General features: G+C 63.3%; 56 protein-coding genes, 1 tRNA gene and 2 pseudogenes (1 of these 59 only partly in view). 28 read left to right on the forward strand and 31 right to left on the reverse strand.

What is annotated here, in order from left to right; translation table 11 throughout:
- Positions 1-269: 269 nt before the first annotated feature.
- Together EH240_RS22405 and hxlB are read right to left on the reverse strand one after the other, a co-directional pair.
- Positions 270-1013, reverse strand: a complete 744-nt coding sequence (locus tag EH240_RS22405; RefSeq protein ID WP_125002664.1) for a creatininase family protein — start codon at positions 1011-1013, stop codon at positions 270-272.
- A gap of 4 nt (positions 1014-1017) precedes the next feature.
- On the reverse strand, positions 1018-1584 hold the full coding sequence (hxlB, locus tag EH240_RS22410; RefSeq protein ID WP_125002666.1) for a 6-phospho-3-hexuloisomerase: 567 nt from the start codon (positions 1582-1584) through the stop codon (positions 1018-1020).
- A 186-nt stretch (positions 1585-1770) separates the two neighbouring features.
- On the opposite strand from hxlB, the gene EH240_RS22415 reads away from it, so the two are divergent.
- Positions 1771-2793 carry an aldo/keto reductase gene (locus EH240_RS22415; RefSeq protein WP_125002667.1) on the forward strand — a complete coding sequence of 341 codons (1023 nt, stop codon included), beginning with the start codon at positions 1771-1773 and terminating at the stop codon, positions 2791-2793.
- Between the two features lie 80 nt (positions 2794-2873).
- Here the strand turns inward: EH240_RS22415 and hupB are convergent, their stop codons facing one another.
- The 4 genes from hupB to EH240_RS22435 all read right to left on the reverse strand — a co-directional run bounded on the left by hupB (position 2874) and on the right by EH240_RS22435 (position 8229).
- On the reverse strand, positions 2874-3146 hold the full coding sequence (hupB, locus tag EH240_RS22420; protein WP_027166452.1) for a DNA-binding protein HupB: 273 nt from the start codon (positions 3144-3146) through the stop codon (positions 2874-2876).
- Between the two features lie 196 nt (positions 3147-3342).
- Positions 3343-5754, reverse strand: coding sequence for an endopeptidase La (lon, locus tag EH240_RS22425; protein ID WP_125002669.1), 2412 nt, complete (start codon positions 5752-5754; stop codon positions 3343-3345).
- Positions 5755-6029: 275 nt separating this feature from the next.
- The gene (gene clpX / locus EH240_RS22430; RefSeq protein ID WP_125002671.1) at positions 6030-7304 is read right to left on the reverse strand and encodes an ATP-dependent Clp protease ATP-binding subunit ClpX; all 1275 of its coding nucleotides are present in this window, start codon (positions 7302-7304) and stop codon (positions 6030-6032) included.
- A 295-nt stretch (positions 7305-7599) separates the two neighbouring features.
- Positions 7600-8229 carry an ATP-dependent Clp protease proteolytic subunit gene (locus EH240_RS22435; RefSeq protein ID WP_125002673.1) on the reverse strand — a complete coding sequence of 210 codons (630 nt, stop codon included), beginning with the start codon at positions 8227-8229 and terminating at the stop codon, positions 7600-7602.
- 342 nt (positions 8230-8571) lie between these two features.
- Here EH240_RS22435 and EH240_RS22440 point away from each other — a divergent pair, with 342 nt between their 5' ends.
- Positions 8572-9159 (forward strand): hypothetical protein, encoded by a 588-nt coding sequence (locus EH240_RS22440; RefSeq protein WP_125002675.1) that lies wholly within the window; start codon positions 8572-8574, stop codon positions 9157-9159.
- A 106-nt stretch (positions 9160-9265) separates the two neighbouring features.
- Complete coding sequence (locus tag EH240_RS22445; RefSeq protein ID WP_125002677.1) at positions 9266-10165, forward strand: ABC transporter substrate-binding protein; 900 nt, start codon at positions 9266-9268, stop codon at positions 10163-10165.
- Between the two features lie 167 nt (positions 10166-10332).
- Here the strand turns inward: EH240_RS22445 and EH240_RS22450 are convergent, their stop codons facing one another.
- Together EH240_RS22450 and cysE are read right to left on the reverse strand one after the other, a co-directional pair.
- Positions 10333-10536: a DUF3126 family protein gene (locus EH240_RS22450; RefSeq protein WP_125002679.1), complete on the reverse strand. Its 204-nt coding sequence runs from the start codon at positions 10534-10536 to the stop codon at positions 10333-10335.
- Between the two features lie 114 nt (positions 10537-10650).
- On the reverse strand, positions 10651-11499 hold the full coding sequence (gene cysE / locus EH240_RS22455) for a serine O-acetyltransferase (protein ID WP_125002681.1): 849 nt from the start codon (positions 11497-11499) through the stop codon (positions 10651-10653).
- Positions 11500-11620: 121 nt separating this feature from the next.
- Here cysE and EH240_RS22460 point away from each other — a divergent pair, with 121 nt between their 5' ends.
- Positions 11621-12232, forward strand: a complete 612-nt coding sequence (locus tag EH240_RS22460; protein ID WP_125002683.1) for an HD domain-containing protein — start codon at positions 11621-11623, stop codon at positions 12230-12232.
- Here the strand turns inward: EH240_RS22460 and EH240_RS22465 are convergent.
- The 4 genes from EH240_RS22465 to EH240_RS22480 all read right to left on the reverse strand — a co-directional run bounded on the left by EH240_RS22465 (position 12229) and on the right by EH240_RS22480 (position 14803).
- Positions 12229-12729: a GNAT family N-acetyltransferase gene (locus EH240_RS22465; RefSeq protein ID WP_125002685.1), complete on the reverse strand. Its 501-nt coding sequence runs from the start codon at positions 12727-12729 to the stop codon at positions 12229-12231. The genes EH240_RS22460 and EH240_RS22465 overlap by 4 nt on opposite strands.
- 85 nt (positions 12730-12814) lie before the next feature.
- On the reverse strand, positions 12815-13582 hold the full coding sequence (locus EH240_RS22470) for an alpha/beta fold hydrolase (protein WP_125002687.1): 768 nt from the start codon (positions 13580-13582) through the stop codon (positions 12815-12817).
- Between the two features lie 14 nt (positions 13583-13596).
- Positions 13597-14109, reverse strand: coding sequence for a DUF192 domain-containing protein (locus EH240_RS22475; protein ID WP_125002689.1), 513 nt, complete (start codon positions 14107-14109; stop codon positions 13597-13599).
- Positions 14110-14209: 100 nt separating this feature from the next.
- The gene (locus tag EH240_RS22480; RefSeq protein ID WP_125002691.1) at positions 14210-14803 is read right to left on the reverse strand and encodes a cold-shock protein; all 594 of its coding nucleotides are present in this window, start codon (positions 14801-14803) and stop codon (positions 14210-14212) included.
- Between the two features lie 258 nt (positions 14804-15061).
- On the opposite strand from EH240_RS22480, the gene gloA reads away from it, so the two are divergent.
- Together gloA and EH240_RS22490 are read left to right on the forward strand one after the other, a co-directional pair.
- Positions 15062-15502: a lactoylglutathione lyase gene (gene gloA / locus EH240_RS22485; RefSeq protein WP_245436300.1), complete on the forward strand. Its 441-nt coding sequence runs from the start codon at positions 15062-15064 to the stop codon at positions 15500-15502.
- A 119-nt stretch (positions 15503-15621) separates the two neighbouring features.
- The gene (locus tag EH240_RS22490; protein ID WP_125002696.1) at positions 15622-15909 is read left to right on the forward strand and encodes a DUF2218 domain-containing protein; all 288 of its coding nucleotides are present in this window, start codon (positions 15622-15624) and stop codon (positions 15907-15909) included.
- A 12-nt stretch (positions 15910-15921) separates the two neighbouring features.
- Here EH240_RS22490 and EH240_RS22495 read toward each other — a convergent pair whose 3' ends face one another.
- Together EH240_RS22495 and ilvA are read right to left on the reverse strand one after the other, a co-directional pair.
- On the reverse strand, positions 15922-16479 hold the full coding sequence (locus tag EH240_RS22495) for a DUF1697 domain-containing protein (RefSeq protein ID WP_125002698.1): 558 nt from the start codon (positions 16477-16479) through the stop codon (positions 15922-15924).
- Positions 16476-17732, reverse strand: a complete 1257-nt coding sequence (gene ilvA / locus EH240_RS22500; RefSeq protein ID WP_125002700.1) for a threonine ammonia-lyase IlvA — start codon at positions 17730-17732, stop codon at positions 16476-16478. Before ilvA ends, EH240_RS22495 begins: the two co-directional genes overlap by 4 nt.
- Before the next feature lie 222 nt (positions 17733-17954).
- On the opposite strand from ilvA, the gene EH240_RS22505 reads away from it, so the two are divergent.
- Together EH240_RS22505 and EH240_RS22510 are read left to right on the forward strand one after the other, a co-directional pair.
- Positions 17955-19064 (forward strand): alpha/beta hydrolase, encoded by a 1110-nt coding sequence (locus EH240_RS22505; protein ID WP_167484114.1) that lies wholly within the window; start codon positions 17955-17957, stop codon positions 19062-19064.
- A gap of 106 nt (positions 19065-19170) precedes the next feature.
- Complete coding sequence (locus EH240_RS22510; RefSeq protein ID WP_125002704.1) at positions 19171-20334, forward strand: alpha/beta hydrolase; 1164 nt, start codon at positions 19171-19173, stop codon at positions 20332-20334.
- Positions 20335-20353: 19 nt separating this feature from the next.
- Here EH240_RS22510 and ade read toward each other — a convergent pair whose 3' ends face one another.
- Positions 20354-22171, reverse strand: a complete 1818-nt coding sequence (gene ade / locus EH240_RS22515; RefSeq protein WP_125002706.1) for an adenine deaminase — start codon at positions 22169-22171, stop codon at positions 20354-20356.
- Positions 22172-22318: 147 nt separating this feature from the next.
- Between ade and EH240_RS22520 the strand changes: the two genes are divergently transcribed.
- From EH240_RS22520 to EH240_RS22535, 4 genes are all read left to right on the forward strand, one after another.
- Positions 22319-23170 (forward strand): alpha/beta fold hydrolase, encoded by an 852-nt coding sequence (locus EH240_RS22520; protein WP_125002708.1) that lies wholly within the window; start codon positions 22319-22321, stop codon positions 23168-23170.
- An 88-nt stretch (positions 23171-23258) separates the two neighbouring features.
- Positions 23259-23441, forward strand: coding sequence for a hypothetical protein (locus tag EH240_RS22525; RefSeq protein ID WP_125002710.1), 183 nt, complete (start codon positions 23259-23261; stop codon positions 23439-23441).
- Positions 23442-23532: 91 nt separating this feature from the next.
- Complete coding sequence (locus EH240_RS22530) at positions 23533-24198, forward strand: outer membrane protein (protein WP_125002712.1); 666 nt, start codon at positions 23533-23535, stop codon at positions 24196-24198.
- A 297-nt stretch (positions 24199-24495) separates the two neighbouring features.
- Positions 24496-24581 (forward strand) — tRNA-Leu (locus tag EH240_RS22535).
- A 138-nt stretch (positions 24582-24719) separates the two neighbouring features.
- Here the strand turns inward: EH240_RS22535 and EH240_RS22540 are convergent.
- Positions 24720-25298, reverse strand: coding sequence for an NUDIX domain-containing protein (locus EH240_RS22540; protein ID WP_125002714.1), 579 nt, complete (start codon positions 25296-25298; stop codon positions 24720-24722).
- A 218-nt stretch (positions 25299-25516) separates the two neighbouring features.
- Here EH240_RS22540 and EH240_RS22545 point away from each other — a divergent pair, with 218 nt between their 5' ends.
- The 3 genes from EH240_RS22545 to EH240_RS22555 all read left to right on the forward strand — a co-directional run bounded on the left by EH240_RS22545 (position 25517) and on the right by EH240_RS22555 (position 27266).
- Positions 25517-26620, forward strand: coding sequence for an NADH:flavin oxidoreductase/NADH oxidase (locus EH240_RS22545; RefSeq protein ID WP_125002716.1), 1104 nt, complete (start codon positions 25517-25519; stop codon positions 26618-26620).
- A 96-nt stretch (positions 26621-26716) separates the two neighbouring features.
- The gene (locus EH240_RS22550; protein ID WP_125002718.1) at positions 26717-26995 is read left to right on the forward strand and encodes a DUF982 domain-containing protein; all 279 of its coding nucleotides are present in this window, start codon (positions 26717-26719) and stop codon (positions 26993-26995) included.
- 31 nt (positions 26996-27026) lie between these two features.
- Positions 27027-27266 (forward strand): DUF2188 domain-containing protein, encoded by a 240-nt coding sequence (locus tag EH240_RS22555; protein ID WP_125002720.1) that lies wholly within the window; start codon positions 27027-27029, stop codon positions 27264-27266.
- Between the two features lie 67 nt (positions 27267-27333).
- On the opposite strand, the gene EH240_RS22560 is transcribed toward EH240_RS22555, so the two are convergent.
- Together EH240_RS22560 and EH240_RS22565 are read right to left on the reverse strand one after the other, a co-directional pair.
- Positions 27334-27615 carry a hypothetical protein gene (locus EH240_RS22560; protein WP_342634107.1) on the reverse strand — a complete coding sequence of 94 codons (282 nt, stop codon included), beginning with the start codon at positions 27613-27615 and terminating at the stop codon, positions 27334-27336.
- A gap of 177 nt (positions 27616-27792) precedes the next feature.
- On the reverse strand, positions 27793-28767 hold the full coding sequence (locus EH240_RS22565) for an alpha/beta fold hydrolase (protein ID WP_125002724.1): 975 nt from the start codon (positions 28765-28767) through the stop codon (positions 27793-27795).
- Between the two features lie 127 nt (positions 28768-28894).
- Between EH240_RS22565 and EH240_RS22570 the strand changes: the two genes are divergently transcribed.
- The 4 genes from EH240_RS22570 to EH240_RS22585 all read left to right on the forward strand — a co-directional run bounded on the left by EH240_RS22570 (position 28895) and on the right by EH240_RS22585 (position 31888).
- Positions 28895-29635: a competence/damage-inducible protein A gene (locus EH240_RS22570; RefSeq protein WP_125002726.1), complete on the forward strand. Its 741-nt coding sequence runs from the start codon at positions 28895-28897 to the stop codon at positions 29633-29635.
- A gap of 105 nt (positions 29636-29740) precedes the next feature.
- Entirely contained in the window at positions 29741-30574 is an 834-nt protein-coding gene (locus EH240_RS22575; RefSeq protein WP_125002728.1) for a universal stress protein, read from the forward strand.
- A gap of 114 nt (positions 30575-30688) precedes the next feature.
- Entirely contained in the window at positions 30689-31189 is a 501-nt protein-coding gene (gpt, locus tag EH240_RS22580; RefSeq protein ID WP_125002730.1) for a xanthine phosphoribosyltransferase, read from the forward strand.
- A 210-nt stretch (positions 31190-31399) separates the two neighbouring features.
- On the forward strand, positions 31400-31888 hold the full coding sequence (locus EH240_RS22585; RefSeq protein WP_125002732.1) for an NUDIX hydrolase: 489 nt from the start codon (positions 31400-31402) through the stop codon (positions 31886-31888).
- A gap of 101 nt (positions 31889-31989) precedes the next feature.
- Here the strand turns inward: EH240_RS22585 and EH240_RS22590 are convergent.
- The 3 genes and pseudogenes from EH240_RS22590 to EH240_RS22600 form a co-directional block, all read right to left on the reverse strand.
- Positions 31990-32421 (reverse strand): annotated as a pseudogene (locus EH240_RS22590) (ABC transporter ATP-binding protein); the annotation flags it as partial.
- A 380-nt stretch (positions 32422-32801) separates the two neighbouring features.
- Entirely contained in the window at positions 32802-34481 is a 1680-nt protein-coding gene (locus EH240_RS22595; protein WP_125002734.1) for an NAD+ synthase, read from the reverse strand.
- 178 nt (positions 34482-34659) lie between these two features.
- Complete coding sequence (locus tag EH240_RS22600) at positions 34660-35373, reverse strand: DNA-3-methyladenine glycosylase I (protein ID WP_125002736.1); 714 nt, start codon at positions 35371-35373, stop codon at positions 34660-34662.
- A gap of 207 nt (positions 35374-35580) precedes the next feature.
- On the opposite strand from EH240_RS22600, the gene EH240_RS22605 reads away from it, so the two are divergent.
- Entirely contained in the window at positions 35581-36144 is a 564-nt protein-coding gene (locus EH240_RS22605; RefSeq protein ID WP_125002738.1) for a DUF1003 domain-containing protein, read from the forward strand.
- Complete coding sequence (locus EH240_RS22610) at positions 36141-36749, forward strand: DedA family protein (RefSeq protein ID WP_125002740.1); 609 nt, start codon at positions 36141-36143, stop codon at positions 36747-36749. The genes EH240_RS22605 and EH240_RS22610 overlap by 4 nt, the downstream gene beginning before the upstream one ends.
- 24 nt (positions 36750-36773) lie before the next feature.
- Here EH240_RS22610 and EH240_RS22615 read toward each other — a convergent pair whose 3' ends face one another.
- Positions 36774-37133 carry a diacylglycerol kinase gene (locus EH240_RS22615; RefSeq protein WP_125002742.1) on the reverse strand — a complete coding sequence of 120 codons (360 nt, stop codon included), beginning with the start codon at positions 37131-37133 and terminating at the stop codon, positions 36774-36776.
- 76 nt (positions 37134-37209) lie between these two features.
- Positions 37210-37629: a GFA family protein gene (locus tag EH240_RS22620; RefSeq protein WP_125002743.1), complete on the reverse strand. Its 420-nt coding sequence runs from the start codon at positions 37627-37629 to the stop codon at positions 37210-37212.
- A 316-nt stretch (positions 37630-37945) separates the two neighbouring features.
- Between EH240_RS22620 and EH240_RS22625 the strand changes: the two genes are divergently transcribed.
- From EH240_RS22625 to EH240_RS22635, 3 genes are all read left to right on the forward strand, one after another.
- Entirely contained in the window at positions 37946-39016 is a 1071-nt protein-coding gene (locus EH240_RS22625) for a GGDEF domain-containing protein (RefSeq protein ID WP_125002744.1), read from the forward strand.
- A gap of 84 nt (positions 39017-39100) precedes the next feature.
- Positions 39101-39478, forward strand: a complete 378-nt coding sequence (locus EH240_RS22630; protein ID WP_125002746.1) for an MbcA/ParS/Xre antitoxin family protein — start codon at positions 39101-39103, stop codon at positions 39476-39478.
- Positions 39438-40205 (forward strand): RES family NAD+ phosphorylase, encoded by a 768-nt coding sequence (locus EH240_RS22635; protein ID WP_125002748.1) that lies wholly within the window; start codon positions 39438-39440, stop codon positions 40203-40205. The genes EH240_RS22630 and EH240_RS22635 overlap by 41 nt, the downstream gene beginning before the upstream one ends.
- 17 nt (positions 40206-40222) lie before the next feature.
- On the opposite strand, the gene EH240_RS22640 is transcribed toward EH240_RS22635, so the two are convergent.
- The 4 genes from EH240_RS22640 to EH240_RS22655 all read right to left on the reverse strand — a co-directional run bounded on the left by EH240_RS22640 (position 40223) and on the right by EH240_RS22655 (position 46474).
- Complete coding sequence (locus EH240_RS22640; RefSeq protein WP_125002750.1) at positions 40223-40927, reverse strand: hypothetical protein; 705 nt, start codon at positions 40925-40927, stop codon at positions 40223-40225.
- Between the two features lie 179 nt (positions 40928-41106).
- Positions 41107-42480: a class II 3-deoxy-7-phosphoheptulonate synthase gene (locus EH240_RS22645; RefSeq protein ID WP_125002752.1), complete on the reverse strand. Its 1374-nt coding sequence runs from the start codon at positions 42478-42480 to the stop codon at positions 41107-41109.
- Positions 42481-42674: 194 nt separating this feature from the next.
- Positions 42675-46172 (reverse strand): transcription-repair coupling factor, encoded by a 3498-nt coding sequence (gene mfd / locus EH240_RS22650; protein ID WP_125002754.1) that lies wholly within the window; start codon positions 46170-46172, stop codon positions 42675-42677.
- 14 nt (positions 46173-46186) lie between these two features.
- A complete protein-coding gene (locus EH240_RS22655) occupies positions 46187-46474 on the reverse strand; it encodes a succinate dehydrogenase assembly factor 2 (protein ID WP_125002757.1) in 288 nt (95 codons plus the stop codon).
- A 93-nt stretch (positions 46475-46567) separates the two neighbouring features.
- On the opposite strand from EH240_RS22655, the gene recG reads away from it, so the two are divergent.
- Positions 46568-48676, forward strand: a complete 2109-nt coding sequence (gene recG / locus EH240_RS22660) for an ATP-dependent DNA helicase RecG (protein ID WP_125002759.1) — start codon at positions 46568-46570, stop codon at positions 48674-48676.
- Here recG and EH240_RS22665 read toward each other — a convergent pair.
- Positions 48628-49386 (reverse strand): DUF502 domain-containing protein, encoded by a 759-nt coding sequence (locus EH240_RS22665; protein WP_125002761.1) that lies wholly within the window; start codon positions 49384-49386, stop codon positions 48628-48630. The genes recG and EH240_RS22665 overlap by 49 nt on opposite strands.
- A gap of 274 nt (positions 49387-49660) precedes the next feature.
- Between EH240_RS22665 and EH240_RS22670 the strand changes: the two are divergent.
- Positions 49661-49947, forward strand: a pseudogene (locus EH240_RS22670) (GIY-YIG nuclease family protein).
- Between the two features lie 188 nt (positions 49948-50135).
- On the opposite strand, the gene glmS reads toward EH240_RS22670, so the two are convergent.
- Positions 50136-51959 (reverse strand): glutamine--fructose-6-phosphate transaminase (isomerizing), encoded by a 1824-nt coding sequence (gene glmS, locus EH240_RS22675; RefSeq protein WP_125002764.1) that lies wholly within the window; start codon positions 51957-51959, stop codon positions 50136-50138.
- Between the two features lie 303 nt (positions 51960-52262).
- On the opposite strand from glmS, the gene EH240_RS22680 reads away from it, so the two are divergent.
- On the forward strand, positions 52263-52664 hold the full coding sequence (locus tag EH240_RS22680) for an MAPEG family protein (protein ID WP_125002766.1): 402 nt from the start codon (positions 52263-52265) through the stop codon (positions 52662-52664).
- A gap of 6 nt (positions 52665-52670) precedes the next feature.
- On the opposite strand, the gene glmU is transcribed toward EH240_RS22680, so the two are convergent.
- Together glmU and EH240_RS22690 are read right to left on the reverse strand one after the other, a co-directional pair.
- Entirely contained in the window at positions 52671-54038 is a 1368-nt protein-coding gene (gene glmU, locus EH240_RS22685) for a bifunctional UDP-N-acetylglucosamine diphosphorylase/glucosamine-1-phosphate N-acetyltransferase GlmU (protein ID WP_125002768.1), read from the reverse strand.
- Between the two features lie 140 nt (positions 54039-54178).
- Positions 54179-54925: a cytochrome c biogenesis CcdA family protein gene (locus EH240_RS22690; RefSeq protein ID WP_125002770.1), complete on the reverse strand. Its 747-nt coding sequence runs from the start codon at positions 54923-54925 to the stop codon at positions 54179-54181.
- A 167-nt stretch (positions 54926-55092) separates the two neighbouring features.
- Here EH240_RS22690 and EH240_RS22695 point away from each other — a divergent pair, with 167 nt between their 5' ends.
- Positions 55093-55137, forward strand: partial view of a COG4315 family predicted lipoprotein gene (locus EH240_RS22695; RefSeq protein WP_125002772.1) — the start only. Its footprint extends 333 nt past the window's final position; 45 of the gene's 378 nt are visible here — the first part of the coding sequence; its start codon is at positions 55093-55095; the stop codon falls past the right edge of the window.

Here is a 55137-nt window from a genome sequence, read left to right on the forward strand (position 1 = left end):
GAATCCTGCCGCACTCGCCTGTCAATGGATCGCCGTGACAGCAGGCCGGCGGATAGGTCCAGCCGCTATCTGCATTGTGCGCAAACGCAGAAACATTCTGAAGCGCTGCAGCCGTGGCGATCACGCCTGTTGCCATGCGTCGTTTTCCGACCGCGTGCACCGAACAGCCCCAAGGCCCAATGGCGAAGTTGGAGCTACTATATATTATTCGCAATTGCTAATATATAGACGAACGTGGCTTCCTGATGTCGGGCTCGAAAGGGCACCAGCTAACCCGTAAGCGTCGTGCGCAGATGCTCGAGGATCATCGCGACGCCCTTCTGCCCCAACTCGGCCGAGGCTTCCGGGGCGCTCTTCGTGTACCAGCCCGTATTGTCCGCGAAATGCGCCGCGTCCACCGCCTCGGGGCATAGCGCCAGCATCAGCGATGTCTCGCCGATGCCGGCATGGTCGAATGGATACTTGCCGTTCATCGCGGCCGGCATCAGCGGATGCACCTGCACCCAGTTGAAGACATTGTCACCCTCGGCATGGCCGGCATAGTAGTCGGCCATCTTGTCGGAGCCCCACCAGCCCTCGCCGCGCTCCATTTCCAGGAAGCGGAAGATCGCCTGCCGGCCGCCGGACTTGAAGGCGAGATCGGTCGGCATGCCGGCGACAAAATTCTCGGTCTGGTGATGGATGATGGCGTGGATGTTGCGGAAACCGATGCGCAGCAGGCCGTAAAACAGCTCCTCGGCGAAGGGCGCGAGCACAGGGCCGCCGACCTGCACCGAGCCGCTGCCTTCCGGCGGCGCCACGGCATAGCTCGCCGCGCCATAGTAGAAGGGCGGCAGCATGACGATGTCCCTCTCCTTCTCGAAGAGTTCCAGCGTCTTGATGACGGCCAGCGTGTCCATGCCGACCGCCATGTGCTCGCCATGGTATTCCAGCACGCCGAGCGGCAGCGCGACCGGCCAGTTCTCCTGGATCGCCTTGCGGATCTGGTGCGGCAGCATCAACTCGTAGCGCATTGACCTACTCCATGTTGGTGTGCCGGGCGCGCATCGCCTCCGGCGTCGCGCCGGTCAGCGCCTTGAGCTTCAGCACCATCACCTCGAACAGCAGGAACAGCGCGCCCTCGAACAGCGAGCCCATCGGCAGCACCGAGGTTCTGGCGGCGCCGTGGTCGCTGGCCATGGTCTGGGCCGGAATGAGCAGCGTGAAGTCGGCAAGCTTCGCGGCGCTGCTTGCCGGCTCGGCCGTCAGCAGCAGCACCTTGGCGCCGGCGTCGCGCGCGACACGCATCAGGGTCAGCACCGTCGTGGTCTCGCCCGGTCCGGAACTGACGAGGAAGATGTCGCCCTTACCCAGCGGCGGTGTGGTCATGTCGCCGACCACCGCGACAGGCAGGCCGAGATGGAAGAGCCGCATCGCGAAGCCTTTGACCTGCAGCGCTTCGCGGCCGCAGCCATAGACGACGATCCTGCGGGCGCCGGTGAGCATTTCGCAGGCGGCGTCGGCCCTGCCGTCGTCGATGCGCCCCACCACGGCGCCAAGCTCGTCGAGCGCCGTGACAAACATCCCTGATCCGGCTTTGGTCATGATGGTTCACCCGTCTGCCGAGGGTTCGAATGGGCTGCGGATTTTGCGATCGCGCTTCCCGCGAAACACTTGTTTTCGTTCATGCTATCACCGCGAAAATTGGTGTCCAATGAGCCTCGGCGCTTTTGCTGTGCCACCGGCGTGATAGTGTCACGTCAGACAAATCGATCCGGGACATCTGAGGATATGAAGACACGGCATTTCGACCGCATCGGCAATGGCGGGATCACTTTCACCGAGCTCGGTTTCGGCACCGCGCCGCTCGGCAATCTTTACCGCCCCGTCTCCGACGAGGATGCCAATGCCACGCTGGAAGCGGCATGGCAGACCGGCTGCCGCTACTTCGACACCGCTCCGCTCTACGGCCTCGGCCTCTCCGAAACCCGGCTAAACCCCTTTTTGCGCGGCAAGAGGCGTGACGACTATGTGCTGTCGAGCAAGGTCGGCCGCCTCATGCGCGTCTCTCCGCCCGACCAGCGCACCGGCATCGGCAAGTTCTTCGAGACGCCCTCGCGCCGGGAAGTCTACGACTACAGCTATGACGGCGTTATGCGCTCCTTCGAGGCGTCGCTGGAGCGTCTCGGCGTCGATCGCATCGACATCCTGTATGTGCACGACGTGGACATCTTCACCCACGGCAGCAAGGAGGCGTCGGACCGGCGCATCGAGGAGTTCATGTCTTCCGGCTACTACCGGCTGCTTTCGCTGCGCGACCAGGGCGTGATCAAGGCGTTCGGCGGCGGTATCAATGAATGGCAGGTCTGCCAGACGCTCGCCGAGCGCGGCGATTTCGACCTCTTCCTGCTCGCCGGCCGCTATACGCTGCTCGAACAGGAAGCGCTTGCTACCTTCCTACCGCTCTGCGAGAAGCGCGGCATCGGCATCGTTCTTGGCGGCCCTTACAATTCCGGCATCCTGGCGACGGGGCCGAAGCCGGGCGCTTTCTACAACTACACCGAGGCGCCAAAAGACGTGCTCGACCGCGTTGCGCGCATCGAGGCGGTCTGCAAGCGCCACGGCGTGCGGCTGATCGAAGCCGCGCTGCAGTTCCCGCTGCGGCATCCTTGCGTGATGTCGGTTATCCCCGGCGGCCAACGGCCGGCCGAGGTCGAAAGCAACCGCGCGCTGCTCGACGTCAGGATCCCGGCGGCCTTGTGGGCGGATCTCAAGCAGGAAGGCCTGATGCGCGCCGACGCGCCGACCGCCTGAATGCACATGCCCTGCCGGCGCAGGGCGCAAAAGGAAGAGCCGGGCAAGCCCGGCTCATCTGATCTTAAAAGAAAAAGGTCTTAGTTGACCGCGTCCTTGAGGCCCTTACCGGCCGAAAACTTCGGCACGGTGCGCGCCGGAATCTTCACTTCCGCGCCGGTCTGCGGGTTACGGCCGGTCGAAGCAGCGCGTTTTGACACGGTGAAATTTCCGAAGCCGACGAGCCGGACATCGCCGCCCTTCTTCAATTCGCCGGTGATCACGGAAAACACCGCATCGACGGCGGACTGCGCATCAGCCTTCGAAATGCTTGCGGAGTCGGCGACAGCGGACACCAGTTCGTTCTTGTTCATCAAAATTCCCTTCCATGAGAAAACCGGAACTTACGACTCATCCGGCAGGAGACGGACTTTAGAAAGAAGCGTTCCGGAACCCAAGCCGAAAACCGCAGAATTCCGGGCTTTTTTCCACTTTTCGGAGCTTTTTTCACATGAAAAAGCCGGGCTTGAAGCCCGGCTCTCTCTTTGTGCGTCGCAATATTAGAAGATCCTAATGAGCCAATGGCTTGCCGGCATCGTCGACGGCGTCCACGCTGGCCGGCGGATTCACCGGCTCGACCCACTCGATCGGCTCCGGCATCCTGACCAGCGCGTGCCTCAGCACCTCGCCGACCCGCGAGACCGGAATGATCTCCATGTTGTTCTTCACATTGTCCGGAATCTCCGCCAGATCCTTGGCGTTGTCTTCCGGGATCAGCACTTTCTTGATGCCGCCGCGCAAGGCGGCAAGCAGCTTCTCCTTGAGGCCGCCGATCGGCAGCACCCTGCCGCGCAACGTGATCTCGCCGGTCATCGCTACATCGGCCTTGATCGGAATGCCGGTCAAGACTGAGATGATTGCAGTCGCCATCGCGACGCCCGCCGACGGTCCGTCCTTGGGCGTCGCGCCCTCGGGCACGTGGACGTGGATGTCGCGCTTGTCGAACAGAGGCGGCTCGACGCCGAAATCGATGGCGCGCGAGCGGACATAGGAGGCCGCCGCCGAGATCGATTCCTTCATCACGTCGCGCAAATTGCCGGTCACCGTCATGCGGCCCTTGCCGGGCATCATGACACCTTCGACGGTCAGCAGCTCGCCGCCGACTTCCGTCCAGGCAAGTCCGGTGACGACGCCGACCTGATCATTGGCTTCGACCTGGCCGAAGCGGAAGCGCGGAACACCGAGATAATCGGCAAGGTTGTCCGCCGTGATCTTGACCGTCTTCTTCTTCGTCTTCAGGATCTCGGTCACCGCCTTGCGCCCGAGCTTCATCAGCTCGCGCTCCAGGCTTCTGACGCCAGCTTCACGGGTGTAGGTCTGGATGATGCCGCGGATCGCGTCCTCGCCGACCGAGAATTCGTTCGGCTGCAGCGCATGATCGCGGATCACCTTGGGCATCAGGTGACGCTTGGCGATCTCGATCTTCTCGTCCTCGGTGTAGCCGGCGATACGGATGATCTCCATGCGGTCCATCAGCGGCGCAGGGATGTTCAGCGTGTTCGCCGTCGTCACAAACATCACGCTCGACAGGTCGTATTCGACCTCGAGGTAATGGTCCATGAACGTCGAGTTCTGCTCCGGATCGAGCACCTCGAGCAGGGCCGACGACGGATCGCCGCGGAAGTCCTGGCCCATCTTGTCGATCTCGTCGAGCAGGAAGAGCGGGTTGGACTTCTTGGCCTTCTTCATCGACTGGATGACCTTGCCGGGCATCGAGCCGATATAGGTCCGCCTGTGGCCTCGGATCTCGGCCTCGTCACGTACGCCGCCGAGCGCCATGCGGATGAACTCGCGCCCCGTGGCCTTGGCGATCGACTTGCCGAGCGAGGTCTTGCCGACGCCGGGCGGGCCGACGAGGCACAGGATCGGCCCCTTGATCTTCTTCTGGCGGCTCTGCACGGCGAGATACTCGACGATGCGCTCCTTGACCTTGTCGAGGCCGAAATGATCGGCGTCGAGCACGTCCTGGGCGAAGGCGAGATCCTGCTTGACCTTGGAGTTCTTGCCCCACGGGATCGACAGCAGCCAGTCGAGGTAGTTGCGCACGACGGTCGATTCAGCCGACATCGGCGACATCGACCGCAGCTTCTTCAGCTCGGCTTCCGCCTTCTCGCGGGCCTCCTTGGAAAGCTTGGTCTTCTTGATGCGCGCCTCGATCTCGGCGGCCTCGTCGCGGCCGTCCTCGCCCTCGCCGAGCTCCTTCTGGATCGCCTTCATCTGCTCGTTGAGGTAGTACTCGCGCTGCGTCTTCTCCATCTGGCGCTTGACTCTGCTGCGGATGCGCTTCTCCACCTGGAGCACGGAGATCTCGGCTTCCATGAAGCCCATCGCCTTCTCGAGACGCTCCTTGATGGAGAGCGTGGCGAGCATCTCCTGCTTCTCGGGGATCTTGATGGCCAGATGCGAGGCAACCGTGTCGGCGAGCTTGGAATAGTCGTCGATCTGGCTGGCGGCACCCACCACTTCGGGCGAGATCTTCTTGTTCAGCTTGACGTAATTTTCGAAGTCGGTGACGACCGAGCGGGCGAGCGCCTCGATCTCGACCTCTTCCTCCTCCGGCTCGACCAGCGCCGTGGCGCGGGCCTCGTGGAAGTCGGCACGATCGGTGAACGAGACGATCTTGGCGCGCGACGCGCCCTCGACCAGCACCTTCACGGTGCCGTCGGGAAGTTTCAGGAGCTGCAGCACATTGGCGAGCGTGCCGATGTCGAAGATGGCACCTGGCTCGGGATCGTCGTCGGCTGCGTTCATCTGGGTGGCAAGCAGGATTTGCTTTTCCTGACCCATCACTTCTTCCAGCGCCTTGATCGACTTTTCACGCCCGACAAAGAGCGGAACGATCATGTGCGGAAACACGACGATGTCGCGCAGTGGGAGGACTGCAAAGACGCCGTCGCCGGAAGCCCTGGATATTTTGGCCATTGTCCAACCTTTCATATCGCGGCCGCTAATTGAGCCAACCGCGAATCTTATATTAACGACCGAGTGTCGTTCCGCCTACCACTGTTTGTGACGGGAGTTTTACAGCACAGAATGCAGCGCTTCGGCCTTCCGCTGTTAGGTGGATGCGGGCGGGGCAAAGATCAAGGGTTAACATGGTCCGCTCATCCACTCCATTACCAGGCGGCGCATTCCTTATAGCAAAACGGCGCCACACGGGCGCCGTTCCATGAAAAATTGCCGGATCAGCGGGCATGTCAGGCGCTGACGTTGCCCTTCTTTTCCTTCTGCTCGGAATAGATGTAGAGCGGCCGGGCGTTGCCCGAGACCACCTCTTCCGAGATCACCACCTCGCGCACGCCTTCCAGGGCCGGAAGCTCGAACATGGTGTCGAGCAGGATCGCCTCCATGATGGAGCGCAGGCCGCGCGCGCCGGTCTTGCGCTCGATGGCGCGCTTGGCGATCGCCGACAGCGCGTTCTCGTGGAAGGTCAGGTCGACATTCTCCATCTCGAACAGCCGCTGATACTGCTTGACCAGCGCGTTCTTCGGCTCGGTCAGGATCTGGATCAGCGCCGGTTCGTCGAGGTCCTCGAGCGTCGCCAGGACCGGCAGACGGCCGACGAATTCCGGGATCAGGCCGAATTTCAACAGGTCTTCGGGCTCGACCTGGCGGAAGATGTCGCCGGTGCGGCGATCCTCGGGCGAAGCCACGGTAGCGCCAAAGCCGATCGAGGTCTTGCGTCCGCGATCCGAGATGATCTTGTCCAGCCCCGCGAAGGCGCCGCCGCAGATGAACAGGATGTTGGCGGTGTCGACCTGCAGGAATTCCTGCTGCGGATGCTTTCGGCCGCCCTGCGGCGGCACGGAGGCGACCGTGCCTTCCATGATCTTCAAGAGCGCCTGCTGCACGCCCTCGCCCGACACGTCGCGAGTGATCGAGGGGTTGTCGGACTTGCGCGAGATCTTGTCGATCTCGTCGATATAGACGATGCCGCGCTGGGCGCGCTCGACATTGTAGTCGGCCGACTGCAACAGCTTCAGGATGATGTTCTCGACGTCCTCGCCGACATAACCGGCCTCGGTCAGCGTCGTGGCGTCGGCCATGGTGAAGGGCACGTCGATGATGCGGGCGAGCGTCTGCGCGAGCAGCGTCTTGCCGCAACCGGTCGGACCGATCAGCAGGATGTTCGATTTCGCCAGCTCGACGTCGTTGCTCTTGCCGGCATGCGCGAGGCGCTTGTAGTGGTTGTGGACGGCCACCGACAGCACCCGCTTGGCGTAGGGCTGGCCGATGACATAGTCGTCGAGGACCTTGAGGATTTCCTGCGGGGTCGGCACGCCCTCGCGCGACTTGACCATCGAGGTCTTGTTCTCCTCGCGGATGATGTCCATGCAGAGTTCGACGCATTCGTCGCAGATGAAGACGGTCGGACCGGCGATCAGCTTGCGCACTTCGTGCTGGCTTTTGCCGCAAAACGAGCAATATAGCGTGTTCTTTGAATCACCGCCGTTGTTGCTAACCTTGCTCATTTTTTTGTCCTTTCACCGCCTGCCCGCCGATGGTCTGGCCGCATTGGCGTCTCACCAATCTATCGCGGGAATCCGCAGCTGCCAGTGTCTTGGCTCACACAGCGCATTCCGTACGAAACACAATCAGAAAACGCGACAATGATTCGCAGCAACCCCATGCAAAGCTAAGCCGTCGAAAATCAACATAGCCTTAACGTAGGCAATCCCGGCTCTTGAGGGAACAGGCAATTGTGGCCGAAATGCCGCAAGCCGCGCCAAAAGCGCGTTATCCCGCCATTCAGCTGCCAGCCGGGGCCTACGCGGTGACGGTTTCGCTCAGCTCGCGCGTCGAGATGACCTTGTCGATCAGACCAAAGTCCTTGGCCTCGTCGGCGGTCATGAAATGATCGCGGTCGAGCGTCCGCTCGATCTCGTCATAGCTCTTGCCGGTATGCTTGACATAGACCTCGTTGAGGCGGCGCTTCAGCTTGATGATGTCCTGCGCATGACGTTCGATATCTGACGCCTGGCCCTGGAAGCCGCCCGACGGCTGATGCACCATGATGCGGGCGTTCGGCGTGGCAAAGCGCATGTCCTTGTGGCCGGCGCAAAGCAGCAGCGAGCCCATCGAGGCCGCCTGGCCAATGCAGAGCGTCGACACCGCCGGCTTGATGAACTGCATGGTGTCGTAGATCGCCAGGCCGGATGTGACCACACCGCCCGGCGAGTTGATGTAGAGGTTGATTTCCTTCTTGGGGTTCTCCGCCTCGAGGAACAAAAGCTGTGCACAAACCAGCGTCGCCATGCCGTCCTCGACCGGGCCGGTGATGAAGATGATGCGCTCCTTCAAAAGGCGGGAGAAAATGTCGTAAGCGCGCTCGCCGCGGTTGGTCTGCTCGACCACCATCGGAACGAGGTTCATGTAGGTTTCGACGGGGTTCTTCATGGGCTACCCTTGTTGGATGGATTCCGGCGCCGTGAAAATATGGGCAATCGGGCGGAATCGGTTCTGGATCGTTAGATCCTAAATAGGATGCCGGCTCACCCTAGCGCAAGGCCGCCCCTCCTAGCCATCTGGTTAAGTCGAATCAAGCGCCAAAGCCAGGGAAAGGACCACGACCGGGCTCGGCGAAATGCCCTCGTCCGAATGGTGAGCTGAATATGTCCCGCGAAGGTAGCATTTTCTTAACCGCGCCGCTTAACGACAAGCCCTGAAACAGCTTTGCCGGGTTGGACCTTCCGCTACACTCCTGTGTTGAACCGGCGTCCTTTTCAACGGGGGAATGTCATGATCCGCAAGACTTCCGCATCCTTGGCCGCGGTCGCGATGCTTGCCGGCGTGTCCGAAACCGCCGCCGGCGGCCATGCGCTCGAATGCTACGAACCCATCCACAGGGCGGCTCTCTACGACACCTCCTATGAGGACGTAATGGTGAGCCCCGGCGGCCAGCTCGTCGACTATGATCCACCGATCTACGGCACGCGCGAGAGCATGGAACAGATCGCGCCGCCTCGCGTCACCTATGAGATCGTGCCCGCCTTGACGCGCACCGTCTACCACACGGTCAAGGTCGATGACGGCGGCTATGCCTGGGAATGGCGCATCATCCATGGCCGCAAGGTGCTGTGCAAGGTGTGGCGCAAGGCCCGCTACGCGCGGCTCGCCGAAACGGTGATCGTCGAGCCGGAGCGCGTCCGGCGCGTCGTCCTTCCGGCCGAATATGAAAGTGTTGCCCGCGAAGTGATGGTGCGGCCCGAGCTGCGGCTCGTCACTGAAATCCCGCCCTCATACCGTACGGTGGCGCGTCGGGTGATGGTGCGGGAAGGCTCGACCGGCTGGCGGCGGGTGCATATCCCGCGGCACTGCGTGAACTAGCGGTCGACCGGAATTGTTGCATCCGCGGACAGGAAGCCGATCTTTCGGCATTTCGCCTGGCCTGCCCTGTGGTAGCTTTGACGTCTAACTGCCAGGAATCCGAAGAATGCAGCTTTCAGACATCCCCGTCGTCGGTATGCTGCTGGCCGGCGACAGATCGTATCCGAGCTTCGGCTCTTTCTGCGGCGCGATCAGGGAACTGGGCTACGAGGACGGTGAAACCATCCAGATCGAGCCCCGCTTTGCCGACGGGCATCTCGATCGCCTTCCAAGCCTTGCCGCTGAGCTTGTTCAGCGTCGAGCCAAGATCATCGTCGTCATTGGAGCAGTGAGCTACTGGGCTGCTCGCGAAGCGGCGCCCGATTTGCCGATCGTCTTTGCCATCGTGCTCGATCCGGTATCGGCGAAAATCGTCCAGAGTGCCGAGTGGCCCGGTGGCCACACAACGGGAGGTACGAACTTCGACCCTGGCCAGATCGGCGAGCAAGTGCGTTTGTTGAAGCAGGTGGTGCCGAGCCTGAGATGCTTGGCGGTTTTGGGCGACGCTGGGGTTCCAGACATTCTGCCGAGGCTTTCGAAGGCGGCCACCGAAGCGGAAGGCCTCGACATCTCCGTTCAGCTGCTTGGTCGCGAGGGAGACCTGGAGGCGGCCTTCGCCGCATTCGCGGCCGCCAAGGCGAACGGTCTTCTGTGCTTAGAAGTTCCGCGAACCACGACATACGGGGCCAAGATCGTCGAGATGGCGAACGCCGCGCGGCTGCCGGCCATCTTCGGCAGGGATCATGCAAGATATGCTCCGCTGATGGCCTACGGCACGAGCCTTGCCTTTGCCGCGCGTCGAATGGCCAGCCAGGTCGATATCATCCTCAAGGGGGCCGACGCCGGCAAGCTTGCAGTCGAATATGTCCGCCGGCCCGAGTTGATCGTGAATTTGAACGCTGCGCGGAAAATGGCTGTCACATTGCCCGACCGTCTCCTGAGGTCGGCCAGCGAGATCGTTGGATAGCTGCCGGCATGGGCGCGCAACACGGCTTAAGCCACCCCTCCGCTCGCAGCCTTCTTCGATTTGATTTGAGAACGTCGCCGCTGGGTTGGTCGCAGGAGGCTCGACCAACTGGAGGGCACATATCCGGCAGCATTGCCGGACCAGGCAGCAAGTCGCTGGGAGCCGGCTCAGGCCAGATCGACGTCGAGGATCGCCATCGAGAAATTATAGTCGCCTTCGTCCTCGTCCTTGAAGACGATGCCCAAAAACTCGTCGCCGACATAGACCTCGGCCGAGTCTTCCTTGCGCGGACGCGCCTTCACCTGCAGCTTCGGGTTCTGGAAGACGCGCTTGAAATAGGCGTCAAGTTTTCTGATCTCGTCCGGCTTCAAAAGTCTTCTCCGAAATGTCGGCCTAGTTCGTTGGACGCGCTTCTGACACGCCGACGATGGCGATGTAAAGGCAAGCCGGCGGGATATTGCGGCCGTCGGTGGTGACGGCCGGATTCAGATGTCGAAGCTGACGACGTGGTCCATCGTCTGCGAGGGCAGGAGCTGATCCATCTGTCGCGAAGGCTGGTCGCAGCCGGTCTCGCCGACGACACGCGCCGGCACGCCGGCGACCGTCTTGTTGTGCGGCACGGGCGACAGCACCACCGAGCCGGCAGCGATCTTCGAGCAATGGCCGATCTCGATATTGCCGAGGATCTTGGCGCCGGCGCCAATCAGCACGCCGCGGCGGATCTTCGGATGACGGTCGCCGCTCGCCTTGCCGGTGCCGCCGAGCGTCACGCCGTGCAGGATCGAAACGTCGTCCTCGATGACGGCGGTCTGGCCGACCACCAAGCCTGTGGCGTGGTCGAGGAAGATGCCCTTGCCGATGCGGGCGGCCGGATTGATGTCGGTCTGGAACACCGAGGACGAGCGGCTCTGCAGGTAGAGCGCGAAGTCCCTGCGGCCCTGGTTCCACAGCCAATGCGCCAGCCGGTGCGTCTGGATGGCGTGAAAACCCTTGAAATAGAGCACCGGCATGATGAAGCGGTCGCAGGCGGGGTCGCGATCGTAGTAGGCCTGGATGTCGACGCGCACTGTCGTGCTCCACTCCGGATCGTCGGCAAGCATGGCCTTGAAGGTCTGCCGGATGAGGTCGGAGCCGATGTCCTGATGCGCCAGACGCTCGGCCAGCCGGTGGATTACCGCTTCTTCCAGGCTCTCCTGGTTGAGGATGGTCGAATAGAGGAACGCGGCAAGCAGCGGATCGCGGTTCACCGCTTCCATCGCCTCATCGCGGATCGATCGCCAGATTGGATCGACCGGCTGCACCATGCTAGGGCGGGCTATCGTAACGCTGTTCATCGGCGGTCTCCGGCCTGCTCATTCATCCGGCGGCACATATAGGCCACATCATAACACGGTTGAACTCAATTTTCCTTAGTGCTTTGTCAAATGGACTTGGTTCATCGAAATTCAAGCGGCGATGGAAAACGAACCCTTGATCGGCAGGAGCCTGAAAAGCGAGCTTTCCGCGCTTTATCGGGCTGAAGATCGGCATTACCATAGCCTCGCCCATGTCGAGGCCATGCTAGCGCTGGCCGACGAATACCGACACCTGCTCCACGACCCGGACGCCGTCGAGGCGGCGATCTGGTTCCACGACGCCGTCTATGACAGCCGCGCCAAGGACAATGAGGCCAAAAGCGCGGCGTTGGCCGAGCAAAAGCTCGCCGGCCGCGCCGATGCCGAGCGCCTCGCCCGCATCGCTGGGATGATCATCGCCACCGCCACGCACGAACTGCCGCACTCTGATGACGACAATTTCGTCCGCGACGCCGCGCTTTTCCTCGACATGGACCTTTCGATCCTGGGTGCCGCGCCCGATGCTTTCGATGCCTATGAGCAGGCGATCCGTCAGGAATACCGATGGGTCGAGGAGCCGATGTGGCGCGCGGGTCGCGGCGCTGTCCTGAAGAGCTTCCTCACCCGCCCGCATATCTTCCACACCAGGGAGTTCCGGCAGCGTTTCGAAGCCCAGGCCAGAGAAAACCTGGCGCGGTCGCTTCAGCAACTCGGGCAAGATCCAGAACCCTAATCGGGAAACGTCTCCATCTGCTGCGCATATGGTCTGAACCCCGCGCGCTTGTAGACCGACTGCGCTCTCGGATGATCGTAAGTGTCGGTGTGGAGCCACAGCCTTTCGGGCCCATACGACCAGACGGCGCGAAGCGATTGATCGAGCAGGAACGGCCCGAGCCTGCGGCCCTGGAAGTTGGGAACGAGCCCGAAATGGGTGAGCTCGACGACCCGTTCGCCGACGCCGCTGAACTCGCACAAGCCAGCGGCCTCGCCATCGACGCGAAGAACATTGATGAGCATCGACGGGTGAGCAAGCAGCCGGGCGAGTTCCGCCGAATTCATTCGCAGCCGCTGGTCCCACTGCACCGGAGCGCCGACGGCACGGTAAAGGTCGACATAGGCCGGGAGATCAAGCACTTCGCGCGCCACCGTCGCGCCCGGTATCGGGACCGAAAGCTCGTCACCAGGCGGCGGCGCGGTCATCTCCATGTAGGTGACGAGAAGTTCTACCATGGCAACTCTGGGCAGGCTCGAGGCTGGGACTTACTGGCAAGCGCGCCTGGATCAGTAGCGGCCTCTGGACCGGGAAGCCGCCAGTTCAGAGCGGGTTTTCTGCGTAGAATTCCAGCACGCGCTGCTTGAAGCTCTTATCGCCGACGGCGAGCATGTGGTCGCGGCCCTCGATGTGAAAGGCTTTTGCGTTGGGCATCAGCGCGGCCAGTTCGTCGGGCGAGCCGGCGATGTCGTCCCTGGTCCCGACGGCGATCAAGGTCGGCTGGGCAATGCGCGCGACATCGTCCTCGCTCATGGATGCGCGCGAGCCGACGATGCAGACGGCGAGCGCCCGGCGATCGCTGCGCGTCTGGTCGGCGAAGGCGCGAAACGAACGGCCGCGCGCATGGCCGATCGTACCGGGATCCTCGGCCAGAAGCGCGCCAGCGATCGGATCCCAATCGCCGACGCCGTCGACAAGGCCGATGCCGAGCCCGCCGAACACCAGCGTCGCCACCTTGTCCGGATCGGACAAGGCCATGAATGCGGATACCCGCGCCCCCATCGAATAGCCCATGACGTGGGCGCGTTCGATGCCCAGGCGATCGAGCAGCGCGGCGGCGTCCGAAGCCATCCTGGCCGGCGTGTAGTCGGCCTCCTCGTAACTCTTCGTCGAAGAGCCGTGGCCGCGATTGTCGAAGGCGATGGCGCGGTAGCCGGCGTCGTTCAGCGTCTTGAACCAGCCGGGCGAGACCCAGTTGACGTAGTGGCTGGAGGCGAAGCCGTGGATCATCAGCACCGGATCGCCCTGCCCGGACGCCGGCTGGCGGTCGAGGTAAGCGAGTTCGAAGCCGTCGTGGGAAAAGTATTGCATCGGCGCCGCCGCAGTCAGTTGGAACCGGCGCCCGACGCCTTGGCGATCACTGGATGGCGTAGGAGGTCGCCGTCCTTGAGACCGTCCCTGGCGGCCGTTCCCGCCTTCAGCTCGAGCACGAAGTTTACGGGCTGTCCCGGCGAGATGATCGCCTCCGATTCCGGTTCACCGCGTTTGATGGCCTTGATCCGGCCGTCCTGGCCGATGAAGACTAGGTCGAGCGGCAGCGGCGTGTTCTTCATCCAGAAATTCACCTCGCCGGGCCTGTCGAACACGAACAGCATGCCGTGATCGTCGGCCATGTTCTTGCGGAACATCAGCCCGGCCTCACGCTCTTCGGAAGTGTCGGCGATCTCGATGGAAAAGGAATGCCCGCCGGAGCCGGTCACCGCGACAAGCGGCGTCGGATCGACCGGCAGCATCATGGCCTGGCCATCCGCCGAACTCGGTTTCAAGGCGCTGAAAGTGGCGGCCAAAACGATGGCGACGCAAAACGCGCCTGCAGTCAGCCAGTTGCGGTGAGCCATATGATACCTCGTCCAGGCCCTGTCCTAGACCATGATCCGGGCGAGTGGAACCCGGTTTTCGGACAAGATTGGCCTTGCACCGGACAGGTGTCGGGAAGCCCTAGTGCGAGACCGGCAAGGTGCCCACATCAGGGTGAATTTCGGCCGCCATAAGGCCTTTGTCGCCGCGTCCGAAGCGAACCAGCACGACCTGGCCGGGTCTCAGCTCGGTGATGCCGTAGCGCCGCAGCGTTTCCATGTGGACGAAGATGTCCTCGGTGCCCTCGCCCCGGGTCAGGAAGCCGAAGCCCTTGGTGCGGTTGAACCACTTCACCAGCGCCCGCTCGAGCCCGCTCTCCGCCGTCACGGTGACATGCGTGCGCTGCTCCTGCTCCGCCGGATGCACCGCGGTCGAGGCATCCATCGAAAGAACGCGGAACGCTTGCAAGCCGCGCTCGCCCTGCTTGACGAGGCAGACGACGCGGGCGCCTTCCAACGCGGTCTGGAAGCCGTCCCTTCGAAGACATGTCACATGGAGGAGAATATCACCCGAGACGCCGTCGTCCGGAAGAATGAAGCCGTAGCCCTTGGCCACGTCGAACCATTTGATAGCGCCGGCGATTTCGACAAACTCGGCGGTCTCGCCGCCACTGTCTCGCGTCAAGGCGTCGTCAAGGCTTCCGTCCCGCCTCGTGAAAGAGGCCTTTTCCCCCATAAGAATGCCCCCTTTTCCAACTGCAACCGCTGCTGATTCTTGCAATCAGATTAACACTGCGGCTTCCGGGGTGTGCAAGACCTGACGTGCCTTTTTTCACCGTTGAGCACCGGAAAGCCTTAATTGTTGTTTGCCGGCACCACTTGACGCGCGACGGTGCGGCCTGGAATCGACCGATCCGTCCGTTTTGTCGGACGATTGCCCTTTGGCGGAGCGGCTCCTATGTTGCGCCGCACGCAACGTTCCGAGGAGTCCGATATGCGCTATCTCCACACCATGGTCCGCATCGCCGACATCGATCAATCGCTCGATTTCTACTGCAACAAGCTCGGCCTCAAGGAAGTGCGTCGCTATGAGAACGAGCAGGGACGCTACACGCTGATCTTCCTCGCCGCGCCCGAGGACGAACAAAGCGGCATCAGCCAGAAGGCGCCGCTGATCGAGCTGACCTACAATTGGGATCCGGAAGAGTACAAGGGCGGCCGCAATTTCGGCCACCTCGCCTATGAGGTCGACGACATCTACGCCACCTGCCAGAAGCTGATGGACAACGGCGTCACCATCAACCGGCCGCCGCGCGACGGCAACATGGCCTTCATTCGATCGCCGGATGGCATCTCGATCGAGCTCTTGCAGAAAGGCCCGGCCAAGGCGAAGGCCGAGCCGTGGGCATCGATGCCGAACACGGGAAGCTGGTAGGGGCGTCAGCCCGTCCGAGGATTTGGCCGGCCGGTCTATGGCGTTTCGCCGGAGGCTGCCTATCTATCCGGTTATGGCGCCAGCCTGCTCAGGCTGGCGTTTTCCGCCAGGAGAATTTCATGCCGACCAGCCGCACCGACGTCGCCACCGAACACGCCAGCCGTTATCTGCAGCAGCTTTGCAAGCATTGGGCACACAAGTTCCCGGTCGAGTTCGACCCGCATCACGGCGCCATCCAGCTTTCGCTCGGCCGCACCGTGATGGATGCCGACGACAAGGCTCTTCACATTGCGGTTGCCGCTGACGACGCTGCCTCGCTCGAGCGCCTGGAAGCCGTGGTCGCCGACCACATCAAGCGCTTCGCCTTCCGCGAGGAACTGACCTTCGACTGGCAGCAGGCCGCCTGAGCGTGTTGATCGTCAACCGCCGGCCCTGCCCGCCATCTCGAGCAGAGCAAGGACGCTTCGCCAGTTGCGCGCGGTGCCCGGCACCTTGAGCGTGCGCGGCATGAGGTTGGCGAACACCGACTTGCCGAGCCCCTCCGGCGCATGCAGGTAAAGCACGTCGCCCTTGATGTCGAACCGCTCCGGGCCGGTGCATTTTTCCGCCAACCGCTTGATCTCTTCCGCGGCCGGCTCGCGCTCCAGGGCATAGGCATGCAGCTTGGTCGGCTCGCCGGCCACTTCCGGATAGGGATTGTCTGCCACCAGCCGCTCGAACCAGCCGGCATCGCGCAGCATGATGCGCGAGTTGAACCCCCACTTCTTCTCGAAGGCCGCTTCTAGCTGCTTCGTCAGCGACGCCGCATCGCCCTTTTTCGCGCGAAACACAACGTTGCCGCTCTGCACATACGTCGCGACGTCGGTGAATCCCAAGTCCTCGAAGAACGACCTCAACTCCGCCATCTTGACGATGCGGTTGCCGCCGACATTGATGCCGGAAAACAGCGCCACGAAGACTGTTCCCTTGCCGCTCATATGATGAACCCCGCCAATGTCTCGTTGTCGGTGATGTCCTGATACTGCACGCCCTCGGTATCGAAATTGGCCTTGAGCAAATCGAAATTGCGCCGGTCCTTGGTCTCGATGCCGATCAGCACCGAACCGAAATTGCGCGCCGACTTCTTCAGATACTCGAAGCGGGCGATGTCGTCGTCCGGACCAAGCATCTCGAGGAAATCGCGAAGCGCGCCCGGCCGTTGCGGGAAGCGGATGATGAAATATTTCTTCAGCCCCTCGAAACGCAGTGCCCGCTCCTTGACGTCCGGCAGGCGCTCGAAATCGAAATTGCCGCCGGAGACGACCGCGACGACGGTCTTGCCCCTGATCTCCTTGCGCGAAAAATCCTTGAGCGCGTCGATCGCCAGCGCGCCGGCCGGCTCCAGAACCACGCCCTCGACATTGAGCATCTCGATCATCGTCGCGCAAAGGCGGTTTTCCGGGACGAGCCGGACAGCGTCGGCGGCGAACTCCTTGAGATGGCGCAGCGGCTCGCGGCCGATCTCGGCCACCGCCGCGCCGTCGACGAAATTGTCGACCTTGGCGAGCCTGACCCGCTTGCCGCTGGACAGGCTCTCGCTGAGGCTCGGCGCGCCCGCCGGCTCGCAGAACACGAAGCGCGCGTCGCGGTGCTGGTCGGCGAAATAATGCGTCACCCCGGCCGCAAGGCCGCCGCCGCCCACCGGCAGCATGACGATATCCGGCATGCGCCCGCCGGGCATCTGGGCCGCGATCTCATAGGCGACCGTCGCCTGGCCCTCGATGATGTCCTTGTGGTCGAAGGGCGGCACCATATGCGCGCCGGCGCTCTCGGTGAATTCGAAGGCGGCGCGATAGCAATCGTCGAAGAAGTCGCCGACCAGCCTGATCTCGACGAAATCGCCGCCGAACAGCCGCGTCTTGTCGATCTTCTGCTGCGGCGTCGTCACCGGCATGAACACAACGCCTCGTTTGCCGAAATGCCGGCAGACGAACGCAAAGCCCTGGGCGTGATTGCCGGCCGATGCGCAGACGAACAGCCCCGCATTATTGCCGGCGGCAAGCGCCTTGCGGAAGAAATTGAAGGCGCCCCTGATCTTGTAGGAACGAACCGGGGTCAGGTCCTCGCGCTTCAGAAGGATGCGGGCTCCGGTCTTCTTCGACAGGTAGTCGTTCTCCTGCAGCGGCGTTTGCGGAAAGATCTCGCGGATCGCCTCCGCGGCGGCGGCGACGCGGGAAGAAAAACTGTTCATGGCGCCATTACCCTTTGGGATCACGCGGTTGCGCCGAGCCTATTGCACAATCCGTCGCTTGCGGCCACCGGTTCGGCCCCAGCCAAGGCTTCGATACCTCCTGCCGCCGTCTTGGCTTTCGCGCAACAGTGCCCCGGCCGTCGTCGGCCGCTGACCGAAATTCCGCTGGACACGACTTACTTCCGCCGCACTTCCCCTGTCCGGGAGACTTCGCGGAGGCAGATGGCCAATTGCGGCCGGAACGGAATTTTCGACGTGCACTTGAAGACGATTTGCATCATTGCCCTGGCGCTGCTGGTTGCGGGCTGCGCGGGAACGCAGACACAGGAAATCCTGGGCAGCATCGTCGTGCCGACGACGGCGACCGAGATCGCCGGCAACCACTCGATCTTCATCACCACCACTCGCAAGCGCTCCGACGACCCGAACAAGGTTTTTGACGGCGAGCGCTCGGCCACCCTCAATTACGCCCGCGTCAACGTCACCGTCCCGCCGGTTCACGAGACCGGTCAGATCGAGCGGCGCTCGCGCGGCAAGTCGAACGACCCGACCAAATATTTCATGGCTTCCGAGGTGGTCGGCTACGACACGCAGCCAAAATTCACCAGCGCGCTCAATGCCGACATCGCCGCGCGCGGCGGCCGTGTCATGGTCTTCGTCCATGGCTACAACACCGGCTTCGACGACGCCGTCTACCGGCTGACCCAGATCGTCCATGATTCCGGCTATCCGGGCACGCCGGTGCTTTTTTCGTGGGCTTCGGGCGCCAAGACCACCGACTATGTCTATGACAAGGAAAGCGCCAGCGCGGCCCGCGACCAGTTGGAAGTGACGCTGCGCATGCTCGCGCAGAGCGGCGCGCGGCGCATCGACATCGTCGCGCATTCGATGGGGACCTGGGTGACGATGGAGACGCTGCGTCAGCTCGCGATCACCGGCGACCGCGACCTCGGCGGCAAGCTCGGCGACGTCGTTTTGGCCTCGCCGGACATCGATGTCGATGTCTTCAAGAGCCAGATGCGCCGCTACGGCAAGCCCGACAAGCCTTTCATCCTGCTGCTGTCGGACGACGACCGCGCGCTCCGGCTCTCGGGCCTGATCGCCGGTTCGCGGCCGCGCGTCGGCGACTACAGGGACGCCGCCGATCTCGCCTCCTACGGCGTCTCGGTCGTCGACCTTTCCAAGGTGAAGGGCAACGACAGCTTCAACCACACCAAATTCGCCGACAACCCTGTGCTGGTGAAGATGATCGGCCAGCGGCTGCGCGAGGACGATGGCTTTGCCAGCGACCGCGACGTCACCGACCGCATCAGCCAGCTCGGCACCCAGTAACCGTGTTCGCGCGGTTGCTGCCCTGCACCGACTTTGAACTGGACCGGGCCGCCCTCTGGCTTTATCGAAGTAGCCTGAGAGGTTTGCCGCCCTTGGGGGACCCCGGGTGATCGTGCGTTCTAGGATCGCCTTTGGCCCTGCCTTTGCGCTTGCCCTGACGGGCTGCGCCGGGCAGAGCGCGCATGACCTGCTCAACCGGACGGCCGTTACGGTGCCCGCATCGGACATAGCGGCCAAGCACGAGATCTTCGTCGCCACGACCCGCCAGCAGGCGACCAAGGACCCGCGGCAGGTTTTCGACGGCGACCGTTCGCTGACCACCAGCTACGCCCGTGTCGATGTCACGGTTCCAAAGATCCATCAGGTTGGCGCGATCGAGCGCGCCAAGGGCTCGGCCGACAGCAATCCGGCCAAGCAGTTCACCGCCACCGATGTCGTCCACTACGGGGACGCCTCGCAATTCGCCAAGGCCGTCGGCGCCGATATTGCCATACGCGGCGACCGCGCCCTGGTCTTCGTGCACGGCTTCAACAACGGCTTCGATGACGGTGTCTATCGCCTGACGCAGATCGCGCATGACACGAATTATCCCGGCACGGCGGTGCTGTTCTCTTGGGCTTCGAGCGCGAAGACGACCGGCTATATCTATGACAAGGACAGCTCCACCGCCGCGCGCGACGACCTCGAGGCGACGCTGAGGATGCTTGCCAAGTCACGCGCCAAAAGCATCGACATAATCGCCCATTCGATGGGGACCTGGCTGACGATGGAAGCTTTGCGTCAGCTCGCCATCACCGGCGACCGCGATCTCAACGGCAAGCTCGGCTACGTCATCCTCGCCTCCCCCGACATCGACGTCGATGTCTTCAAGAAGCAGATGATCCGCTACGGCAAGCCCGACAGGCCGTTCGCCATCCTGCTTTCCGGTGACGACCGGGCGCTCAAGCTGTCCAGCTTCATTTCCGGCGACAAGCCGCGCGTCGGCGACTACGGCAACGCTGCTGATCTCGCCAATTACGGCGTGACGGTTGTCGATCTGAGCCAAATCAAGGGCGGTGACCGGTTGAACCATGCCAAGTTCGCCGACAATCCGATCCTGGTGCAATTGCTGGGCAACAGGCTGCGCACGCCTGCCGGTCTTGCCTCCGATGAGCCCGATCCGACGCAGCTCAACAATATCGGTCAGGGTCTCGGCAAAGCCGTCGGCTCGATCGCCGAGGTGGTCATCACCACGCCGTTCAAGGTGCTGACCATCGCCACCGGCGGATGATCAACTGACGCCGGACCGCTCACACAAAAAGTTCGACCTTCTGGAACGTCGTCACGTCGACGAGGCCGACATCCGAGATCCTAAGCTCCGGGATCACCACCAGCGCCAGCAGCGAATGCTGCATGTAGGCGTTGTTGAGCGAGCAGCCGACCTTGCGCATCGCTTCCGTCAACTGCTCGGCCTTGGCCGCGACGATCTCGGCGCGCTCGTCGGACATCAGCCCGGCGATCGGCATTTCGACCAGCGCCAGTTCCTTGCCCTTGCAGTAAAGCACCACGCCGCCGCCAACCTCGCCTAGCCGGTTGACCGCCAAAGCCATGTCCTCCTTGCTGGTGCCGACGACGATGATGTGGTGCGAGTCATGCGCCACGCTCGAGGCCATCGCGCAGTCTTCCATGTAGCCGAAGCCGGAGACGAAGGCGTTGGTGACGCCGCCGGTGCCCCGGTGACGTTCCACCAGGGCGATCTGGCAAATGTCGTTGCGGCGGTCCATGGCGACAAGGCCGTCCTCGACCGGCAGATCGGCCTCCAGCGCCCGCGTCGGCGCCTGGTTCTCGATCACGCCGATCACCCGCGCCCGGACCTCGTTGGCGCCTTGGGGCGCCGCGATGTCGAAATCGGCGGCCCTGAGTCTCTTGCCGAGCCTGACGGTGTTCTTCGCCGTCTGCGGATAGTCATAGGCCGGAATGTCGATTTCGAGCTTGCCGGCCTTCGCCAGCCTGATGCCACGGCCATAGACCTCGTCTATGGCCATCTGGGCGAGATCGGAGACGATCAAAAAATCGGCCCGCCGCCCCGGCGCGATCGAGCCGATCTCGCGCTCCAGCCCGAAATGCTGCGCGGTGTTGAGCGTCGCCATCTGGATCGCCGTCACCGGCTTCAGGCCCTGGCCGATGGCGTGCCGCACCACGCGGTCCATATGGCCTTCATGCACCAGCGTGCCGGAATGGCTGTCGTCGGTGCACAGGATGAAGTTGCGCGGATCGATGCCGCCTTCCGTCACAGCCTTGATCTGCGCCGCGACGTCGTACCAGGCGGAGCCAAGCCTAAGCATCGCCTTCATGCCCTGGCGCACGCGGGCGATCGCATCCTCCGCACGCGTGCCCTCGTGGTCGTCCTCGGCGCCGCCGGCGACATAGCCGTGGAACGGCAGACCGAGATCGCGCGAGGCATAATGGCCGCCGACCGTCTTGCCGGCCTTGACCGTCTCGGCGATCTCGCCCGACATCACCGGATTGTTCGCGGCGACCCCCGGAAAATTCATCACTTCGCCAAGGCCGATGATGTTTTCCCAAGTCATCGCCTCGGCAACGTCGGCGACCGTGAGCTCCGCGCCGGCATGCTCCAGGCCAGGCGCCGAAGGCACGCAGGACGGCATCTGCACATGCACGTTGACCGGCATCGCGACGGCCTCGTCATGCATCAGCCGAACGCCCGGCAGGCCCAGCACATTGGCGATCTCATGCGGGTCGATGAACATCGAGGTGGTGCCGTGCGGGATCACCGCGCGGCAGAACTCCGTCACCGTCACCATGCCGCTCTCGACATGCATGTGCGCGTCGCACAGGCCCGGCACCAGATAGCGGCCGCCGGCATCGACCACTTTCGTCCCCTGCCCGATGGCATGGCCGGCATTCGGCCCGCAATAGGCGAAGCGCCCGGCGGCGATGGCGATGTCGGTGCCCGGAATGATCTCGCCCGAATGGACATTCACCCAGCGCCCGTTGCGGATGACCAGATCGGCGGGCTTGCGTCCCATTGCGACGTCGACCAGATGCGTCGCCACCTCGGTCCAGGGCTTGGGTTTTGCGGCGCTTGTCGGTTTGGTGTTCGTCATCGCGAGTCCTCTGTTGGGCCCACTCTCGCAAATGTCGGCCTGCGGAGCCAGAGCGTCCCTCCGGCATCAAGCCCAGAAGCTGAGCTTGTTGACTATTCCAGGCGAAAAGCGATGCTGACCGTCGAAACGAACCGTCGGAGGGGAAAGATGACCCGTTTCTGGAAAGCGTTCGCCACCATCATCCTGTTCGCCGCATCGTCCGCCCTCGCCACCGCCGAGGAGCGCTGGCAGACCTTGCCGGAGCCGGCCGCGATGCCCAAAGCCGACGAAAGCGGCTACGCGCCGGTCAACGGCATCCAGATGTACTACGCCGTTTTCGGCAAGGGCGACCCGGTCCTGCTCATCCATGGCGGCCTCGGCCATGCCGATATCTGGGCAAGCCAGGTGGTCACCCTCTCCAAGACCCATAAGGTCATCGTTGCCGACAGCCGCGGCCATGGCCGCTCGACGCGCACCGGCGAGCCCTATGGCTACGATCTCATGGCCTCGGACTATCTGGCGCTGCTGGACTTTCTCAAGATCGACAAGACCGCCCTGGTCGGCTGGAGCGACGGCGGCATCATCGGCATCGACATCGCGCTTCATCATCCCGAGCGGCTGACGAGGCTCTTCGCGCAGGCTGCCAATGTCACCACGGATGGCGTCGATCCAGGCGTCATGACCAACAAGACGTTTGCCGCCCACATCGAACGCTCGGGCCGCGACTACAAGAAAATGTCGAAGACGCCTGACCAGTATGACGCCTTCGTCGCGCAGATCAGCCATATGTGGGAATCGCAGCCGGCCTGGACGAAGGAGGAGCTCGGCAAGATCACCACGCCGACCGCCATCGTCGCCGGCGACCACGACGAGGCGATCAAACGGGCTCACACGGAATATATGGCCTCCGCCATACCGGGCGCGAGGCTGATCATCCTGCCAAACGCCAGCCATTTCGCGATGCTGCAGGCGCCGGACGAGTACAGCCAGGCGGCGCTCGATTTCATCGACGCCAAATAGCCGGCGCGTGAGCGAGCAAGCACCAATGCTCGCTGCCTAATCATCCGGATAGCGCAAGGTGGCGCAGACAATGAGGATCGCGATCTTCATGCTGTCGGCAGCCTTGGCCGGCCTGACCTTCTTCGCGTTGCAATCATTCTGGGCGTGGGCCGGGCCGATTGCAATCTTCGCCGTCGGCTCATTACTCGCAGAGTACGCTTTCAGCCGGCTGGCCTCGCTCGAGGAGAAGCAGCGCGATCTGGAAGACCGCGTGCGAAATCCACCGACGTAAACCACTGTTGCAGGAATGCAATTCCGTTTCTCGGCGAATAACGCTAGGTTGCGTTGAAGAGTCTTTCGAAACCGCCATTTCGGAGAGTTCGATGCGTCGCTTGACGCTTGCCAGTGTCGGCTTTCTTGCGTTGCTGTCCTGGCCGGCCTTGGCTGCCGACGCAGGCGTCGACCTGCCCATGACCGCGCCCGGCTTCGACTGGACGGGCTACTATGCCGGCCTGCAGGCCGGCTATGGCTGGGGCTCCTCCGACATCTCCGGCACGGAAGGCGAGCCGTTCGCCGCTTCGCCCGATCTCGATGGCGGCTTTGTTGGCGGCCATGTCGCCGGCCTTTGGCAGTTCAACCAGGCGGTGCTCGGCGCGCGGGGCGAGCTCAACTATTCCTCGATCGACGGTTCGGCCCTGCTGGGCCCCGGAAATTCTGTCGGCACCGACATCAAATGGTTCGGATCGGTCAATGCCGAGGCCGGCTTGGCGGTCGATCGCTGGCTGATCTACGGCGTCGGCGGCGTCGCCTTCGCCGGCATCGAGACCTCGCAAGATGCCGGGACCAGCTTCGCCAAGACAAGCACAAGCGCCGGCTGGACGATCGGCGCCGGGATCGACTATGCGCTCGGCAACAATATCATCGTCGGCGCGCAGTATCGCTACTACGATTTCGGCAAGGAGCATTTCGACGTCCCGGACGACTTCTCCGACCGCGACCAGGACGTGAAGCTGCACACGCTGGGCGTGAACTTCAGCTATAAATTCTGAGAGGAATGAAGACGGCCGACGCCCGCAGGGGGCGGGGGGAATGGGTAGGGCCTGATGGACGCCGGCCGCGGCAGATCAAATCTGTCGCGTGAATTAGCCTAGCGCGCGCCTCCCGAGGCGTAATTCCGTGATCACACCACTATCCAGATCAAGCCGAAATGGTCTTGCCCGCCGGCATTTCCGCGAGGCACTCCTCGCATCACATCGCCAGTTTTGCGCTGTCGTGCTCCACGGAAAGACCGCCCCGGCTAAACATGGCTTGACGGCTTGCGGCTGGCATCTGAAAAGGACTCGCCTGCGGACGTGGCGGAATTGGTAGACGCAAGGGACTTAAAATCCCTCGATCTCTGATCGTGCGGGTTCGATCCCCGCCGTCCGCACCACCCTTCGCTCTTCGAGCTTCGGTGGCAGGCCACCTGAGGCTCGATGGATAGAGGAGTGTCCTCCGAAAGCCTTGGCGAGGCAGGCTGTTGCTGCTGCAACCTGCTGCTGGATTAAGGGCGCAAAAATGTCGCTGCGGCTCAAGCCTTGATCGGATTGAGCTTGAGATGCTGGATCAGGATGATGGTCTTGGCGTCGATGATACGGCCGTCGACAATGCCGGCCAGCGCCTCGTCGAGCGGCATCTCCAGAACCTCGATGTCCTCGCCCTCCTCCGGTGCTCCGCCGCCGTCGGAGATGCGGTCGCCAGGTGAATAGCGCGCGGTAAAGAACCAGAGCCGTTCCGTCACGCTGCCGGGGCTCATGTAAGGCGAAAACAGCCGCTCAACGTCCTTCAGACGATAGCCGAGCTCCTCTTCCGCTTCCTTGCGGATGCAGGTTTCCGGATCGTTTTCGTCGAGCAGGCCGGCGCAGGCCTCGATCAGCGGCTCGCGATGGCCGGTGACATAGGCCGGATAGCGGAACTGCCGCACCAAAAGCACCGTCGAGCGGTCGGGATCGTAGGGCAGGATCACCGCGCCGTCGCCGCGGTCGTAGGTCTGGCGGGTCTGCGTTTCCCAGCGCCCGTCGCGGCGGCGATAGTCGAGCACTGTCTTCTTCAGCACCGCCCAATCATCGGACAGGACTTCTTCAGAACGGACGCGCACGCGATCTTCCATGATGAGCTCCTTGCTGCCGGCGACAAGGGTTAGAGCAATTCCAGGAAAAGTGTGAAACGGTTTTCCGTCCGGAATTGCGTCAAAACAAAAGAGATAGAGCGAACAGGATCGTGCGCAATGTGCCGAAGCCGCTGGCCCAGCAGACTCTCACCGTCTCTTGTCTGGCGCGAAGCACCGCGGGTGCCTAGATACCGATATCTCTCCCAGGAGCCCGTCTCATGACATCATCGCTTTTCCAGCCGATCACCCTCGGCGGCCTCACCTTCCCCAACCGCATCGCGGTGGCGCCAATGTGCCAGTATTCGGCCGAGGACGGTTCCGCTAGCGACTGGCATCTTCACCACTGGATGAACCTGGCCATGTCCGGCGCCGGCATGGTGACAGTCGAGATGACCGACGTCGAGCGGCGCGGCCGCATCTCGCATGGCTGCCTTGGCCTCTACTCCGACGACAACGAGGCGGCGGCCAAGCGCACGCTCGATGCCGCCAGGCGCGTCGCCGCGCCCGCCACCAAATTCGGCGTCCAGCTCGCCCATGCCGGCCGCAAGGCCTCGTGTCAGCGCCCGTGGGAAGGCGGCGGGCCGCTGAAGCCGGACCAGGATCCCTGGCCGATCGTGTCGGCCTCGGCGATCGCCTACGATACGGGCTGGCAGGTGCCCCACGCCCTGGAAGAGGATGAGATACAGCAAGTCATCGGACGTTTCGCCGAGGCGGCCGGGCGGGCTGAGCGCGCCGGCTTCGATTTCATCGAGCTGCACGCCGCACACGGCTATCTGATCTTCCAGTTCTTGTCGCCGCTCTCCAACCAGCGCACCGACCGCTGGGGCGGCTCGCTGGAAAACCGCATGCGCTTCGCCGTCGAGATCGCCAGGGCGGTGAAGAAGGCCGCGCCGGCCTTGATGATGGGGGCGCGCCTTTCGGTGAAGGAATGGGTCGACGGCGGCTTCGAGGTCGAAGACGCGATCGAAGTGGCCAAGGCGCTGAAGGCGGAAAGCGTCGCCTATCTGTGCTGCTCCAGCGGCGGCAATTCGCCATTGCAGCAGCTGCCCGGCGGTCCCGGTTACCAGGTGCATCTGGCCGAAGCCGTGCGCAAGGGTGCCGACATTCCGACGCGCGCCGTGGGCCTGATCGACGATCCGCAGCAGGCCGAGGCGATTTTGGCCGATGGCCGCGCCGACATGGTGGCGCTGGCGCGCGCCTTCCTTGCCGATCCGCGCTGGGGCTGGCGCGCGGCCGCGACGTTCGGCGAGGAGATCCGTCCGGCGCCGCAGCTGGCGCGCTCGGTCACGACGATGCGGCACTGGATGAAGGCGGCCGGCTGAACCGGCTATCTCCGCAGGTGACGCAGGGGCTGAGACCTTTGGGCGCAGGCGTCCCGCCACGATTGCAACCAAATTGGCCGTTTTGCGTTGGCGGCCATGACAGACAGCAAGCCATTTGAAAAGCCGGTGGTGGTCGAGCTCGGCCAAGTCGGCAAATATCGCCAGATCCGCAGCACCCGCGAAGCCGCCGAGTGCCTGATGACCGTGTGGCCGCTCAATCGCGGCCAGCGGCATCGTGATGCCCTCGACACTTGCCTCAAAGCGCTGGAAGGTTATCGTTCGACGGCGGACGCACGCCGCGCGTTGATCGAGGCAGCCGAAGAATCCGAAGTGCTGGTTCCCGAAGACAGGTTGCCTGACGAAAAGCTGCATTGAGCAAGCAAGGGTTTCTCGACCGGAGGATTCCATGGCGAAACTGACTTACAAGATCGTCGAGCATGACGGCGGGTGGGCCTACAAGGTCGGCTCGACTTTTTCAGAAACGTTTCCCACGCACCAGGACGCGCTGCGCGCCGCCGAAATTGCCTCGGCCGAGCAACAGGTCGCCGGCGCCACGGACGGCATCCAGTATGAGGATTCCGAGGGTGTCTGGCATGACGAACTGGCCGACGGCCGCGACCGGCCACAGACCGAAGTTTCCGATTAGTTCTTCACGCCCGCGCCGCGACCGACCATGCCCCTGCCTTCATGCCGGCCGCTGGCGGACGCGTCGGTTATTTGCCGCAGTACTGGTCGTTGACGTTCTGCCCGGAATTGGCGTCGGGTCCGGGCGTATCCGAGGCGCATGGGCCGATGGGGCCTGGATTGCCGAGGCTGTTAAGGCCGGTGGCTTCGATGCTCGAAGAGATACTGCCTGTGGTGTAAGGATCGACGGGCTCGACCCGTTCGTTCGAGACCGGACGATCACGGTGCCACCACGACCACATGTCCGAGGACTGCGCCATTGCTGAGGTTGCCATGCCCAGCATGAGCGCGGAGGCTGCAAGAACTTTCATAAGCATCGGACTCCATTTCGCTGATCGCCGAAGCGTTCCCGGCGACGCGAATGAAACCCAGGGTTGGGTGCAAAAGTTCCAAGGCAAAATCTGCGTAGAGCAAGAAGTGCGACACATTTTTGTGACGAGGCCGTGAGCCGCCCCGCAACATGGGACTTGGCAGGTCACCCTCGAAATTCAGGCCGCGCCTGCGAACGCACGTGTAGCGATGCGTCGGATGAAGGCGACCACGCGTTCCGGATCCACGAATTGCGGCATGTGCCCGAGCCCTTGTACCCGTTCGAAGTCGAGCTCCTCGATCTTGCCCGGCATCGGCTCGCCATGCGCCGCGATGCCGATGACCCGGTCCTCCGCGCCGAACAGGATGCCGGCCGGCATCGCGATCTCGCCATAGCGCTGCTCCAGGCGGCCGAGATCCTCTTCCACCGCCACGAAGTCCGACGACGTCGCATGGAAATGGGCGGGCCGCAGCCCGAGCCACCCGCCTCCGGCGATCATGTAATCCCCGGGTACCGCTTGCGGCGCGAAGATGAATTTCATCGTGGGCTCCGCATATTTCAGGCTGGCCGGTATCGCTACCGTGTGGGCCAAGACCCGGCGCCACAGGCGTGAAGGCACATAGAGCAGGTCGAATTTCTGGCGCACCCTCGCCTCCAGATGTGTCAGCGGCGCGAGCAGCGCGATGCCTGAAATCGCCGCCGGATGCTCGATCGCGAGCGCAAGCGCGATAGCGCCGCCGAGCGAATGGCCGACGATCAAGGGCCGCTCCAACTCGAGCTCCTCGATGAAACGCCACACCGCTTCCGCCTGTTCGGGCAGGCGGCCGCTCGCCCCGGCTGCCCGCACCGAGTATCCCGAACCCGGCCGGTCGAGAGCGATCAGCCGGTAGCCGGCACCGAAGCGTCCGAACAGCGTATGCCGGAAATGGTGGAACTGCCCGCCGAGGCCGTGCAGGAAGACGATCGGTCTACCCTCGCCTTCTTCGACATAGTGGATGCGGTTGCCGTCGATCTCGACGAACTTGCCGCAAGCCGGCACCAGCCTTTCAGCCCTGGCCGCGATCCACCATGTTGCAAGCATAGAGCCGAGCACGACGACTGCCGCCGCAACGAGCAGGCCGCCGACCAGCCACGACAAAACCGATATCAGCATCTTCCACCCCGACCGGACCGGCGCACCTTACCCACAACCGCCTCTGCCACAAGAGCCCGCCCCGCCTGCGCATTGCAGCCGGCTGACTGCCGCGTTATCTCAGGCGACCTTGTTCCCGGAGCCAGCCATGTCTGAAATCGTTACCGCCGCCATGCTCGTCATCGGCGATGAGATCCTCTCCGGCAGGACCAAGGACAAGAACATCGGTCATCTCGCCGATATCATGACGGCGATCGGCATCGATCTGAAAGAAGTCCGCATCGTTCCCGACGAGGAGGACGAGATCGTCGCCGCCGTCAACGCGCTCCGCGCCCGCCACACCTATGTCTTCACCACCGGCGGCATCGGCCCCACGCATGACGACATCACCGCCGATTCGATAGCCAAGGCCTTCGGCGTGCCCTGCGAATACGATGCCAAGGCCTACGCCATGCTGGAGGCAAGCTATGCCAAGCGTGGCATCGAATTCACCGCGGCGCGCAAGCGCATGACGCGCATGCCGCGCGGCGCCGACCACATCGACAACCCGGTATCGATCGCGCCGGGCTTCCGAATCGGCAACGTTCACGTGATGGCCGGCGTGCCGTCGATCTTCCAGGCGATGCTCGACAATGTGGTGCCGACACTGAAGACCGGCACCAAGATGCTGTCGGCTGCAGTGCACTGCCCGTTCGGCGAAGGCCTGATCGGCGGACCGCTGGCCGACATCCAGAAGGCGCATCCCGACACCATCATCGGCTCCTACCCGAAATATGGCGACGGCAAGTTCTGGACCGAGCTTGTGGTGCGCGCCCGCAGCGAAGGGGCTCTCGAGGTCGCGCGCAAAGACGTTGAGGCCATGGTGGCGGGCCTGTCGGCCGCGAGTTGATCCCGGAACCAGAACGGGCGCACCGGCGTTTCTGGCATGGCACTTTCGTGCCGGCCATTTGATGGCCGGAGGCGCGCTTGCGCCGACAAATTTGAGGGACCTGTCATGCGCTTCAAGACGATCGTCGCCATTCTGCAGAACGAACAGGACGCCGAGCGCGTGCTCGACTGCGCCATCCCGCTCGCCGAGCGGTTCGAGAGCCACCTCGTCGGCATCCATGCGGAGGCGCTTCCGGTCCCCTACACGTCGGCCACCGGTTTCCCCGACACTGAATTCCTGCAGGTCTCGGCCGAGATGAACAAGGAGCGAGCCGATAAGCTGCGGGCGGTCTTTCTCAGACGCATGGAGGATTCCGGCCTGTCCTTCGAGTGGCGCAGCCTCGAAAGCTTCTCCGGCGACAGCGCGCTGACCGGCATATCTAGCGTGCGGGCGGCTGACCTGATCATCGCCGCGCAGCGCGATACCGGAGGCGATCCGGGCGCCGATGTCGACACGCTGGTCTACGACGCCGGCCGGCCGGTGCTTGTCGTTCCGCATGCCGGGCCGCTCGTCACCACCTTCAGGCGCGTGCTGCTCGCCTGGAACGGCAGCAGGGAGGCCGCGCGCGCCGCATTCGACGCCCTGCCCTTCATCAGCGAAGCGGACAAGACCGACATTCTCGTCATCGACCCGCCGGAGACGCTTGACGAGGCTCCCGAGGCGGCGGGCGCCGAGATCGCGGCGGCCTTATCCCGCCACGGCGCCAATGTCAGCGTCTCCGTGCAGAAATCGGCCGGAGCCTCGGTCGACGACATTATCCAGGAAAGGATCACGGAATCCGGAACCGACCTGCTGGTGCTCGGCGCCTACAGCCACTCCTGGCTGCGCCAGCTACTGTTCGGCGGCGTCACCCGCACTGTGCTGCGCACGGCAAACATAGCGGCCTTCCTGTCGAGATAAGTTCACAGCCATCATTGGCTGCCACCTTGCCAAGGCTGGCGCTTTCCGGCTAATTCCGCCCGCATTCCATTGTATCTCGCGCGCCGCGGCGCGCGCTTGCGGAGTGCGCGAACCATGTCCCTTCCCGAAAAAGCCTTTCCGGTCTCCTGGGACCAGTTCCACCGCGATGCCCGCGCGCTCGCCTGGCGGCTTTCCGGCGCCAACAAAGGCCAGTGGAAGGCGATCGTCTGCATCACCAGGGGCGGCCTGGTGCCCGCCGCGATCATTTCGCGCGAGCTTGGCATCCGCGTCATCGAGACGGTCTGCGTCGCCTCCTATCACGACTACACGAGCCAGGGTCAGTTGCAGGTGCTGAAGGAGATCTCCCCTTCGCTTCTTGTCGAAGACGGCGCCGGCGTCCTGATCATCGACGACCTCACCGATACCGGCAAGACGGCCGGCATCGTGCGCGCCATGATGCCGAAGGCGCATTTCGCCACCGTCTATGCGAAGCCGAAGGGCAGGCCCCTGGTCGATACATTCGTCACCGAGGTCAGTCAGGACACCTGGATATACTTCCCGTGGGACATGGGCTTCACCTACCAGAAGCCGATCGCCGATGATCACGCCGGCTGATTCGTCGGAAGCCGCTATTTCTGTCCAGAGCCGCCGACGAACACTGTTTGCTCACAACTGAAGGCAGTCGGGCACGATATTTGCCCCAAATTAACCCGCCCGGGTCGAACTTAACCAATCCGAGTGAAGTTTTTTACTTTTATTGTCTACGATACGTCGTAAGATTCGTTTGACGGCAAACGATTCCGGAGGCTGAGGGCAGCTTCTACGATGTTGACGAGGCCAACGACGCACAACCAAATGGCCGAAAGAGTCCGACGGCTCTTCGGCAATGCGCCATGCCGCCTGCAGGTTGCAGCCTTGCCTTGGCGCGAGAATGAGAACGGCGTCGAGATCATGCTGATCACCAGCCGCGATACCGGGCGCTGGGTGCTGCCGAAAGGCTGGCCGGAGGCCAGGGAGCCTCTATGCAAAGCCGCTGCCCGCGAGGCTGGCGAGGAGGCCGGACTGCGCGGCACCGTTTCCCATCTCGAGGCCGGCCGCTATTTCTACGCCAAGGTCCTGGCATCCGGCGAGGAAGTGCCGTGCGAGGTCCTGGTATTCCCGCTCAAGGTCGACCGCGTCGCCGACCGCTGGAAGGAGAAGCGCGCGCGCACCCGCAAATGGGTCGTCTCCGCCGAGGCCGTCCGCATGGTCAACGAGCCCGATCTTTGTCAGATCATCGCCTATTTCTGCGCCGATCCGGATAAATTCGTCTGAATCATCGATCTCATAACCGCATATGCAGCCAGACGAGCGTGCCGCGCATTGCGGTGCGCAAGTATCGGTGCTTTGTTGTCGTTGCAATGCCGATTCGGCTAATCGAGCGCCCACATGCCCCGTGTGACCTTGCGCACGGTCGAGTCGGCGAAGCTGTCGGCGTGCCAGTCGGTCGAGAAGCGCTGGACGCGGTGGAAAGCATCGGCCGCGATGTCCGACATCATCAACGTCAATTCGACGATGCCCATGAAGGCGGCGTTGCGCAGCACGACGCCGGCCAACGCCAGCGCCATCAGCATGGAGAACGCCGTCATTGCTGCGTGCCACGCGAGCTCATCGGCGCCGGCGCTGCTGGCGACCGCGTCGACCAGCCGGCCGGAATAGAGCGGCGTCAGCACGTCGGCGAGCGTCGAGAGCAGGAACGCGCCCATGATGAGCGACAGCCGCCATGGCTGACGGCGCCAGTGGCCGGGCGTGAAGCCGAGCACGCTGCGAAAGGCGCTCGCGCGCAGATCGATCTTGAAACGAGCCATGATGTCATCCGGGCGCAGAAAGGCCCGGTCCCGGTAAAGTCAAATTGGAAAACCGCGTCGACGCCCTATGGCGCCCTCTAAAAGCGGGAGGTTCAGTATGGCGCCCGCCCGGAGGCGGCGACCGGCAGCGGCAAATGCCTGTTCTGCGTGTGGCTTTCCGAAAGAGTTTCGGACGGCCGGTGCAGACCTAGGCTTCGCGGCCACGCATAACGATGTCAGTTCCTGCCATACGGTCCTCCCGGGAGGGAATCGCGGAGAGGCCCTTATAGAGGCGCCTCACCACCTCGCCAAGGCAGGCTGTCCCCAAAAAGGCATCTGGTCCAAGCAGTGCGATGAATTTGCAACAACGGCGGGTTGTGGCCGCCCGGGCATTCGGGCGCCTAGCCGCGGTCCCGAAACCGGTTGGTGATCGGGTATCGACGGTCGCGGCCGAAGTTCTTCTTCGTGATCTTCACGCCGGGCGCCGCCTGGCGGCGCTTGTATTCGGCGATGTAGAGCAGGTGCTCGACGCGCGTCACCGTCGCCCGGTCATGGCCGCGCGCGACGATGTCGTCGACACCCATCTCGTTCTCCACCAGGCACTCAAGGATGTCGTCCAGCACCGGATAGGGCGGCAGCGAATCCTGGTCGGTCTGGTTCTCGCGCAGCTCCGCCGACGGCGCCTTGTCGATGATGTTCTTCGGAATGACCTCGCCCGATGGGCCGAGCGCACCCGGCGGCACATGCGCATTGCGCCAGCGCGACAGCGCGTAGACCTGCATCTTGTAGAGGTCCTTGATCGGATTGAAGCCGCCGTTCATGTCGCCATAGAGCGTGGCGTAGCCGACCGACATCTCGCTCTTGTTGCCGGTGGTGACCACCATCGAGCCGAACTTGTTGGAGATCGCCATCAGGATCGTGCCGCGCGCGCGGCTTTGCAGGTTTTCCTCGGTGATGCCTTCCTGGGTGCCTTCGAAAAGCTGGGTGAGCGCATGCCGGAAACCTTCGACCGGCTCGGAGATCGGCACGATGTCGTAGCGGCAGCCGAGCGCGCGGGCGCAGTCCTCGGCGTCCTTCAGCGAGTCCTTCGACGTGTAGCGATAGGGCATCATGACGGTGCGCAGCCGCTCCTCGCCGAGCGCGTCGACGGCCAACGCAGCGCAGATCGCGGAATCGATGCCGCCGGAGAGGCCGAGCACCACGTTCTTGAAGCCGTTCTTGTTGACGTAGTCGCGCAGCCCGAGCATGCAGGCCCTATAGTCGGCCTCGTCCCGGTCGGGAATTTTCGACATCGGGCCTTCCGAGCAGACCCAATGGTCGCCTTTTCTCTTCCAGGTGGCGACGTCGACCGCCTCCTCGAACTGGCTCATCTGGAAGGCGAGCGTCTTATCGGCGCCGATGGCAAACGACGCGCCGTCGAAGATAAGCTCGTCCTGGCCGCCGAGCTGGTTGGCGTAGATCATCGGCAAGCCGGTTTCGATGACCTGGCGGATGACGACCTGGTGACGGACGTCGATCTTGGCGCGGTAGTAGGGCGAGCCGTTCGGCACCAAAAGGATCTCGGCACCGCTTTCGGCCAGCGTCTCGCAGACCGCGATGTCGCCCCAGATGTCCTCGCAGATCGGGATACCGATGCGCACGCCGCGGAAATTCACCGGCCCCTGCAGCTCCGGCCCGGCCTGGAAGACACGCTTTTCGTCGAACTCGCCATAGTTCGGCAGGTCGAGCTTGTAGCGCTCGGCGACGATCTTGCCGCCATCGGCGAAGACGATCGAATTATGCGTGCCGCTCTTGCGCTTCAGCGGCGTGCCGATGATGACGCCGGGACCGCCGTCGGCGGTGTCCTTGGCGAAATCCTCAGCCGCCTTTTCGCAGGCTTTCAGGAAGGACGGCTTCAGCACCAGATCTTCCGGCGGATAGCCGGCAAGGAACAGCTCCGTGAAGAGCACGAGGTCGGCGCCCTGGCGGGCTGCATCCGCCCTCGCCTCGCGCGCCTTGGCGAGATTGCCGGCGACGTCGCCGACGGTCGGATTGAGCTGGGCGACGGCGATGCGAAGGATGTCTGGAGCGGTCTGGGTCATGCAGTGGATTTAGCGTGGCGGAAATCGCCGGGCAATGCCGATCGCTTGTGCCAAACAGGATCGATCGCAGATCGTATCCTGATCGATCTTAGATCATATCCTGATCGATCGTAGATCGTATCCCGATCGACGGACGCAGATCGTATCCCGATCGACCGTGATATCTCGCCCATCAGGCCTAGTCGTTCATGTACTCGCTTAGCGCTTCCACGGAGCGGTTTTCGCCGATCGACATTGCCAGGATGCGCGAGATGTGCCGGCGCGGCAGCCCGGTTTCCGCGGCCCATTGGTTGATCTGGGCCTGGATTTTGTCGAGGTCCCTCTTCGAGGCCGGGCATTCGGCGATATCGAGGCCGGCGTCGCGCAACGCCGCCGCCATGTCGGCCGAAACGACGAACGCATCCCACTCCAGCCATCTGAGGAAATACTGGCCGGTGTTGCCGCCGAGCCGGCTGCCATGCTTGCCGAGATAGGCGGTCAGTCCGACCTGATCGTCGGCCGGCCAAGTGGCGAGGAATTTGCCGAAGCCGCCATGCTCCTTCGAGACGCGGTCGACAAAGGCCGCGTTGTCGCGCACCGATCTGATCTTCTGCGGGTTGCGCACGATACGCTTGTCGGAAGCCAGCTCGTGCCAGAAATCGTCCGGCTGGAACAAAAGCCGCTTCGGCTCGAAGCCGAGGAAAGCCTCCTCGAAACCCGGCCATTTCTGCTCAATGACACGCCAGACGAATCCGGCGGCAAAGATGCGCTCGGCCATGGTGGAGAGGATGCGGTCGTCGGGGATTTTCGCCACCGCCGCATTATCGGGCATCGGTCCAAGCAGCGACGCCAGCGCCTCTTCCCCGCCCTTGCGCTTTGCCGCCCGGGCATGAATTTTCTGGAAGTCAGCCATCTCTGCCCTCGCCTGTTCGGAGCAATCTATCACTTCCCGTACGGGCCGGTAGCCTCTACCTCTATGAGCAATTCCAGGAAAAGTGCGTAGCGGTTTTCCGTCAGGAATTGCGTGAAACCATATGAGCAATTCCAGGAAAAGTGCATTGCGGTTTTCCACCCGCATTTGCGCGGGAACAAATATGCAGGCCTGAGGGATGGAGCGACCATGAACAGGACGATCGACGATCTGGCAAATCGCTGGCTGAAGCGGAAACCTGACGGTCTCACGGCCATGGAAAGCCGCGTTCTGCAAAGCGCGCTCGACCGCACCACGGTTACACGGGACACCAACAAAGCCGTCGCCTTCCACCAGACCTATGGCGACCGCGTCGCCGACACCATCGCCCGTATCGGCGGCTCCTGGACCTTCATCCTCGGCTTCATCGCTTTCCTGATCCTGTGGACCTCCGGCAATGCCTGGCTTTTGTCGCGCGACGCCTTCGACCCCTACCCCTTCATCTTCCTCAACCTCGTGCTCTCCATGATCGCGGCCCTGCAGGCGCCGGTGATCATGATGTCGCAGAACCGCCAGACCGAGCGCGACCGCATCGATGCCGCCCATGACTACGAGGTCAACCTGAAGGCGGAGATCGAGATCATGGCTCTGCATGAGAAGCTCGACGAATTGCGCCACAGCGAGATCGTCGGTATGCGCGACGAGATCCTGCGCATGGCCGAGCAGATCAGGCGGATCGACGAGAAACTGACTGCGGGGTCGGCGACCCGATGACCGAGGTCATCCACCGTCTCATCGAGCAATACGGGCTGATCGCAGTCTTCCTCGGCTGCGTCGCAGAGGGTGAAAGCGCCGCCATCCTCGGCGGCTTCTTCGCGCATCAGCAGGTTTTCGTGCTCTGGCAGGCTTTCCTGGCTGCCTTTCTCGGCGCCTTCGCCGGCGATACCTTGTTCTTCACCCTCGGCCGCAGCTTTGCCGACCATCCCTATGTCGTCAGGTTGCGCAAGCGGCCTGGTTTCAGCCACGCCTACCGGCTGCTCAACACCCATCCCAACATTTACGTGCTGACGAACCGCTACATCTACGGGATGCGCCTTGTTGGCGGCATCGCCGCCGGGCTTTCGACCGTGTCGGTGCCGCGCTTCGTCATCCTGAACGCGATCTCATCGGCAGTCTGGGCGGCCCTGTTCGGCACCGTCGGTTATGTCTTCGGATTGGGCGCGGAACGCATGGTCGGCCAGGCGTTTGCCCACCACGAGCGCCTGCTCATCGCACTGGCCGTTGGTCTCAGCGTCGCGGTGCTTGCCTGGCTGGTCGCCCACCACTTCGCCGGAAAGGAGCGCGCAAAGGATGCAAACGAGGGTGGGGCGGAATCCTAAAGCTGGCCGATCCGTGCTTACGGATCAGATCGGCGCGCCAATGATGCGCTCGATTATGGCGATGCCCCAGACCCCGCCTGCGATCACGATCGAAATCAGCACGGCCAGCGAGCCGCAATCCTTGGCGAGTTGTATGTCGATGTGGAACTCGCGGGAAATGGCGTCGCACGCCGCCTCGATGCCGGTGTTGAGCACCTCGACCATAATCAGGAGCAGGACCGCGCCGACCAGCAAGGCATAGCCGCGCCAGGAGACCGAGATGAACCAGCCGGCCGGCAGGGCAAGCGCGAGCAGCAACAGCTCCTGCTGGAATGCTGTCTCCGTGGCGGCCAGCCTACGGAAGGCCCGCACCGAATTGACGAAAGCATCGACCAGCCGCTGCATTTCCTGCCCTCTTCGAGTCCTCGGCAGGGGATATCGCAATGGCCGGATCAAGGGAATAAGGCAGCCGTCCCAAAAATCATTCATTCGCAACCTTGATCGATGGCGTCGACTTCTCGAACTGCGGCAGTCCGTCGTCGATGGCGTAGTAGTCGCCCTTATCGCCGACGAAGATGTGGCTTTCGGCCGAAAGACCGGTTGGCTTGTCGAACGACCCGGCCATGATCGAGATGGTGTCCAGTTCGCTATGCTTCCAGAAAAGCACCGAGCCGCAATTACGGCAGAAGCCGCGTTTCGCCACGCCGGATGCGCCGTACCAGCTAAGCGCGTCGGCTCCTTCTATGTCGATCTCGGCATCCTTTGAGGAGGTCGCGGCAACGAAATGGCCGGTTTGCTTGCGGCATTGCGAGCAATGGCAATAGATCACCCCGCGCAACGGCCCTCTCGTCCTGAAGCGCACCGCTCCACACAGGCACGATCCACTGTGACTTTCGTCCATCCCGGCCTCCTTCGACATCGTTCGCCTCGATCGTTGCCGGACAAGATTCCAGTTTTGCGCTCGCCCGGCATGGGCAAATGCGACACCGAAGAGCCGCTATTCGAAAGCCGTTTCTGCACCGAATTGCACCCTGTGGTAGCGGAAACGATGAAATGCAGGATATTAAGGAAACTTTAGCGCGACTGCATCTATGACTCCTGCAAGCGATGGTCGTATTGGGGACGCGCCCTCGCATTCGCAATTCTGATTCAATCCCCGTGTTGGCGGCTCCCGGCGTGGCAGGTCTCCGGTCGCACTGAAGGGTAGTGAACAGACTATGCAGCCGGCAGCCGTCCCGACCGACACGAATAGCGACATCGCCAGCACCGTTGTGGCGACCATGCGCCAGCTCGGCGTGCTCGGCCTGCCTCGCAACTATGAAATCTTCTATGAGGCGCTCAGCGGCAGCAATCACGAGCTCAGCCTTGCCGTTGTCTCATTGAGCAACCGGCCGACGCAGGAGGAGCTCGATCGCATCGGGCGCACCTTCGTCCCGCAGCACCATGGGCCCGCCATAGTCGAGCACGCCCGCGATGTGATCGCCAAGGAGCTGGAGGATGTGGCAGCGCTGCTGCGGAGCGAACGCACCCATGTCGAGAAATACGGCCGCATCCTCGACGAGACGTCGAGCGGGCTGAGCAATCGCAGCCTGCTTTCGCAGGAGCTGCTGCACAAGATTGCCGGCGCCATGTCGGCCGCCACCAATTCGACCCTCGATCACAACCGGCAAATCTCCAGCACGCTCAGCGAGAAGACGGCCGAGCTTGAGAGCGTCAAATCGAAGCTGGAGGAATACAAGCGGCTCGCCGACACCGATCCGCTGACGCAGATCTGGAATCGCCGCGCCTTCGATAAGCAAATCACGCGCATCTACAACAGCAACCGCGGGATCCTGTTCAACGCGCTGATCCTTGCCGATATTGACCGTTTCAAGGACATCAACGACCGTTACGGCCATCCGGTCGGCGACAAGATCATCCAGATCATCGCCGAGATATTCCAATCCAGCATTCGCGCCGACATGTTCGTGGCCCGCACCGGCGGCGAGGAGTTCGCGCTGATTGTCGAGGGCGCCAGCGAGGATACTACCTACGAGATCGCCGAGCGCCTCCGCGTGCTGATCGAGCAGACGCCGTTCACCAGCAGCCAGACGGGCACGAACTACGGCACCGTGACCGTCTCGATGGGCATCTGCATGGCCTCCGAGGCCGACACCCCCGAAGACCTCTACACCAAGGCCGACAGCGCGCTTTATCGCTCCAAAGTCGGCGGCCGCAACCGGGTCACCAGGCATTCCACCATGGCCGGCCGTGCCGGCAAGGGTTGGCTGCTCTACAAGAAAGACTGAATTTACGCGGGCGCATCCAGGCAGATCCCTTTCCAAATGAATTTTTGTGGACTATATTTTCCACAGAAATGAAAGGGTGCGCTCATGCAACGTCCAGTCGCCGCCGCGACGGCGGCGGAGAATGCCGTCATCACCAAGGCCACGCTGCGCGCGGCCGACCTGCTCGACATCACCGCGAGAACGCTGGCGCTGGTCATCGGCGTCTCGGAAGCGACGGTCTCGCGCATGCGCAAGCAGGAATTCCTGCTCGAGCGCGGCACCAAGCCGTTCGAGCTTGCGGTGCTCTTCGTCCGGCTGTTCCGCTCGCTCGACGCTATCGTCGGCGGCGACAAGACCGTCGCCCGGGCATGGCTGAAGAACCCGAACACGGCGCTCGACGGCACGCCGCTCGAAAGAATCCTGACCATTGCCGGACTTGTCGATGTCATCGCCTACCTGGACTCCCGACGCGCTCTCGTCTGAGGCCGTCAGGCTCGAAGGCAAGTATTGGCGGATGGTCGAGGCGCAGCATCGCGTCTCGACGCTGAAGCTCGTCGACACGCTCGACGAGCAGGGCCTGCTCGAGGATCTCATCGAGGAGACCAAGCTGCAGATCCCGCTCGAGTGCCGCCACCTTCATTATCTTCTGGCGACGCCCTTCCGCTACGGCTCGATCTATCCGTACGGCTCGCGCTTCCGCCGCGCGGGCAAGACGAAAGGCGTCTACTACGCCGCCGAGACGGTGCTGACGGCGGTGGCAGAAATGGCCTTCTACCGCCTGCTGTTCTTCGCTGAATCGCCACAGACGCAATGGCCGAACGATGCAGCCGAATACACCGCCTTTGCGGCTTCGATCAAATGCGACAAGGCCGTCGACCTCACCCGGCCGCCGCTCGACCGCGACGAGAAGACATGGACGCATCCGACCGACTACGCCGCCTGCCAGGCCATCGCCGATGTGGCGCGCGAGGCCGAGATGCAGGCGATCCGCTACCGCTCGGCGCGCGATCCGAAAGGCGCCAACATCGCGCTCCTAACGTGCAGGGGCTTTGCCAAGGCCAAGCCGCTGGAACCTCACACCTGGCGCATCCGCATCGGCTCGTTCGGCATCCAGGCGATCTGCGAATTCCCGGACAGGCGGCTCGAATTCTCGCGGACCGCGTTTGCGGATCCGCGGCTGGCGGACATGCGCTGGGAGCGCGGCCGCTAGTTTCAGCGCGACTCGCTTTAAGCGAGAATATTCACGGCACGTGCTGCTACCAGCGCGATGGTCAGCAACGAGATCATCGCTTCGGCCATCATCAAAAGCTTGGCGCGCTGGGTGAGCGGCAAGGTGTCGGTTGGCGAGAACGCCGTCGCGTTGGTGAAGGCCAGGAAGACGTAGTCGACGAAGCCGGGTAGCCAGTCGCGCGTCTCGCGATCGGGCAGCGTCATCTGCGGAAACAGGAAGTCCGCATGCGCGCGCTTGACCAGGCCGCAGGTCGGCGGTCCGCCGCGATCGGTGCTCCAGAACCACAGCGCGAAGACGATGACGTTGGTCACCCAGATGTTCAGCGCATCGACAAGCAGCGTCGTGCCGGCGCCGGCATGGCCTTCGAGCAAAGCTCGAACCAGCAAGACCAGAGATCCGCAATTCATGATGCTGATGACCCCGGTCATGACCAGGGCGGTGCGGCGGATGAAGACGCGAAACCGGCCGATCGCGTACCAATGCTCGTGGTCGACGGCTTTCTGCGTCGCCATTTGCGTCCAGGCCGTTGCGATCGACAGCGGCATGAGCAGCGCCGCCTCGATTACGGGAGCCAGCCAGCGCGGACCGAACGACAGGTCGTTGATGACGAGAAGCTGCAGGCAGATGACGACAAGCACCGCCGCCCGCGCCGACCAGAAGTCGATCGCGCGGTGGTGGATGATGGCATGCTCGTGACGCATGATAACCGGGGAAGCGGGTTGGCGTGGGGCGCGCACGCTTCACGCCAATCTTGGTTTTGCAATGGTCGCGAGCGGACACATTTTCGTAATCGCTCATGTGACCGGCATGTCCCAGCTCCTGAATCGAAAAGCGCCGGATTTCTCCGGCGCTTGATCGACAAATCAGATTGGAAGCGGGCTCAGGCGTTGGCGGCCTGCTTGTGCTGGACCGGATGGCTCTTCTTGAGCAGGTCCGAGACCAGGAAGGCCAGCTCGATCGCCTGGTCGGCGTTGAGGCGCGGATCGCAATGGGTGTGATAGCGGTCCTGCAGGTCTTCCGCCGTGATGGCGCGGGCGCCGCCCGTGCACTCGGTGACGTTCTTGCCGGTCATCTCGACATGGATGCCGCCGGGATGCGTGCCTTCGGCGCGATGCACCTCGAAGAAGGTCTGCACTTCCTTGAGAATGCGGTCGAACGGCCGCGTCTTGTAGCCGGCTGCCTCGATCGTGTTGCCATGCATCGGGTCGGAAGACCACACCACGTTGCGGCCTTCCATCTTCACCGCCCGCACCAGCTGCGGCAGATGCTCGGCGACCTTGTCGGAGCCGAAACGCGCGATCAGCGTCAGCCGGCCGGGCTCGTTCTCGGGGTTGAGCAGGTCGATGAGTTCCAGCAGGCCGTCCGGCGTCAGCGACGGACCGCATTTCAGGCCGAGCGGGTTCTCGATGCCGCGGCAATATTCGACATGCGCATGGTCGGGCTGGCGCGTGCGGTCGCCGATCCAGATCATGTGGCCAGAGGTCGCATACCAGTCGCCGGAGGTCGAATCGACGCGCGTCAGGGCCTCTTCATAACCCAGCAGCAGCGCCTCGTGGCTGGTGTAGAAATCGGTCTCGCGCAGCGCGAAATTGGTTTCGGAGGTGATGCCGACCGCGCGCATGAAATCCATCGTCTCGGTAATGCGGTTGGCCAGCGCACCGTATTTCTCGCCCTGCGGGCTGTCGGCGACGAAGCCCAGCATCCAGCGATGCACATTTTCCAGGCTGGCATAGCCGCCCTGCGCGAAGGCGCGCAGAAGATTGAGCGTCGCGGCAGACTGGCGGTAGGCCATTTCCTGCCGCGCCGGATCCGGGATGCGCGACGCGGCGTCGAACTCGATGCCGTTGATGATGTCGCCGCGGTAGCTCGGCAGCGTCACGCCGGCCTTGGTCTCGTTGTCGGACGAGCGCGGTTTGGCGAACTGGCCGGCGACGCGGCCGACCTTCACCACCGGCTGCGCGCCGGCGAAGGTGAGCACGACCGACATCTGCAGGAAGACGCGGAAGAAATCGCGAATGTTGTCCGCGCCGTGCTCGGCAAAGCTCTCCGCGCAATCGCCGCCCTGGAGCAGGAAGGCCTCGCCGGCGGCGACCGCCGCCAGTTGCTTCTTCAACTTGCGCGCCTCGCCGGCAAAAACCAGCGGCGGATAGGTGGCGAGCCGCGCCTCCGTGGTCTGCAGCGCCGCAAGGTCCGGGTAGGCCGGCACCTGCTTGATCGGCTTTGCCCTCCACGAATTCGGCGACCATTTCGTCATCGCTGCACCCAAACGCCCTTTCAGAGCAATTCCAGGAAAAGCGCGAAGCGGTTTTCCGTCCGGAATTGCGTCAAACAAACAAGCAGGCGCCCTCGCCTGCAAATCTACCCTGTATCAGGATCGCGGCTCCTTACACGAAGCCGATTTCCTATTCTAGCCGGGAATTTCAGCAGTGGCGAATGGCTTCACCTGCCTTAGGCGGCTTTGTCGACCAACCGCGCCAATTGCGTCATTACCACCGCCGAGCCGGCCAGGCGTTTCTCCGCATTCGGCCAGTCGCGGATGAACACCACGCTGTGGTCGGCCCTGATCTTGGCCAGCGAGCCCTGCTCGCCGATGAACTTGACCAGCCCGACCGGATTGGGGAATTCGCGCTTGCGGAAATGGACGACGACGCCCTTGGGGCCGGCATCGAGCTTCTCGACATTGGCTTTGCGGCAAAGCATTTTGATGAAGACGATCTTCAACAGATGCGTCACCTCCTCCGGCAGCGGCCCGAAACGGTCGATCAACTCGGCGCCGAAGCCGTCGATTTCCTCGGTGGTTTCGAGGTCGCCAAGGCGGCGGTAGAGCGCCATCCTGAGCTGCAGGTCCGGCACATAGCTTTCCGGGATCATCACGGCGGTGCCCACCGCGATCTGCGGCGACCAGCCGCCGTCCTGCGCCTCGCCCGAATCCTTCACCTCGGCCACCGCCTCTTCCAGCATCTGCTGGTAGAGCTCGAAACCGACCTCCTTGATGTGCCCGGACTGTTCCTCGCCGAGGAGATTGCCGGCGCCTCGGATATCGAGGTCGTGGCTGGCAAGCTGGAAGCCGGCACCGAGCGTGTCGAGCGACTGCAGCACCTTCAGCCGGCGCTCGGCCGTGTCGGTGAGCTTGCGTTTGGCCGGCAGCGTGAACAGCGCATAGGCGCGCACCTTCGAGCGGCCGACGCGGCCGCGCAGCTGGTAGAGCTGGGCCAGACCGAACATGTCGGCGCGGTGAATGATCAGCGTGTTGGCGGTCGGGATGTCGAGGCCGGACTCGACGATGGTGGTCGAAAGAAGTACGTCGTACTGGCCGTCGTAGAAGGCGTTCATGATGTCGTCGAGCTCGCCGGCCGGCATCTGGCCGTGGGCGACCGCCACCTTCAGCTCCGGCACGGATTCCTTCAGGAAATCATGGATTTCCGAAAGATCGCTGATGCGCGGCACGACATAGAAGGAATGCCCGCCGCGATAGCGTTCGCGCAGCAGCGTCTCGCGGATGACCAGCGGATCAAAGGGCGAGATGAAGGTGCGCACCGCCATGCGGTCGACCGGCGGCGTGGCGATCAGCGACAGCTCGCGCACGCCCGTCAGCGCCAGCTGCAGCGTACGCGGGATCGGCGTCGCCGACAGCGTCAGCACATGCACGTCGTTCTTCAGCTCCTTCAGCCGCTCCTTGTGCTTGACGCCGAAATGCTGCTCTTCGTCGATGATCAGCAGGCCAAGATTCTTGAACGAGATCGAGCTGCCGAGCAGCGCATGCGTGCCGACGACGATGTCGATCGTGCCGTCGGCAACCCCCTTCTTGGTCTCGGCCAATTCCTTGGAGCCGACCAGGCGCGAAGCCTGCCCAATGCGGATCGGCAGGCCGGAGAAACGTTGCGAGAAGGTCTTGAAGTGCTGCCGCGACAGCAGCGTCGTCGGTACGACCACCGCAACTTGGAACCCTTCCATCGCAGCGATGAAGGCGGCGCGCAGCGCCACTTCCGTCTTACCGAAGCCGACGTCACCGCAGATCAGCCGGTCCATCGGCTTGCCTGCGCCGAGATCGTCCGTGACGGAATCGATTGCTGTCTGCTGGTCGTCGGTTTCCTCATAAGGGAAGCGCGCCGCGAACTCGCCATAGAGGCCGTCGGCCGGGATCATGGCCGGCGCGGCGCGCATCTGCCGCTCGGCGGCGATGCGGATCAATTGTCCTGCCATGTCGAGCAGGCGGCGCTTCAGCCGCGCCTTGCGCGCCTGCCAGGCGCCGCCGCCGAGCTTGTCGAGCGTCGCTTCCGCCGAATCCGAGCCGTAGCGCGACAGGAGCTCGATATTTTCGACCGGCAGGAACAGCCGGTCGTCGCCGGCATAGTGGATCTCCAGGCAGTCATGCGGTGCGCCGACCGCCTCGATGGTGCGCAGGCCGATGAAGCGGCCGATGCCGTGATCGGCATGGACGACGATATCGCCCGAGGACAGCGACGTGGCCTCGGCAATGAAGTCGGAAGCCTTCTTTTTGCGTTTCGAACGGCGGATCAGCCTGTCGCCGAGAATGTCCTGCTCGGCGACGACCACCATATCGTCGGTTTCGAAGCCGGATTCGAGCGGCAGCACGGCGAGCCCCGCCTGCCCCGGCCCGAGCTTTTCGACCTCGGCAAGCGTGGCGACGGGCTTGAGGTTGCCGAGATGGTGCTCGGCGAGGATCTGGCTGAGACGGTCGAGCGAGCCTTCGGTCCAGCCGGCGACGATGACGCGGCGGCGCGCGGCGCGCTCGTCGGCAATGTGCTTTACGACCACATCGAAGACATTGATGGCGGGATCGGCGCGCTGCTCGGCGAAGCTGCGGCCATGCCGCGAGCCCGCGTGGAAGACTCGTCTGCCCCCGACATCGGGCGCATCGAAGACGGTGAAGTCGATGTCCTCGCGCGGCCCGAGCGAAGCTTTGAGATTTTCCGGCGAGAGATAGAGCAGATCCGGCGCCACCGGCTTGTAGGGCACCGCATCCTTCAATGCGCTGTCGGCCTGCTTCCGGCGGGCCTCATAGTGGTCGAGGATCAGCGTGTGGCGCTCGGCCAGCGCCTCATGCGCCAGATGGTCGAAGACCACAGGCGCATCCGGCAGATAGTCGAACACCGTCTCCAAGCGCTCGTAGAAGAACGGCAGCCAATGCTCCATGCCGGCAAAGCGTCGGCCCTCGCTGACCGCCGCATAGAGCGCGTCGTCGCGCGATGGCGCGCCGAAAGCCTCGATATAGGAGCGGCGGAAGCGGCTGATCGTCTCCGGCGTCAGCGCCACCTCGCTCATCGCCTGCAGCGCCATCGACTTGCGCTGACCGGTTGTGCGCTGGGTCGCCACGTCGAAGACGCGGATCGATTCCAGAGTGTCGCCGAAGAAGTCGAGCCTCAGCGCCTCGCTCCAGCCGGGCGCGAACAGGTCGAGGATGCCGCCGCGCACCGCGAACTCGCCGACGTCGCGCACCGTCGGCACGCGCTCGAAACCGGAATTCTCCAGCCGCGCGATCAACACGTTCATGTCGATCTGGTTGCCGGGCTTGGCATGGAAAGTCTGCGCTTCGATCAGCCCGGCCGGCGGAATGCGCTGCAGGAGCGCGTTGGCGGTGGTGAGGATCACGGCGCGATGCGGCTTCCTGGCGAGCGCAATGATGGCGGAAAGCGCGTCGCGCCGTCGCGCCGCAGCGTCCGCGCCCGGTGAGACACGGTCGTAAGGCAGGCAATCCCAGGCAGGCAGTTCCAGCACCGGCAGTCCGGGCGCCGCGAAGGCGAGCGCATCGATGATCGCCGGCAGCCGCTGTCCGTCGCGCGCGACGAACAGCACTGGCTTGTCGGGCGCGATCTCGTGCGCCGTTTGCACCAGCGCGAAGGCTTCGTAGCCGTCGGCGACACCGTCGACGATGAACTGGCCGGCGCGGCCTTTCGGCAGGCCGATGGAGGGAATGAGGCTCATGGGTTAAGCGTTTTTCAAAAGGTCTTGGTCCGTCGCGACGCCAGGATCTTCTGCAGCACCGCGCAATCGATATCAGGCGGAACCGGGCGTTCACCGGTGATCATCGGCAGGAATTCGGTGTCGGGGATTTCGAGAAGCATTTCATATTGGTCGATTTCATCGCCGGTCAAGGCGCCGATCTCGGCATCGGCGAAGGAACCAAGGATGAGGTCCATCTCGCGCATGCCGCGATGCCGGGAGCGGAACAGCAGCTTACGCCGGCGGGCGTCGAGCCCCTCGCTTGATCGCTGCGTTCCGGTCATCGTGCCGCGTCCCTGTTCGAAGCGGCGCATATAGCGTGGATAGAAGACGGTGTCAGCCTTTGCGCTGCGCCCGTCGCGACATAAGCTGACAAGATGCGTCCCTCCGTCCTCGATCCCCTGTTCGTCCCGATCACCTCGCTTGCCGGCGTCGGCCCGAAAGTCGGGACGCTGATCGAAAGGGTCGTGCCAGCCGATCTCGGCGACCGTCCCGCACGCGCCGCCGACCTTCTGTTCGTCTTGCCCAACACGGTGATCGACCGGCGCAACCGCCCCGGCATAGCGCTTTCCGCCGAAGGCCAGATCGTCACGCTCGAGGTGCGGGTCGACCGCCATCAGCCGCCGCCGCGCGGCAACAGGTCCGTGCCCTACCGGGTCTACGCCCATGACGACACCGGCGAGATCGCGCTGACCTTCTTCCACGCCCACGCCGCCTATCTGCAGAAGATGCTGCCGGAAGGCGAGCGCGTCGTGATCTCCGGCCGCATGGAATGGTTCAACGGCCGCCCAACCATGGTCCATCCCGACCATATCGCACCGATCGACGAGGCCGAGGGCCTGCCGCTGGTCGAGCCGGTCTATCCGCTCACCGCCGGCCTGTCGGCCAAGGTGCTGCGCCGCGCCATCGGACAAGCGCTGGGCCGCCTGCCGGAATTTCCGGAATGGCAGGACGACGCCTTCATGCGCCGACACACCTTTCCGTCCTTCGGCGACGCGCTCGCCCGCATTCACAACCCGAAGGACCCGCTCGACGTCGCGGTCGAGGGTTCGGCCTGGCGTCGCCTTGCCTATGACGAGTTCCTGGCCGGCCAAGTGTCGCTGGCGCTGGTGCGGGCCAAGATCCGCCGTCTGTCGGGCCGGCCGCTGGTCGGCGACGGCCGCATCGTCGAGAAACTGCGCGAAGCCCTGCCCTACAAGCTCACGCCTAGTCAGGAATTTGCGCTCGGCGAAATCAATGCCGATCTGGCCGATCCCGAACGCATGCTGCGCCTGCTGCAGGGCGATGTCGGCTCCGGCAAGACGGTGGTGGCGCTGCTTGCCATGGGACGCGCGGTCGAGGCCGGCGGCCAGGCGGCGCTGATGGCGCCGACCGAAATACTTGCGCGCCAGCACCTGTCGACCATCGCGCCGCTGGCAGAAAAAGCCGGCCTGCGCGTCGCCATCCTGACCGGCCGCGAGAAGGGCCGCGAGCGCAGCGAAACGCTGGAGGGCCTTACCAGCGGTGCGATCGACATCGTCGTCGGCACCCACGCACTGTTCCAGGAAACGGTGACCTTCCACGATCTCGTGCTTGCCGTCGTCGACGAGCAGCATCGGTTCGGCGTCCACCAGCGGCTTGCCATCACCGCCAAGGGCGACGCGCCGGATATGCTGGTGATGACGGCGACACCGATCCCGCGCACGCTGGTGCTGACCGCCTTCGGCGATATGGACGTCTCGAAGCTCACCGAGAAACCCGCCGGCCGCCAGCCCATCCGCACCGTCACCTTGCCGCTGGAGCGGCTGGACGAACTGGTCGAGCGCATGCGCGATGCGGTGGCCGAAGGCCAGAAAATCTACTGGATCTGCCCGCTGGTCGAGGAATCCGAAGAAATCAAGCTGATGTCGGCGGAAGACCGTTTTGCTTCGCTGAAGCCGCTGTTCGGCGACCGGATCGGCCTGGTGCATGGGCGCATGAAGGGCGCGGAAAAGGACGAAGCGATGCGCGCTTTCAAGCAAGGCGAGACGCGCATATTGATCGCCACCACCGTCATCGAGGTCGGCGTCGACGTGCCGGACGCCACGATCATGGTCATCGAGCATGCCGAGCGTTTCGGCCTTGCGCAGTTGCACCAGCTGCGCGGCCGGGTCGGGCGCGGCGACCGGTCCTCCTCCTGCGTGCTGCTCTACAAGGACCCGCTAGGCGAGACGGCAAAACGGCGGCTTTCGGTGATGCGCGAGACCGAAGACGGCTTCCGCATCGCCGAGGAGGATCTGAAGCTGCGCGGCGAAGGCGAGTTGCTGGGCACCCGCCAATCCGGCACGCCGGGCTTCCAGGTGGCGCGCATCGAATTCCATGCCGACCTGCTCGAGGCCGCCCGCGACGATGCCAGGCTCATCCTGTCGCGCGACCCGGAGCTGCAGTCCGAACGCGGCCAGGCGCTTCGCCTCTTGCTCTACCTGTTCGGGCGCGATGAAGCGGTGCGCTTGCTGCGCGCCGGCTGAGGTCCGGCGCCGAGCGGCGGGTTGGCGAGCGGTCCTTTGATCGCCTCGCCGTTCAGCGCCACTATCTCGGGCATGACCTCAGGCGCCACCAAGCCGGCCGAAACGATCAGCTTGGCGCCGTCCTCGATGGTCATGTCGAGCAGCACGATCTCGGATTTAGGCACATACATCAGGAAGCCAGTGGTCGGGTTCGGCGTGCACGGCATGAACACCGCGATCAGCGGATCGCCTTCCTGGTCGAGCTTCTGGTTGATCTCGGTTTCCTTCTCGCTGGCCACGAAGACCAGCGACCACACCCCTTTTCGCGGATATTCCACCAGCCCGACCTGGCGGAACATGTCGCCCTTGTTCGACAGCACTGTCTGGAAGATCTGTTTCAGCGAGCCATAGATGCCTCGCACCAGCGGCATGCGGCCGAGCAGCCGCTCGCCGAAATTGACGATGGCGCGACCGACGATGTTTGCGGTCATGAAGCCGATGAAGGTGATCAGCACAAGCGCGACGATCAGCCCGAAGCCGGGAACCGGGAAAGGCAGGTAGGTATCGGGGTTGTAGCGCGCGGGAATGTAGGGCTTCACCCAGGAATCGACCCAGCCGATCAAGGACCAGGCGATATAGGCAGTGATCGCCAGCGGCGCGCAGACGACGAAGCCGGTCAGGAAATAGTTCCTCAGCCGGGTCATGCCTGAGGTCTTGGAAGCATCCGACATGGTTCACCGCGGCGCAGGTTGCGACGCCAGATTAATAAACCGCGAGCCGGTTTGGAATTGCGAAGTTTTTAAAGAACGTTCGTCATGCCCACGACTCCCAAGCAACAAAATCCGCTTCCGTTCGCGATTGGCCGGAACATCCTTCCCTTCGTCATCCACGGGCGGAGCAGGCGCGAAGCGACTGCGCAGACCCGAGGATCCATTCCGTGACGTCTGCCGAAGAATACAACATCTCGGGATGGCTGCCTGATCGTCTGGCCGTTATCCTTCTTTCATGACAGGTTATGTCTATATGACTGCGAGCCGAAAGCGCGGCACTATCTATATCGGTGTCACAAACGATCTCGGCCGCCGAATGCCAGAGCACAAATCCGGTGCCGGCGCCCGCTTAACCAGACGGTACGGCGTAGAGCGCTTGGTTTGGTACGAAGAGTATTTCGACATTCGTGATGCGACCCAGCGCGAGAAGTCACTAAACGCTGGCCGCGCCAATGGAAGATCGAATTGATCGAAAAGACGAATCCGGAGTGGTTCGAGCTTTTCCGCGGCACCGGGTGGTAGTGCCTAATTCTGCACGGCTTTGATCCGCCGCAAACGTCACGGAATGGATCCTCGGGTCTGCGCAGTCGCTTCGCTCCTGCTCCGCCCGTGGATGACGAAACAAGGGCCAGCGGCAACTGCATTTCGAATGCTAGGCGCGAAACAAGCAACTCGGCACGTCACCCGCAGCCTTTCTACCGCAACGAATTCTATTCCACCGTCACCGACTTCGCCAGATTGCGCGGCTGGTCGACATCGGTGCCCATGAACACGGCTGTGAAATAGGCGAGCATCTGGATCGGCAGCGCGTAGATGATTGGCGAGATGATTTCCGGCACGTCGGGCAGGATGATCGTCTCCATCGTCTTGATGCCCGCCTGGGCAGCGCCCTTGGCGTCGGTGATCAGGATGATCTTGCCGCCGCGCGCCGCCACCTCCTGCATGTTCGACACGGTCTTTTCGAAGATGCGGTCATGCGGGGCGATGACGATGACCGGCATATTCTCGTCGATCAGCGCGATCGGTCCGTGCTTCAGCTCGCCGCCGGCATAGCCTTCGGCATGGATATAGGAGATTTCCTTGAGCTTCAGCGCCCCTTCCATGGCTAAAGGGAAATTGGTGTCGCGGCCGAGATAGAGCACGTCCTTGTAACGGGAGAGCTCGCGCGCGATGCGTTCGATCTGCTCGTCGAGCTTCAGCACCTGGGTGGCGAAGCGCGGCGCCTCGGAAAGCTCGCGCACCAGACGCCTCTCCTCGTCGCGCGAGATCGTGCCGCGCGCCACGCCGGCGCGCACCGCCAGCGCAGCGAGAACGGACAACTGGCAGGTGAAGGCCTTGGTCGAGGCGACGCCGATTTCCGGCCCGGCCAGCGTCGGCAGGACGACATCGGATTCGCGCGCCATGGTCGATTCGCGCACATTGACGACGGCGCCGATCTTCATGCCGGCTTGGCGGCAATAGCGCAGCGAGGCCAGCGTGTCGGCGGTCTCGCCCGATTGCGAGATGAAGATGGCCGCGTCGTTCGCCGACAGCGGCATCTCGCGATAGCGGAATTCCGAGGCGACATCGATGTCGACCGGCAGTCGCGCGTAGCGCTCGAACCAGTATTTGCTGATCAGCCCGGCCAGATAGGCGGTGCCGCAGGCCGAGAGCGCCAGCCGGCCGATCTTGGCAAAATCGAAGGGCAGCTCCAGCGGCTTCGAGACGCCGGAGACGAAATCGACGTAGTGCGCCAGCGTGTGGGAGATCACCTCCGGCTGCTCATGGATTTCCTTTTCCATGAAGTGGCGGCGATTGCCCTTGTCGACCATGAAGCTGGTCGACAGCGACTGCTGGCGCTTGCGGTCGACCTGGTTGCCGTCGATATCGTAAATCGCGACGCTGTTGCGGCGCACCACAGCCCAGTCGCCGTCTTCCAGATAGGTGATGGAATTGGTGAAGGGTGCCAGCGCGATGGCGTCGGATCCCAGGAACATTTCGCCGTCGCCATGGCCGACAGCCAATGGCGGACCGTTGCGGGCGCCGACGATCAGGTCCTCGTCGCCCTTGAACATGATCGCCAGCGCGAAGGCGCCCGAGAGCCGCTTCAATGCCTGGTGCGCGGCCTCGACCGGCTTCAGCCCCTTGGCCAATTCGCGCGCCACCAGATGCGCGACAACCTCGGTGTCGGTCTGCGAGGAGAATTTGTAGCCGTCACGGACAAGCTCGTCGCGCAGCTCGGCGAAATTCTCGATGATGCCGTTGTGGACGATGGCGACGCCGTCGGAAAAATGCGGATGCGCATTGGTCTCGTTGGGCACGCCATGCGTCGCCCAGCGCGTGTGGCCGATGCCGATCGTGCCGTCCAGCGGCTCTTCCTTCAGCCGCCGCTCGAGGTTGATCAGCTTGCCTTCGGCGCGGCGGCGCCCGAGCTGGCCATTCTCGATGGTGGCGACGCCGGCGGAGTCATAGCCGCGATATTCCAGCCGCTTCAGCGCGTCGACGATGAGCGGCGCCACCTGTTGCTGGCCGACAATTCCGACGATACCGCACATGCGCTGCCCCCGATTCCCCGCGGAAACCCAGCGCTATCTAGGGATTGCCGGTCTGCCGCGAAAGTCACTTTGCGTTTCGTTCCGTGTCAGCGGAACGGTTTTTGGTCATGCAACATGACAGGCCGCTCTTGCAATCCCGTTACTCGAATTGCTCGGCTTTTCAGGCCCCTTGGATTCCGATCGTTCATCTTTGCGGCCGCAAATCCATTGTTGGCGCTCGGCCGCACTCCATCTACGACACTTGGCAGACGGCATCCAAGCGAGCGGCGGCTATGTCTGACAAACTGACGAAGGGGATCCAAGATGGAGCAATATTACCCGGTGGCGATCGTCACGCTTTTGTGCGGTCTGACTATATTCGGCATGGCGCTGGCGGTAGCCCGAACGCATTCCAAGACCGGGATCCTTGCGCCGACCATGACAGGAGACCCTCGGCTCGAACGGGCCATCCGCGCGCATTTGAACACGATCGAGTGGCTGCCGATCTTCCTGCCGGCTATGTGGCTGTTCGCCATCTATTGGAGCCCGGGCTGGGCCGCCGGTCTCGGCCTTTTGTGGCTGATCGGCCGCATCGCCTACTTCGTCGGATATCTGTCCGCGCCGCTGAGGCGATATCCCGGATTCCTCATCCAGTCGTTGGCGGCCTTTGCGTTGCTGCTCGGCGCTCTTGGGAGGATCGTCTATCTATGGTTTGCGCAGCCCTGACCCAAACTACTCAGCCGCCTTCTTCCTCGCCGCCGCTGCCGAAGCAAAACGTTCCCGCAATTCCTTGCCCTTGCCGGGCAGCGTCTTCTGGCGGGCGCGGCCAAAGGCCAGCGCATCGTCCGGCACGCTCTCGGTGATCACGCTGCCCGAGGCGATGTAGCCGCCCTTGCCGATCGTGACAGGCGCGACCAGCGAGGAGTTCGAGCCTACGAAAGCGCCTTCGCCGATGTCGGTGAAGAATTTCGAGTAGCCATCATAGTTGCAGGTGATGGTGCCGGCACCGATGTTTGCCGCCGCGCCGACGCGCGCGTCGCCGATATAGGTCAGGTGGTTGACCTTGGCGCCTTCCTCGATCGTCGCCTGCTTGACCTCGCAGAAATTGCCGACCTTGGCTTTTTGCCTGAGATCGGCGCCCGGCCGCAGCCGCGCGAACGGCCCGACATCGCAATTGGACGCGATCGTCGCGCCCTCGATATGGCTGAAAGCGTGGATCTTGGCGCCTGACGCAATCTTGACGCCAGGTCCGAACCAGACATTCGGCTCGACGATCGTATCGGCGCCGATTTCGGTGTCGTGCGAGAAATAGACCGTTTCCGGCGCGATCAGCGTCACGCCCGCAAGCATCGCCTCGCGCCGCCGGCGCGCCTGCCAGATGGCTTCCGCCTCGGCGAGCTCGGCCCGGTTGTTGATGCCGAGCGCGCTCTCCAAACCGGCTTCCGTGGCGACCACTTCGAGGCCCTTCTCGCCGGCGATCTCGACGATGTCGGTCAGATAGAACTCGCCCTTGGCATTCCGGTTGCCGACCTGATCGAGCAGTTCGAGCGCGTACTTGCCGGCCACCGCCATCATCCCGGCATTGCAGAAGCCGATCGTCTTCTCCTCTTCGGAGCAGTCCTTCTCCTCGCGGATGGCGACGAGCCGGCCACCCTTCTCGATCAGCCGGCCGTAGCCGGTCGGATCGGGCGGCCGGAAACCGATGACCGCGACGGCAGCGCCCTCCGCCAGCTTCTGCCGCGCGGTCGCCAGCGCTTCCGCATCGATCAGCGGTGTGTCGCCGAACATGACGAGAATATCGTCGTAACCCTTTGATATCGCTTCGCGCGCGGCAAGCACGGCATGCGCGGTGCCAAGCCGCTTCTCCTGCACGAAGGTTTCCGCTTTCGGCGCGAATTTCTGTGCCGCCTTGCGCATCTCCTCGGCGCCATGGCCGATCACCAGCGCCAGACCCGTCGCCCCGGCGGCCTCGGCGGCCTTCACCACGTGCGCCACCATCGGCAGCCCGGCAATGGCGTGCAGCACCTTCGGCAGCGCGCTCTTCATGCGAGTGCCTTCGCCGGCGGCGAGGATGACGGACAGGCAGGATCTCTGGCTCATGAAAGGGCAACCGTATGAACAGCGTTTGAATCAAAGCATGCTAGCAGCGGCGTCATGCTGCACCAATGCGGTTAAATTCCGGTGAGATGGCGAAGCCGCTGACTCTTAATCAGCGGGTCCACGGTTCGATCCTGACAAGACTACCCCAGCTGTCCCAGCGCGGGGAAATTCTCCAGCAACCAGTACGACGCGCTTTGCATCCCGCCGGTCAGGAAAAACACGCCGGCGACGACCAGCAGCGCGCCGATCGCTTTTTCGACGCGACCGAGATGGACACGGAATTTTCCCAGGAAGCGCATGAAGGCGCCTGAAAACAGCGCAGCGATCAGGAAGGGAATGCCGAGGCCGAGCGAATAGGCGGCGAGCAGCAGCGCACCCTCGCCCACCGTCTCGCGCCCACCGGCCAGCGTCAGGATCGGCCCGAGCACCGGACCGATGCACGGCGTCCAGCCGAAGGCGAAGGCCAGCCCCATGACATAGGCGGCGATCATGCTGGCTGGCTTGCCCCGCGACCGGAAGCGCGCCTCGCGCGACAAAAGCGGAATGCGCAGGATACCGAGGAAGTTCAGCCCCATGATGATGATCAGCGCACCGGCGACTATCGCCAGTTGTTCCTGCCAGACCCGCAGGAGGTGGCCGATGGTCGATGCGCCGGCGCCAAGCGCGACGAAGACGGTGGAGAAGCCGAGCACGAAGGCTAAAGAGGCATAGAGCAGCGCGCCACGCGCGCCTTCGCGCGCTGTCAGGCCCTGATTGCCGCGGAAATCGTCGACGGACACGCCGGCCATGTAGCAGAGATAGGGCGGCACCAGCGGCAGCACGCAAGGCGACAGGAACGAGATCGCCCCTGCTCCGACCGCGCTGACATAGCCGACGTCCAATGCCATTTCATGAGGCCCTGATTGTGCTGGCGCCGATATAGCGATGCGTGAGCCTCCATGCCAATCACCATTGTGTGGCACGAGGTAGCCCAGCCGAGGAAGAAACGGCCTCCCTTACGCGTTGATTGGACGGCGCGCGATTGCCGCGTGCTCGTTCTCAGGGAGAGATTGTCATGAAATCGATTGCACTCGGGCTCGCGGCCCTGTTACTCGGCACC

Origin of the sequence: Mesorhizobium tamadayense, from assembly GCF_003863365.1 — a bacterium.
GTDB lineage: Bacteria > Pseudomonadota > Alphaproteobacteria > Rhizobiales > Rhizobiaceae > Mesorhizobium > Mesorhizobium tamadayense.

Excerpts from the sequence above, each read along its gene's own strand:
- EH240_RS22495 (WP_125002698.1), bottom strand. The coding sequence starts at position 16,479 with ATGAGCGGCAAGGGAACAGTCTTCGTGGCGCTGTTTTCCGGCATCAAT.
- EH240_RS22470 (WP_125002687.1), bottom strand. The coding sequence starts at position 13,582 with ATGCAATACTTTTCCCACGACGGCTTCGAACTCGCTTACCTCGACCGC.
- EH240_RS22490 (WP_125002696.1), top strand. The coding sequence starts at position 15,622 with ATGCCGACCAGCCGCACCGACGTCGCCACCGAACACGCCAGCCGTTAT.
- hupB (WP_027166452.1), bottom strand. The coding sequence starts at position 3,146 with ATGAACAAGAACGAACTGGTGTCCGCTGTCGCCGACTCCGCAAGCATT.
- EH240_RS22565 (WP_125002724.1), bottom strand. The coding sequence starts at position 28,767 with ATGCTGATATCGGTTTTGTCGTGGCTGGTCGGCGGCCTGCTCGTTGCG.
- cysE (WP_125002681.1), bottom strand. The coding sequence starts at position 11,499 with ATGAACAGCGTTACGATAGCCCGCCCTAGCATGGTGCAGCCGGTCGAT.
- EH240_RS22435 (WP_125002673.1), bottom strand. The coding sequence starts at position 8,229 with ATGAAGAACCCCGTCGAAACCTACATGAACCTCGTTCCGATGGTGGTC.
- EH240_RS22585 (WP_125002732.1), top strand. The coding sequence starts at position 31,400 with ATGTTGACGAGGCCAACGACGCACAACCAAATGGCCGAAAGAGTCCGA.
- EH240_RS22405 (WP_125002664.1), bottom strand. The coding sequence starts at position 1,013 with ATGCGCTACGAGTTGATGCTGCCGCACCAGATCCGCAAGGCGATCCAG.
- EH240_RS22600 (WP_125002736.1), bottom strand. The coding sequence starts at position 35,373 with ATGGCTGACTTCCAGAAAATTCATGCCCGGGCGGCAAAGCGCAAGGGC.
- EH240_RS22540 (WP_125002714.1), bottom strand. The coding sequence starts at position 25,298 with ATGGAAGATCGCGTGCGCGTCCGTTCTGAAGAAGTCCTGTCCGATGAT.
- EH240_RS22505 (WP_167484114.1), top strand. The coding sequence starts at position 17,955 with ATGGCCAATTGCGGCCGGAACGGAATTTTCGACGTGCACTTGAAGACG.
- EH240_RS22635 (WP_125002748.1), top strand. The coding sequence starts at position 39,438 with ATGTCATCGCCTACCTGGACTCCCGACGCGCTCTCGTCTGAGGCCGTC.
- EH240_RS22655 (WP_125002757.1), bottom strand. The coding sequence starts at position 46,474 with ATGACCGGAACGCAGCGATCAAGCGAGGGGCTCGACGCCCGCCGGCGT.
- EH240_RS22595 (WP_125002734.1), bottom strand. The coding sequence starts at position 34,481 with ATGACCCAGACCGCTCCAGACATCCTTCGCATCGCCGTCGCCCAGCTC.
- EH240_RS22480 (WP_125002691.1), bottom strand. The coding sequence starts at position 14,803 with ATGGGGGAAAAGGCCTCTTTCACGAGGCGGGACGGAAGCCTTGACGAC.
- EH240_RS22680 (WP_125002766.1), top strand. The coding sequence starts at position 52,263 with ATGGAGCAATATTACCCGGTGGCGATCGTCACGCTTTTGTGCGGTCTG.
- EH240_RS22520 (WP_125002708.1), top strand. The coding sequence starts at position 22,319 with ATGACCCGTTTCTGGAAAGCGTTCGCCACCATCATCCTGTTCGCCGCA.
- EH240_RS22615 (WP_125002742.1), bottom strand. The coding sequence starts at position 37,133 with ATGCAGCGGCTGGTCGATGCTTTCGTCAATTCGGTGCGGGCCTTCCGT.
- EH240_RS22555 (WP_125002720.1), top strand. The coding sequence starts at position 27,027 with ATGGCGAAACTGACTTACAAGATCGTCGAGCATGACGGCGGGTGGGCC.
- EH240_RS22465 (WP_125002685.1), bottom strand. The coding sequence starts at position 12,729 with ATGGTAGAACTTCTCGTCACCTACATGGAGATGACCGCGCCGCCGCCT.
- EH240_RS22645 (WP_125002752.1), bottom strand. The coding sequence starts at position 42,480 with ATGACGAAATGGTCGCCGAATTCGTGGAGGGCAAAGCCGATCAAGCAG.
- EH240_RS22415 (WP_125002667.1), top strand. The coding sequence starts at position 1,771 with ATGAAGACACGGCATTTCGACCGCATCGGCAATGGCGGGATCACTTTC.
- EH240_RS22445 (WP_125002677.1), top strand. The coding sequence starts at position 9,266 with ATGCAGCTTTCAGACATCCCCGTCGTCGGTATGCTGCTGGCCGGCGAC.
- mfd (WP_125002754.1), bottom strand. The coding sequence starts at position 46,172 with ATGAGCCTCATTCCCTCCATCGGCCTGCCGAAAGGCCGCGCCGGCCAG.
- clpX (WP_125002671.1), bottom strand. The coding sequence starts at position 7,304 with ATGAGCAAGGTTAGCAACAACGGCGGTGATTCAAAGAACACGCTATAT.
- EH240_RS22560 (WP_342634107.1), bottom strand. The coding sequence starts at position 27,615 with ATGAAAGTTCTTGCAGCCTCCGCGCTCATGCTGGGCATGGCAACCTCA.
- EH240_RS22440 (WP_125002675.1), top strand. The coding sequence starts at position 8,572 with ATGATCCGCAAGACTTCCGCATCCTTGGCCGCGGTCGCGATGCTTGCC.
- hxlB (WP_125002666.1), bottom strand. The coding sequence starts at position 1,584 with ATGACCAAAGCCGGATCAGGGATGTTTGTCACGGCGCTCGACGAGCTT.
- glmS (WP_125002764.1), bottom strand. The coding sequence starts at position 51,959 with ATGTGCGGTATCGTCGGAATTGTCGGCCAGCAACAGGTGGCGCCGCTC.
- EH240_RS22630 (WP_125002746.1), top strand. The coding sequence starts at position 39,101 with ATGCAACGTCCAGTCGCCGCCGCGACGGCGGCGGAGAATGCCGTCATC.
- ade (WP_125002706.1), bottom strand. The coding sequence starts at position 22,171 with ATGACGAACACCAAACCGACAAGCGCCGCAAAACCCAAGCCCTGGACC.
- lon (WP_125002669.1), bottom strand. The coding sequence starts at position 5,754 with ATGGCCAAAATATCCAGGGCTTCCGGCGACGGCGTCTTTGCAGTCCTC.
- EH240_RS22665 (WP_125002761.1), bottom strand. The coding sequence starts at position 49,386 with ATGTCGGATGCTTCCAAGACCTCAGGCATGACCCGGCTGAGGAACTAT.
- EH240_RS22545 (WP_125002716.1), top strand. The coding sequence starts at position 25,517 with ATGACATCATCGCTTTTCCAGCCGATCACCCTCGGCGGCCTCACCTTC.
- EH240_RS22690 (WP_125002770.1), bottom strand. The coding sequence starts at position 54,925 with ATGGCATTGGACGTCGGCTATGTCAGCGCGGTCGGAGCAGGGGCGATC.
- EH240_RS22460 (WP_125002683.1), top strand. The coding sequence starts at position 11,621 with ATGGAAAACGAACCCTTGATCGGCAGGAGCCTGAAAAGCGAGCTTTCC.
- recG (WP_125002759.1), top strand. The coding sequence starts at position 46,568 with ATGCGTCCCTCCGTCCTCGATCCCCTGTTCGTCCCGATCACCTCGCTT.
- glmU (WP_125002768.1), bottom strand. The coding sequence starts at position 54,038 with ATGAGCCAGAGATCCTGCCTGTCCGTCATCCTCGCCGCCGGCGAAGGC.
- gpt (WP_125002730.1), top strand. The coding sequence starts at position 30,689 with ATGTCCCTTCCCGAAAAAGCCTTTCCGGTCTCCTGGGACCAGTTCCAC.
- EH240_RS22570 (WP_125002726.1), top strand. The coding sequence starts at position 28,895 with ATGTCTGAAATCGTTACCGCCGCCATGCTCGTCATCGGCGATGAGATC.
- EH240_RS22575 (WP_125002728.1), top strand. The coding sequence starts at position 29,741 with ATGCGCTTCAAGACGATCGTCGCCATTCTGCAGAACGAACAGGACGCC.
- gloA (WP_245436300.1), top strand. The coding sequence starts at position 15,062 with ATGCGCTATCTCCACACCATGGTCCGCATCGCCGACATCGATCAATCG.
- EH240_RS22620 (WP_125002743.1), bottom strand. The coding sequence starts at position 37,629 with ATGGACGAAAGTCACAGTGGATCGTGCCTGTGTGGAGCGGTGCGCTTC.
- EH240_RS22475 (WP_125002689.1), bottom strand. The coding sequence starts at position 14,109 with ATGGCTCACCGCAACTGGCTGACTGCAGGCGCGTTTTGCGTCGCCATC.
- EH240_RS22605 (WP_125002738.1), top strand. The coding sequence starts at position 35,581 with ATGAACAGGACGATCGACGATCTGGCAAATCGCTGGCTGAAGCGGAAA.
- EH240_RS22530 (WP_125002712.1), top strand. The coding sequence starts at position 23,533 with ATGCGTCGCTTGACGCTTGCCAGTGTCGGCTTTCTTGCGTTGCTGTCC.
- EH240_RS22550 (WP_125002718.1), top strand. The coding sequence starts at position 26,717 with ATGACAGACAGCAAGCCATTTGAAAAGCCGGTGGTGGTCGAGCTCGGC.
- EH240_RS22610 (WP_125002740.1), top strand. The coding sequence starts at position 36,141 with ATGACCGAGGTCATCCACCGTCTCATCGAGCAATACGGGCTGATCGCA.
- EH240_RS22525 (WP_125002710.1), top strand. The coding sequence starts at position 23,259 with ATGCTGTCGGCAGCCTTGGCCGGCCTGACCTTCTTCGCGTTGCAATCA.
- ilvA (WP_125002700.1), bottom strand. The coding sequence starts at position 17,732 with ATGAACAGTTTTTCTTCCCGCGTCGCCGCCGCCGCGGAGGCGATCCGC.
- EH240_RS22640 (WP_125002750.1), bottom strand. The coding sequence starts at position 40,927 with ATGCGTCACGAGCATGCCATCATCCACCACCGCGCGATCGACTTCTGG.
- EH240_RS22625 (WP_125002744.1), top strand. The coding sequence starts at position 37,946 with ATGCAGCCGGCAGCCGTCCCGACCGACACGAATAGCGACATCGCCAGC.